Raw genomic sequence first — 57,671 nt, 5'->3', positions numbered from 1 at the left:
GTGCCGAGAGCAGCCGGTCGGATTCACCGGTCGACAATTCCGCAAGGTCGAGCTGGAATTTGTCAGCCAGGGCGAGGAGCACGGCGGCGGACACGGGGCGCTGGTTGTTCTCGATCTGGTTCAGATAGCTTGTCGAGATGCCGATGCGTTCGGCGAACTGGCTCTGCGTAGCATTGCTCGCCGCCCGCAGTTCCCGTACCTTCCGCCCGATGAAGAGCTTGCCAATCGCCATGTTCGCAATTTCGCAATTTCAACTTTGCGATTTTATAATTTGGCAATTGCGCGCGTTCAATGCTTTTCCGCTACGGGCGTAGCAAATAAGGAAGAGCGTATAACCTCGGGAGTTGCGAATGCGCGCAGTGCTGCATGAGTTGGAGAAGCGCCGGTCTGAAGCGAGGGTTGGCGGCGGCGAAAGACGCATCGAGGCACAGCACGGCAAAGGCAAGCTGACGGCGCGGGAACGGATCGAGGTCCTGCTCGACGAGGGCTCCTTCGAGGAGTTCGACATGTATGTCACCCACCGGGCGGTCGACTTCGGCATGGCCGAGCAGAAGATCGCCGGCGATGGCGTCGTGACCGGCTGGGGCACGATCAACGGCCGCCAGGTCTATGTCTTCTCGCAGGATTTCACCGTCCTCGGCGGCTCCCTCTCCGAGACCCATGCCCAGAAGATCTGCAAGATCATGGACATGGCGGTGCGCGTCGGCGCGCCCGTCATCGGCCTCAACGATTCCGGCGGTGCGCGTATCCAGGAAGGCGTCGCCTCGCTCGCCGGCTATGCGGAAATCTTCCGCCGCAATGCCGAGGCCTCCGGCGTCATCCCGCAGATCTCCGTCATTATGGGCCCATGCGCCGGCGGCGCCGTCTATTCGCCGGCGATGACCGACTTCATCTTCATGGTGCGCGATTCATCCTACATGTTCGTCACCGGTCCGGACGTCGTGAAGACCGTCACGAACGAGATCGTCACCGCGGAAGAACTCGGCGGCGCCGGCACGCACACGAAGAAATCCTCCGTCGCCGATGCCGCCTACGAGAACGACATCGAGGCGCTGGAGGCGACGCGGCGGCTCTTCGACTTCCTGCCGCTCAACAACCGCGAGAAGCCGCCGGTGCGGCCCTTTCACGACGAGCCGTCGCGGCTCGAGATGCGGCTCGACAGCCTGATCCCGGACAGCCCGACGAAGCCTTACGACATGAAGGAACTGATCGCAGCGATCGCCGACGAGGGCGACTTCTTCGAGATCCAGGAGGCCTTTGCCAAGAACATCGTCACCGGCTTCATTCGGCTGGAGGGCCAGACGGTCGGCGTCGTCGCCAACCAGCCCATGGTGCTTGCTGGCTGCCTCGACATCGAGTCCTCCCGCAAGGGCGCCCGTTTCGTGCGCTTCTGCGATGCTTTCTCGATCCCGATCCTGACGCTGGTCGACGTGCCGGGCTTCCTTCCGGGCACGGCACAGGAATATGGCGGCGTCATCAAGCACGGCGCCAAGCTGCTTTTTGCCTATTCGGAAGCGACCGTGCCGATGGTGACCCTCATCACCCGCAAGGCCTATGGCGGCGCCTATGACGTCATGGCCTCCAAGCACATCGGCGCGGATATCAACTATGCCTGGCCGACCGCCGAGATCGCAGTGATGGGCGCCAAGGGCGCGACGGAGATCCTCTACCGCTCCGAACTTTCCGACGCCGAGAAAATCGCCGCCCGCACGGCCGAATACGAGGAGCGCTTCGCCAACCCCTTCGTCGCCGCCGAGCGTGGCTTCATCGACGAGGTGATCATGCCGCACTCCTCCCGCCGCCGCATCGCCCGCGCTTTCGCATCACTCAGGAACAAGCAGGTGACGACGCACTGGAAGAAGCACGACACGATCCCGCTTTAGAGGGCAGACGCGACGACGGAAGGGCTGAATAATCTTGAAGAGAGCATCAAAAGCATTGCAGCCCGCGGCGAATTGCAGCGGACCTTCCTATATCCCCGGTGTCACCCACTGACGCTCCCTTCAGAAAAGGATCGACCCCATGACCGACACCGAGAAGTTTCCGCCCGAGAAGAACCTCCCTGCCGGCTATGTCCCGCCGAAGGTCTGGACCTGGGAGCCCGGCAACGGCGGCGCGTTTGCCAGCATCAACCGGCCGGTCGCCGGTGCGACGCATGTCAAGGATCTGCCCGTCGGCAAGCACCCGCTGCAGCTCTACTCCCAGGGCACGCCGAACGGGGTCAAGGTCACCATCATGCTGGAGGAACTACTCGCCGCCGGCCATTCGGATGCCGAATACGATGCTTGGCTGATCCGGATCGGTGATGGCAACCAGTTCGGCTCCGGTTTCGTCGAGGTCAATCCGAACTCGAAGATCCCGGCGCTGATGGACCACCGGCCGAAGGACGGCGGCAAGCCTCTGCGGGTCTTCGAATCCGGCTCGATCCTGGTTTACCTGGCGGAGAAGTTCGGCGCCTTCCTGCCGACGGAAACGCGGGTACGCACCGAAGCGCTGAACTGGCTGTTCTGGCAGATGGGCTCGGCCCCCTTCCTCGGCGGCGGCTTCGGGCATTTCTACGCCTATGCGCCGATGAAGATCGAATACGCCATCAACCGTTACTCCATGGAGGTGAAGCGGCAGATGGACGTTCTCAACCGCCACCTGGCGGAGAACGAGTACATGGCCGGCAGCACCTACACGATTGCTGACATGGCGATCTGGCCATGGTACGGCCGCCTCGCGCTGAAGGATGCCTATGGCGACGCCGGCGATTTCCTGTCCGTCGATGAGTACGAGCACGTTCAGCGCTGGACGAAGCAGGTCGGCGAGCGCACCGGCGTGAAGCGCGGCTTCATGGTCAACCGTACCTCCGGTGATCCATCAAGCCAGCTGCTCGAGCGCCACGACGCCTCGGACTTCGAGACGAAGACCCAGGACAAGTTCGGCGGCGACCCCGCCGCCAAGGCCTGAAGGAGACGAGAATGGCGAACCTGCCTGACATGACCAAGCACCGAGGGTTTCCCTCTGGCATGCCGGGCACCGGCGTCCAGTTCACCATCCGCCGGGCCAATCCAAAGGGCGTGACGCCCATCAAGGCGCTGCCCCGCCACGGCAGGCCCGGCACCAAGGAGCACCGCATCGACGCGGCCTTCCTGCATGCGCTTTGGCATCATTTCGGCGACGAACCCTTCGAACGCGGCAATCTCGACGCCGCCCGCATCAACCTCCTGTTCGGACGCGAGATCGTTGCCGCCGAAAAGGATTTCGACCCTACTTCGTACGAGGCCCTGCTGATGATCAACGAGAAGGTCGCGCGGCAGAGTTTCCCGGAGTCCTTTGAAGACGTATTCGAGGTGTGACGGTGACAGTCAAGAAGATGCTCATTGCGAACCGCGGCGAGATCGCCTGCCGCGTCATCCGGACCGCGAAGAAGATGGGGATCGCCACCGTCGCGGTCTATTCCGACGCCGACCGTGATGCGCTGCATGTGCGCCAGGCGGACGAGGCGGTGCATATCGGCCCCGCTCCCTCCTCGCAGTCCTACATCGTCATCGACAAGATCCTCGACGCCATTCGCCAGACGGGTGCCGATGCGGTCCATCCGGGCTACGGCTTCCTGTCGGAAAACCCGGCCTTTGCCGAGGCGCTGGAGAAGGAAGGCGTGACCTTCATCGGACCGCCGGTCAATGCCATCCAGGCCATGGGCGACAAGATCACGTCGAAGAAGCTCGCGGCGGAGGCCGGCGTCTCCACCGTCCCCGGCCACATGGGCCTGATCGAGGATGCCGATGAGGCGGTGCGGATCTCCGCATCGATCGGCTATCCGGTGATGATCAAGGCTTCGGCCGGCGGCGGCGGCAAGGGCATGCGGATCGCCTGGAACGATGCGGAGGCACGTGAGGGCTTCCAATCGTCGAAGAACGAGGCGAAGAGTTCCTTCGGCGACGACCGCATATTCATCGAGAAATTCGTCACCGAGCCGCGCCACATCGAGATCCAGGTGCTCGGCGACAAGCATGGCAACGTCCTCTATCTCGGCGAGCGCGAATGCTCGATCCAGCGCCGCAACCAGAAGGTTATCGAGGAGGCCCCCTCGCCCTTCCTCGATGAGGCGACCCGCCGCGCCATGGGCGAACAGGCCGTCGCGCTTGCGAAAGCCGTGGGTTACCATTCCGCCGGCACCGTCGAATTCATCGTCGACGGTAGCCGCAATTTCTACTTCCTCGAGATGAACACCCGACTGCAGGTGGAGCACCCGGTCACCGAGCTCGTCACCGGCATCGACCTGGTGGAGCAGATGATCCGCGTCGCGGCCGGCGAGAAGCTCTCCTTCGGGCAGGAGGACGTGAAGCTCAACGGCTGGGCGGTCGAAAGCCGGCTCTATGCAGAAGATCCCTATCGGAACTTCCTGCCCTCGATCGGCCGACTCACCCGCTACCGCCCGCCAGCCGAAGGCACGCAGGCGGACGGGACGGTGGTGCGTAACGATACCGGCGTCTTCGAGGGCGGCGAAATTTCCATGTATTACGATCCGATGATCGCCAAGCTCTGCACCTGGGCGCCCAGCCGGCTCGAGGCGGTGGGCGCCATGAGCGATGCACTGGACGATTTCGAGGTTGAAGGCATCGGCCACAACCTGCCCTTCCTGTCTGCCGTGATGGAACATCCGCGCTTTCGCGAGGGCCGGCTCACCACAGCCTTCATCGCCGAGGAATTTCCGGAAGGCTTCTCGGGCGTCACGCCTGACGCGGATTCGGCGCGCAAGCTTGCGACGATCGCTGCCTACCTCAATCAGATGCTGCAGGAACGGGCGGTGCAGATAACGGGGACGATCGGCAATCACCGTCGTGTCGTCGGGCGAGATTGGGTCGTGACCCTGGCGCAGCGCGACTATCCGTTGACAGTGGATATGTCGGCAGATGGGATCATCGCGCGCTTCGCCGACGGTGCGACCGCCTCCATCACCGGTGGCTGGGTTCCCGGTCAGTCCCATGCCCGCTTCCACGTCGACGGCATAACGCTCGGCGTGAAGGTCGATCTCGTCGGCACGGCGATCCGGCTCCGCTGGCGCGGCATTGACCTAACCGCGCGCGTCCGCAGCCCGCGCGTCGCCGAACTTGCCCGCCTCATGCCGGTCAAGCTGCCGCCGGATACGTCCAGGATGCTGCTCTGCCCCATGCCGGGCGTCATCACGTCGATCGTGGTGAAGCAGGGCGATACCGTCGAGGCCGGCCAGACGCTTGCCAGCGTCGAGGCGATGAAGATGGAAAACGTCCTGAAGGCCGAGCGGCGGGGCGTGGTCAAGCACATCGCCGCCAGCGCCGGGCAGAGCCTCGCGGTGGACGAGCTTATCATGGAGTTCGAATAGGACAGAGAGGGGAAGGCTTGGCGTAGCGGGTCCAGAAAAATCAGCAGCTTGAGAAAAATCAAGGCGGAGATCGTCCCCGTCGCGTGAAGCTGATGCAGACTATGCCCGTCCCGCCGCGGATACACCAGGAGGCGTCCTGGCGAGGCGGGGCCGGCGCTGGTGATGAGGAAACGACGTAAGTCCTCATCATCGGGGTCCGCGGAAAATGGTCTCCCTCCGGCGACACGGGGAGAGACGAAGGGTTACGGACCGGCCCTCGTCTCTTGATGCCCGAAAGAGCGCGCCGGGCGTGCCTGTGCGGCACACAGGGGGGCCGATGAGGATGGTGTCGCCGGACCTTCAAGTCCGACGAGATGCCGGGGCAAGGAGCCTCGGAAACCGGGAAACCGGCGGTCAAACACCTCCCCATTCGGCCTTTGCAGAGAGACCGGAGTCGCGGGCACAAACTGCCGAACGGGGCGCTGAGAGGTGCCACATAAACTAACTTTACGAGGCAGCTTTCAGCGCCCCGTCCGAACTGAGTAACAAGCCACGGCGGAGCCTTCCGCGCGTGAACAGAGGCGTATCGAGGAGCGACCGATGTCGGAGAAGACCCTGAAGGACTGGGAGCAGCTGGCCGAGAAGGAGTTGAAGGCTTCGCCGAAGACGCTGGTCTGGGAGACACCCGAGGGAATCGACGTCAAGCCGCTGTACACGGCGCAGGATCTCGAGGGGGTGAACCACCTCGACAGCCTGCCGGGGTTCAAGCCCTTCGTCCGCGGACCCCGCGCCACCATGTATGCGGGTCGCCCCTGGACCATTCGCCAGTATGCCGGCTTCTCGACGGCCGAAGCGTCGAACGCCTTCTACCGCCGCAACCTCGCGGCCGGTCAGAAGGGCCTTTCCGTCGCCTTCGACCTCGCCACCCATCGCGGCTACGATTCCGACCATCCACGGGTGGAGGGCGACGTAGGCAAGGCGGGTGTGGCCATCGACTCCGTCGAGGACATGAAGATCCTGTTCGACGGCATCCCGCTGAAGGAGATGTCGGTCTCGATGACCATGAACGGGGCGGTGATCCCGATCCTCGCCTCCTTCATCGTCGCCGGGGAGGAGCAGGGCTGTTCGCGCGCCGAGCTGTCCGGCACGATCCAGAACGACATCCTCAAGGAGTTCATGGTCCGCAACACCTATATCTATCCGCCGGAGCCTTCCATGCGGATCGTCGCGGACATCATCGAGTACACCGCGAAGGAGATGCCGCGCTTCAACTCGATCTCGATCTCCGGCTACCACATGCAGGAGGCCGGCGCGACGCTGGTGCAGGAGCTCGCCTTCACGCTTGCTGACGGCCGCGAATATGTTCGGGCCGCACTCGCCAAGGGCCTGAACGTCGATGATTTCGCCGGCCGCCTCTCCTTCTTCTTCGCGATCGGCATGAACTTCTTCATGGAGATCGCCAAGCTGCGCGCGGCGCGCCTCCTCTGGTCGTCGATCATGGAGGAGTTCAAGCCGCAGAAGGCATCCTCGCTGATGCTGCGCACCCACTGCCAGACATCCGGCGTCTCGCTGCAGGAGCAGGATCCGTATAACAACGTCATCCGCACCGCCTACGAAGCGCTGTCGGCCGCGCTCGGCGGCACACAGTCGCTACACACCAACGCGCTCGACGAGGCCATGGCGCTGCCGACGGATTTCTCCGCCCGCATTGCCCGCAACACGCAGCTCATCCTGCAGCACGAGACGGGCATCACCAAGGTCGTCGATCCCCTCGCCGGCTCCTACTACATCGAGAGCCTCACCAACGAACTGGCGGAGAAGGCTTGGGCGCTGATCGAGGAGGTCGAGAAGCTCGGCGGCATGACCAAGGCCGTGGCCGATGGATTGCCGAAGCGGCTGATCGAGGAAGCGGCCACGAAGCGGCAGGCCAGAGTCGACCGCGGCGAGGAGATCATCGTCGGCGTCAACAAGTACCGGCTGGAGAACGAGGACGATCTCGACATCCTGGCGATCGACAACACCGCCGTACGCGCCGCCCAGATCAAGCGGCTGGAGCAGGTACGGCGGCAGCGCGATCCGAAGCGCTTGGAGGAGACGCTCGGGACGCTTTCTGAAGTCGCTCGTTCGGGCCAGGGCAACCTGCTTTCCGCCGCCGTCGAAGCGGCGCGCGCGAGGGCCACGGTAGGCGAGATATCCGACGCCATGCGACAGGCCTTCGGCGACCATGCGGCCGTGCCGGAAGTGGTCGGCGACATCTACGGCGCGGCTTACGAGGACGATCCGGAGTACAGGACGCTTGTCTCGCGCCTCTCCGGCTATGCCCAATCCTCCGGCAAGCCGCGGGTCATGGTCGCCAAGCTCGGCCAGGACGGCCACGATCGCGGCGCCAAGGTGATCGCCTCGGCCTTCGGCGATATCGGCTTCGACGTGCTCGCAGGCCCGCTCTTCCAGACGCCCGATGAAGCAGCGGACCTCGCCGTCAAGGAGAATGTCCAGGTGGTCGGCATGTCGTCACTCGCGGCAGGTCACAAGACACTTGCGCCGCAACTTGTGGAGGCGCTGAAGGCGCGGGGTGCCGCCGACATCATCGTCGTGGTCGGCGGCGTGGTGCCGCGGCAGGACTATGACTACCTGCTGCAGCATGGCGTCGCCGCCGTCTTCGGCCCCGGAACGAACGTGCTGGATGCAGCGAACAAGGTGCTCGACCTCCTGGAGGGCAAGCGCCGCAATATCTGATGCCGTCAAAGTGTTCTCACGAGTTCTCGGCTCAGCGATCGCGGTAGGGCCGTCTACGGTCATAGTCGCGATAGCCGCCCTCTTCCGACGAACCACCAGCCTGCAGCCGGTCGAGAACCTGCAGCAGGAGATCAGCGCAATCCTGGGCTGGCTCGCCATCGGGGCAGCGGAAGGAAATCTTCATCCGGCCGTCCTGAATCCTGTAATGCGCGCCCCGGTGCTCCTTGCCCACATCCCGTCCGTGACCTTGGTCGGGACGATGCATCTCAGCCTCCGGCGGCGGCGGTCCAGAGTCACGGCCGCCGATATCCGTGATGGATTGCGCCAGAACAAGGCTCGGCATCGATAGCGCAGCGGCCGCGGCAGCGATCACAAGCAGCGTCTTCATGGAAAGTTCTCCCGTTCTTCCCGGAAGAACAGCAAGCTTGACGGAATGTTCCGGGGAGCACGCTCAGCCGGCATCCACCAACGCGCCAACATGCTCGCCGATGGCGAGGCAGGAGGTGAGCCCCGGTGATTCTATGCCGAACAGGTTGACGAGCCCCGGCACGCCATGCGCCTGCGGCCCCTGGATGACGAAATCCTGCGCCGCAATCTCCGGCGGGACGATCTTCGGGCGGATTCCGGAATAGGCGGGGATCAGCGATCCGTCGGCAAGACCCGGATAGTAGCGGCGAATGCCCCGGTAAAAGCTCTCGGCCCTTGTCGGATCGACTTCGTAGTCGAGGCCGTCCACCCATTCGACATCGGGCCCGAAACGGCCTTGGCCGGCAAGGTCGAGCGTCAGGTGGATGCCAAGCCCACCCTTTACCGGCACCGGATAGATCAGCCGCGAGAACGGCGTGCGACCGGTCATCGAGAAGTAGCTGCCCTTGGCGAAATACCCCGTCGGCACCCGGTCCTGCGGCATGCCGGCAAGCGATCGAGCCAGCAGAGGAGCACCGTGACCCGCCGCGTTGACCAGCAGCCGGCAGCGCAGCGCCATGGGCTCGTTGCCACCGACCTCGATCTCGATTCCGGCCTCCGTCACGCGCCCTCCGAGAACGGGCGACCGCAGGGCAAGCAGTGCCCCGGCATTCTCCGCATCACCGAGCAGCGAGGTCATCAGTGCATGGCTGTCGATGATGCCGGTCGAAGGCGAAAGCAGCGCACCTGTAGCCGACAGCGCCGGCTCAAGCTCCAATGCCTCCGCTGCGGAAATCTGTCTAAGATCGTCCACGCCGTTCGCTGTCGCCCGGGCCGCGATAGACGGCAGTACTGCGAGTTCTTCGGCGGACGTGGCGACGATCAGCTTTCCGCACTGGCGATGCGGCAGGCCGCGCTCCCCACAATAACGATAGAGGGCATGCTTGCCTGCGACGCACAGTCGCGCCATCAGGCTGTCCGCCGGATAGTAGATGCCGGCGTGGATGACCTCGCTGTTGCGGGACGATGTGTCGGTTCCGATCGCCGGTTCAGCCTCGAGGATCATCACATCGCGTCCGGAAAGCGCCAGCGTCCGGGCAATTGCCACCCCGACGACGCCCGCCCCGACCACCACGCAATCCACTTTCTCCACGTCGCCCTCTCCAATGCTATGCTGCTTCAGAGTGATAACCGAAGAAAGGATCGTCGACAAAGCCCCTCATTTTATCCTCCCGCCATCCCGGTTGCGTCTTAAGTCTACTTGCCGGAGGGATAATTCCGGCGGAGTCTGGTGACGGGAGCAGCCGGTTTCAACCGGGCGAGCAGGAACTATGGTGGGGACGATAGACGGGATGGAGGCAATGGCTTGACGCCACGAACTTCCGGTGAGGCGGTGGCCGGTGCGAGCGCTCCGCTGATTGCCCTCGACACCGTCGTCCTCGATACCGAAACCACCGGGCTCGACGTCCGCCAGGATCGCATCATCCAGATCGGTGCGGTGCGCATGCATGGCGCCGATATCCTGGAAAGCGAAGTCTTCGACGTCATCGTCAATCCGGGGATCCCTATCCCGCCGGCTTCCAGCCGCGTGCACGGCCTTTCGGATGCCGACGTCGCGGGGCGTCCCGGTGTCGCCGAAGTCCTGGATGGGCTCAGGGACTTCATCGGCAACCGTGTCGTCGTCGGTCACTCCATCAACTTCGATCTCGCGATGCTTCGCAACGAGGCGCATCGCCATGGGGTGCACTGGAAGGAACCCCGCTGGCTCGACGTCGCATTGATGTCGGTGGCAATCACGCCGGGCCTCGTCAGCCCGTCGCTCGACAATCTGGCGCTGACCTATGGCGTGCAGATCGAGGGGCGGCATACGGCGCTGGGCGACGCCCTTGCGACGGCCGGGGTCTATGCCGGAATGCAGCCGCGCCTCCTCGGCAAGGGCATCCGCACCCTTGGCGAAGCGGAGAACCTCGGACGCTCTGCAACGACGCTCGTGGAGCAGCAGCAGGGCGTCGGCTGGTTCGAGCGCCCGGCCGGCAAGCCGGATTTTGTCCACACCGCGATCGAGGTCGGCAGCCAGCGGGCGATCGACAGCTTCCTTTACCGGCAGCGGCTGGAAGACGTGATGAGCAGTCCGCCGATCACCGTGGATGCCGGCGCCTCCCTGCACGAGGCCGCCCGCCTGATGGCCGACAAGGGCATAGGCTGCGTCATCGTCAGGCAGGCCGATGGGCCGCATGGGATACTGACCGAGCGGGATGTCCTGCGGGTCCTGGCGGACAAGGGTCCGGAGGCCGGGGCGACGCTTGTCGGCACGATCATGACCTCGCCCGTCATTACCGCCCAGGGGGACACCTTCCTCTACCGGGCGCTTGGCCTGATGGCCCGCCGAAACCTTCGCTATCTCGGCGTTCGCGACGAACATGGTGATCTTGCGGGCGTCTTCACCTTGCGCACGCTCCTGCGGGAGCGGGCGCTGTCGACGCTGACGGTGGGCGACGAGATCGCCACCGCGACGAGGCCACGCGAGCTTGCCCGGGTCCAGTCCGCCTTGCCTTCCCTCGCCTCGGGATTGATCTCCGATGGCCTCAATGCGCAGGCGGTGGGGGCAGTGATTGCTGCCGAAGGCCGGGCCATGACGGCACGCGCGGCGGAGATCGCCGAAGGGGAACTACTCGCCGCCGGCCACGGTCCGCCCCCGGCGGAGTACGCCCTGCTCGTTCTTGGCTCGGCCGGGCGCGGCGAAAGCCTACTGGCGGCGGATCAGGACAATGCGCTCGTGATCGACGACGACTACCACGGCGACCTCGATTCCGACGGGGACTGGTTCAGCCGCTTTTCCACCCGCGTCAACGAGATCCTTGACCGCGCCGGCGTCCACTACTGTCGCGGCGGCGTGATGGCGAAGAACCGTCCCTGGCGCCGTACCCAGGCGGACTGGCTTCGGCAGGCGCGTATCTGGGCGAGCGAACCCTCGCGGCAGGGCTTGGCGAACGTCGACATCTTCTTTGATCTTGCGCCTGCCTATGTCTCGTCGGCGAAGGCGACCCGGTTGGCGGACAGTCTTCGTCTGGAATCCGCCCATGTCGCGCGGCACTCGCTCGATCTGCTGCGGATGCTTGGCGAGGACGCCGCAGCACGCTACAGCCAGCTCGGCATGTTCGGCCGCATTCGTAAGGACAATGGCGGACGCGTCGACCTCAAGAACGGCGCCCTTCTGCCGATCGTCTCCGGTGCACGCGTCGTCGCCCTGCGCCACGGCATCTTCGCCCATACCACTCCGGAACGTCTGCGGCAGGCCGCGGCGGCCGCCGGGCGCTCGCAGGCCGATGCGGCCTTGCTTGCCGACATGCACGGCTTCCTGATGCGCCTGATCCTGACCCAACAGATCACCGATATCGAGGCCGGGCTGAAGCCAGGCGGCACGGTTGACGTTTCGAGACTCAGCCGGCGTGACATGGACCGGCTGCGCGATGCGCTCCAGCATGTCGCCCTTGTTCGCAATGTCGTGCGGGACCTCCTGCAGGTGCCTTGAGTGGTCGACAGTGCCGCTCAGGCGAGCTTGAGGACGCTGTCGATGACCTCGCGGCCGCCGACCACGCCGCTGAACTCCTGCCAGAGGGTTTCGGCAGTCTTCCGCCAATCCTCCGGCCGTTCCGGCTGGAGCACCTGCGTTCCCTGCGAGACAGCTAGGTCGAGCGAGGCCTCTTCGTCCGCCGCCATCCAGCCATTGAAAACTTCGCTCGCCTCTGCGGATATTTCCGCAAGCACCTGCTGCTCCTCTTCCTCGAGGCGATCCCAGAAGTTCTCCGCGTAGAAGACAACGCCCGCGGAGCGGATATGCGCCGTCCGGGTCAGGTAGGGAACGACCTCATGCAGCTTCAGGCCTGCATAGGCGGAGATGGTCAGGTCCATAGCGTCGGCGACGCCGGTGGAGAGGGCGTTGTAGGTCTCGGTGATCGGGATGCCGACGGGGATCGCACCGAAGCGGCTCCAGAGGCTCGTGTGGAGCCGGCTCTGGATCACCCGCATCGTCTTGCCCTGCATCTGCTCCGGCAGCGTGATCGGCTCCTTGGCGAGGAGGTGACGGGCGCCATAGTCGATGAAGCCGCTGGCCACGAATCCGTGACTCGCGAGCCGGCGGACAAGATCGCTGCCGACGTCGCTCCCGACGACGCGGCGCAGGTGAGCGGCGTCACTGTATAGGAACGGCAAGTCGAGTATCTGCAGCTCCGGCACCCATGCGGTGAGGGTCGAGACGGTGCAGAGGCTCGCCTGGATAGAGCCGAGAAGTGCGCCATCCGCCACCTCCTTCTCGCCGCCCAGAGCGCCATTGGGGACGATCCGGAAGCGGAAGCGTCCGGGAAGACGCTCCTCCGCCCTGTCGGCGATCCAGCGCCAGATCCGGGTTTCGGGCTTCTCCTCGCCCAGAAGCGACGCGACCGTGATGACGCTCGTGCGCGCCGAGGCCGATCGAAGGAAGGCGGGGGATGCGAAGACGGGAGCCAGACCGGCTGCGGCGAGAAGCGTGCGGCGCGTGATCGAAGTCATCGGATATCCTTTCAGAAAAACAGTGCCAGAAGGCAGAGGACGAGGAGGGCGCAGAGCAGTGCGACAAGATAAGGAATGACCGCCCTGAAAAGGGCTCCCACGGGAACACCTGTCGTGCCGCTGACCACGAAGACGAGCATGCCGACCGGCGGTGTCAGACCTCCCAGCATCAGGTTGACCACGGCGATCACCCCGAACAGGACGGGGTCGATGCCTGCGCCCACGGCAACCGGCAGCAGGATCGGGCCGAGAAGAAGGATCGCGGCGCCAGTATCGAGGACGAGGCCGGCGGCGAGCAGGACGAGATTGCAGAGCAGGAGAACCTGCCATGGTGCCTCCGCAAGCGACCCCGCGAGATCGAGGACGGTCCCGGCCACACCATCCACCGCGAGCAGGAAAGCAAAAGGCGCGGCGGCGCCGATGAGGAGCCCGATTGCGGCCGCCTCGACGCCAGCTTGCCGGAAGATTGAGGCGAGGCCTCCGCAAGTTGGCCGGGTTGCAAGAGCAAGCAGCAGCGCATAACCGGCTGCGACCGCTGCGGCCTCGGTCGGGGTGACGATGCCGAAGCGGATGCCGCCGAGGACCACGACCACCAGTCCCAATGCCGGCACGGCAGCCAACAGGGCGCGGGATCGCTCCGCGCCGGTTGCCCGGGCGCTTCGGTTGCTGTCGCCGTTCGCGAGACGGATCGCTACCGCCAGGCAGGCCGCCATGAGAAGCCCGGCATAGGCGCCGCCTATCAACAAGCGTCCGGCCGAAATATCCGTCGCGGCTGCCAGCAAGAGAAAGGCAATCGAAGGCGGGATGACATTGTCGAGCACAGAGGTGGCCGCGATAATCGCCGCGGAGCGTTCCGGGGGGTAGCCGTGACTGACGAGATGCGGGTGGAAGGTGGATGCGCCGAATGCGGCGTTCGCGACCGAAGAGCCGGATGCTCCCGAGAAGAAGACGCTGGTCAGAAGCGCAGTCTGCGCCAGACCGGCCCTCCTGTGGCCGACGAGGGTTTGCGCCAGCCGCACCAGGCGCTCTCCGGCTCCCGAGAGGGTGAGCATACCGCCGCAAAGCAGGAAGAAGGGAATGGCGAGCAGGAGGAAGCGCGACATGCCGGATGCTGCGGTGGAGACGATGGCCGGCTCCGACAAGCCGCTTCCAGAGGGGATCGCGAACATGACCCCGGCCAGCAGGCAATGGGCGAGCGGGGCGCCAAGCAGGAGCGTCGCACCCGCGGCAAGTGCGGCAACGGCGCTTGGCAGCATGCTTGAGCCAAGGTCCGCCTGCGGCAGGAGAAGCGCAAGTGCTGCACCCGCAGCCACTGATAAAAGGCCGAGGAAGCCCCTGCCCTCGCCGATACGGACCAGCAGCAGCATTGCAAGAAGGAGCGCTCCGCCTGCAGCGAGGCACCAGAAGCGCACATGTTCAGGGAGGCCGAGAGCGGGCGAGACGGAACGGAGCGCCGCTGCAGCCTCGGCACCGCCCGTGAGGAGGAGACAGCCTGCCGCCGCACTCGTCCCGTCAGCGCAAAGGCCCGCAATCCGGCGCCCCTCGTGCGGCAGCAGCCGGGTCAGGATGTCAAGCCTCAGCGAAAATGGCCCCTGCAGGCTGAGCGGCAGGCCAAGACAGATGAGCGCCAGGAAGAGCCAGAGCGCGGCCTCCTCGGTGCCTGCGAAACCGGTCCTGGCGCCATAGCGGAGGCCGACGGTTACCAGGACAAGCAGGAGAAGCAGTGCGAGGAGCAGACCCGCCCCTGCCGACAGCACCTGCTCGACGCGCAGCGCCATCCGGGTGGCATGGATGGAGGCACGCGACCGAGGGACGGGATGAGGCCCCGACGACACCGATACTTCCTGCCTGCTCTCGCTGCAGCCGGAGACCATTTCAATCATCCGCCGATTTCGACCGCAAGGTCTTCGACGGTCGGCGCCTTATCGATAAGCCCACTCTCCGCCAGGAACGCGCCGAAACGCTCATAACGGCTTCTGTCCAGCGCAGCCGGACGTTTGGCAAAGCGCGGAAGGGTGTCGCGGAAAGCCTGGCGGTTGAGTTCGTCGTCGAGATCGGGATATGCCGCGATGAACAGCGACCATGCTTCATCCGGATGATTGGTCAGGAAGATGCTGGCCTCTTCCACCGCCTGGAGGAACCGCCGCAGGCGACCATCGTCCGAGAGATCCTTGTGGGCGATGAAGATCAACTCGTCATAGACGGGCACGCCATGCTCCTCGGGAAAGAACGAGCGCGCCTCGCCTCCAGCGAGCCGGATCTGGGTTAGTTCGAAGTTGCGGAATCCACCGACCGTTGCGTCGACCTGCCCCCCGAGCAGCGACGAGGTCAGCGCGAAGTTGACGTTGACGAGTTCCACCTCGTCGAGAGCCACGCCTTCGGCGGCGAGCATGCGCTTCAGCATGGCATCCTCGAAGCCCGAGACAGAAAAGCCGATCTTCCTGCCCTTGAGGTCCGCAAGCGTCTTGATAGGCCCCTCCGCGAGCACCGTCACCGTGTTCAGCGGCGTCTCCACCAGCGTGCCGAAGCGGACGAGCGGCAGACCGGCCGCGTGGTCCAGATAGAGGTTCGGCTGATAATGGACACCGACATCCGCCTGTCTTGCCGCAACCAGTCGCGGCACGGAGGACGGATCGGCAGGCGGGATCAGTTCCACATCAAGGCCTGCCGCTTCGAACAATCCCTTCTGCTGCGCGACAATCATGGGAGCGTGGTCCGGGTTGACGAACCACTCCAGCATGACCGTCAGGCGATCGGCGGCGTGGGACGGTACCGGCCAGGCAAGCATGGCAGCGACGGCCCAGGAAAGAAGATGTATTCTCATGAATGTTTCTCCGGCTAACTATCTTGGATCGGTGTGGTGGACTTCCGGCGCCCATGGGGTGATGCGGGCTGTCGCGACATCGACCGCAAGCCGCAGCACGAGGGTGAGCACGGCAAGAAGGACCATGGCGGCGAAGACGATGTCGGTCTGCATGCGGGCATTCGCCTGCACCATGACAAAGCCAAGCCCGGCCGACGCCCCGACCCATTCGCCGACCACGGCGCCGATCGGCGCAAGGGGCGCGGCAACGCGAAGGCCCGAGATCAGGCCCGGCAGAGCCAGGGGCGCGCGGATGTAGCGAAGGGTCTGCCAATGGGTCGCCCGGGTCAGCGCAACGGCATCGAGGATCGCAGGTTCGGTCCGGCGCAGGCCATCAGCAAAGGCGGAGGCGACCGGGAAGAAGATGATGATCGTCGCCATGACGGCCTTGGAGGCGATCCCGAACCCGAACCACAACACGAGGATCGGCGCCAGCACGAAGACCGGCAGCCCCTGCAGCACCAGGACGGCCGGCCAGATCAGCCGGCCGGCACGGGGGAAGGCGGCGGCGGCAAGCGCCGCGAGCGCACCCAGAACGGCGCCACAGGCGAGCCCGATGGCGATCTCGGCGATGGTGACCAGGCTGTTGCGAAGCAGGAAACCGCCCTGGCGGGCGAAGGCGGCAAGGACGTCCGCCGGCGGCGGCAGGATATAGGCCGGGGGATGGAAGAGCCATATGCCGGCCTGCCAGAGCACCAGCAGCCCGACGAGTCCCATCCCCATGTGACGGGGTGGCATGGCTCGACCTAACGCATCGATGAGGCGGCTGGCGGGCGTCCTGTCCGAGGGCTAGGTCTTGAAGAGTATGGCATGGTTCGATCTCCCGACGTCAATCACGGAGATCCAGGCAGAGCGGAGAAGAGAATTGGCGCCGAAAGGCCGTTTCCGTTCCTACGCCGGTATGACCCGGATCAGGTTCAAGGGTCCGGCTCACCGCCATCTCAGCACCGTTACGATGCCCCCCTCGGAATACCGCCATGTTTCATGAACCACGCGGACATGTCAATCCGGGTCCACAGCCGACGCTCAGGCGTGCCGACTTCATTACCCTCCATGCCAAAGAGATCGGCAGACCCGCCCTCGACGGTCGGGCCCGCCTTCGCGGACAGCTTTACGCTGTTCCCCAGATCGTCTGCGCGGTCTTCACGACGAGCTCGAGCTTGCGCCGCTGGTCTTCCTCGGTGATCGCATTGCCGTGCTCGGTCGATGCGAAGCCGCACTGCGGTGCAATTCCCAGCTGATCCATGTCCACGTACTGGGAGGCCGCCTCGAACTGCTTGCGCAGCCAGTCGATCGATTCCAGTTCCGCCGTCTTCGTGGTGATGAAACCAGCCATGATTCGCTTCTTGCCCTTCGGCAGGAGCTTCAGCGGCTCTAGTCCGCCGGCACGGTCGGTATCGTATTCCATGAAATAGATATCGACGCTGGTCTTGTTGAAGATGGCGTCGGCGGCTGCGTCGTAGCCGCCGGTGGCAGCGAAGGTTGAGCGGAAATTGCCGCGGCACATGTGCATGCCGATGACCATGTCGGACGGACGATCCTTGATCGCCTCTTCCAGCATCCAGGCATAGCGGTCGATCAACCAGTCGGGATCCTGCCCCATGGCCTTGCGCTGCTCGCGCTGCTTCGGGTCGCCGAGATAGGCAAAGAAGATATCATCGAGCTGCAGGTATCGGCAGCCGGCCGCGTAATAGGCGGCAACGGCCTGACGATAGGTCTCGGCGATATCCGCAAAGAGCACGTCGGGATCCTTGTACTCGGCAGGACGGACGTCGGCCGGGTCGGTGCGGAAATGCACGCAGGAAGGACCGGGAATCGAGATTTTCGGGAAGACACTGGTGTGGTCCTTCACGAAGGTGAAGTGCTCGAGCATCGGGTGGTCCTTCGGGAAGCCGAGCTTGCCGTTGATCACCGGATGCACCGGCGGGATCTGCGTGCCGTGGAACTGCACGCCCTCTCCGCGGGTCTCCATGTCCATGCCGTCCAGCATGCCCATGAAATCGAAATGCCAGAAGGCGCGACGCGCTTCACCGTCGGTGACAACCTTCAGGCCGACCTCTTCCTGCATCTTGATGAGTTTCGGGATCTCCGCATCTTCGATGGCGCGCAGGGTCGCCGCATCGGCGCGGGCGGCGCGTGCCTCGGCAATCGGGCGCGGGCGAAGAAGACTGCCGACATGGTCGGCGCGGAAAGGTGGTGTCGGCATGCTGATCCTCCAGTTGATGTCGCGCATTCCGGACGGGATCAGAAGGATCGATCCTCATCCTCCGTGGCGACCGCCTTGCCGATACCACAGGATGAGCCGGAACCGGAGAGGAAATCGTGTCCTGTCCGACTGTTCCGTTTGCGCAGTCGCGATGTCGCGAAAGAACATCTCGGGACGGCTCCTCCTCTGCTAGCCTGCAGGTGTTCGGCGCCGCACCCGTTGTTGCATCGAACAAAGAATGACCGGCCCAAAGTCGATATGGAGCGACTTGTTGCGGTGGGCGATCGGGCGACGGCGCCAACAGGCGACCGATGCGCAGCTAAGCCATCCAACGGTCCCGCGAAGGGATGAAGAACATGGATGTGCGCGACGACATGCTTCGCCGGCTCAAGGCGCGAGCCGACGGATTCAGCCTTGAACAGCCCTTCTACATCGATCCCGATTTCCATCGGGTCGATCTCGAGGAGATCTGGTACAAGGACTGGCTGTTCATCGGCCATGATTGCGAAATCCCCCGCGCCGGCAACTACTTCACCGTCCAGGTCGGCGACTATCCCGTCGTGATCGTCAGGGGCAAGGACGGAGTCATCCGTGCATTCCACAACACCTGTCGCCACCGCGGCCATCGCGTCTGCACGCAGGAACGCGGCGCATCTGCACGGCTCGTCTGTCCCTATCACCAGTGGACCTACGATCTCGACGGCTCTCTGGTCTTCGCGCGGCAGATGGGCGAGGACTTCGACAAGGCACAGTTCGGGATGAAGCTGGTCGCCTGCGAAAGCGTCGCCGGCTATATCTTCATCTGCCTTGCTGCAACGCCCTCCGACTTTGCACCGGTGCGCGCTTCGATCGAGCCCTACATGAAGCCGCACCGGCTGTGGGAGGCCAAGGTCGCCCACCGCAACACGATCATCGAAAAGGGCAACTGGAAGCTCGTCTGGGAAAACAACCGGGAATGCTACCACTGCGCCAGCAATCATCCGGAACTCTGCCGCACCTATCCGGAGGCTCCGAGCGCGACGGGCGTCCAGGGAGCCAAGGACGATCCGGTCATTGCCGAGCATTGGGCACGCTGCGAGGCGGCCGGGCTGCCGAGCGAATTCCGGATCGACCCTTCGGGCCAGTTCCGCACCGCCCGCATGCCGCTGATCCAGGATGCCGAAAGCTACACGATGACGGGCAGGAGAGCCGTCCGCCGGCCCTTGTCGGACGAAGTGACGACCTCGCATATCGGGACCATGCTGCTCTTCCACTATCCGACGACCTGGAACCACATCCTCGTCGACCACGCGATCTCCTTCCGCGTCCTGCCGCTATCGGCGGAGGAGACGGCGGTCACGACGACATGGCTCGTGCACAGGGATGCAGTCGAGGGAGTGGACTACGATCTCGATGAACTGACGCATGTCTGGAACATGACGAACGACCAGGACCGGCGGATCGTCGAAGAGAATGCCTTCGGCATCCGCTCGCCCGCCTACGAGCCCGGTCCCTATTCGCCCGAGCACGAGGGCGGGGTCATGCAGTTCGTCGAATGGTACACGACCTTCATGACAAACCGCCTGCAGGGTAAGGCGGCGCCGCTTTCGGCGGTGGCATGAGATGAACATGGTGCAGCCGACCTATCGCCACTTCGACGAGATGCGCCCCTGGTCGGACCGGGAACACCGCCTGGAATGCGTCGCCGTCACGCCGGAAGCTCCCGACGTGATGACCTTCACCTTCCGGCCCGACCGGCCGGGCGTCTGGTTCCGCTACCTGCCCGGGCAATTCGTGACCCTGGAGATTCCGGCGAGACCGGAGCCCCTGATGCGGACCTACACGCTGTCCTCCAGTCCGTCTCGGCCGTATACGGTTTCAGTCACGGTGAAGGCACAGAAGGGATCGCTCGGTACGCGTTGGATGTTCGACAATCTGCGGCCGGGCATGGCGGTGAAGGCCTTCGGGCCACAGGGCGATTTCTCCTATGCGTGCCATCCGGGCGACAGATATCTCTTCATCTCCGCCGGGTCCGGCATTACGCCGATGATGTCGATGACGCGTGACCTTGGCGACCGGTCGCCCGACAGCGACATCACCTTCCTCCATTGCGCCCGCTCGCCCGACGACATCATCTTTCGCTGGGAGCTGGAGGCACGGGCTCGCGACATGCCGCAATTCACGCTCGGCCTGATCGTCGAGCAGTTGTCGCGCGGACAGCTGTGGTCGGGACTGAAGGGGCGTATCGACAAGGCAAAGATAGCGCTGCTGGCGCCCGATTTCCTCGACCGCACCGTCTTCTGCTGCGGGCCTGAGCCATTCATGGCGACAGTTCGCGAGTCGCTTTCGGGTGCCGGCTTCGACATGGGCAACTATCACGAGGAGACATTTCACCCGGTTGCGCCGCCACCGCCGGTCGCCACCGCCGACCATCATGGTGGTGTGGAGCCGACCAGAATCTTCTTCTCCGCCTCCGGCAAGGAGGGCGCCTGCGAGGCCGGCCACACGATCCTGCAGGCGGCGCGCGCCGCGGGAGTACGTATCGCCGCAGCGTGCGAATCCGGCCTCTGCGGCACCTGCAAGGTCCGCAAGCTCGCCGGCGAGGTCGAGATGAATCACAATGGCGGCATCCTCGACGACGAGATCGATGATGGCTTCATCCTCGCCTGCTGCTCCCGCCCGATGGGCGACGTGGAGATCGAGGCCTAGCCTGCGTGCTTGCACGGGCGGTGCTGTCGCCCGATCGCCGGAAAGGCGGAATGCGTGCCCGCGTTACTAACACCGCACGAAATAGGTTGACGTCGAAGTCTGTGGCTTCAAAGTCGGGCGCGACGGGCTGCACAACGCGCTCGATCGGCGCGAGGCATGACATACACAGAGGACTTCACGACATGACCGAATTCACCACCCGTCCCGAAATTCTCGGCACATTCGGCGTCTTCACCTCGACCCACTGGATTGCCTCTGCGGTCGGCATGAGCATCCTCGAGAAGGGCGGCAATGCATTCGATGCAGCCGTGGCGGCCGGTTTCGTGCTGCAGGTCGTCGAGCCGCACCTGTGCGGACCCGGCGGGGACATGCCGGCCGTCATCTATTCGAAGAAGCGCGACAGGATCGAGGTCATATGCGCCCAGGGGCCCGCGCCGAGAAGGGCCACGATTGAGCACTACACCGCAGAAGGGCTTCGGCTGATCCCTGGCGACGGACTGCTCGCGACGGTCATCCCCGGCGCATTCGACGGCTGGATGCTGATGCTTCGCGACTATGGCACCATGTCAGTCCGGGACGTGCTGGAACCTGCCATCTACTATGCCGAGCAGGGGCATCCCGTGCTGCCGCGCGTCTCCGCGACGATCAAGGGGATGGCAACACTCTTCGAGAAGGAGTGGCCGACATCCTACCAGACCTGGCTGCCGGGCGGCTCGGTTCCCGAGCCTCTCTCCAACTTCCGGAATCCGGTGCTCGCCGAAACCTGGAAGCGCATCATTGCCGAAGCGGAATCCAGGTCCGGTCGCGAGGAGCAGGTCCAGGCCGCGCGCGACGCCTTCTATCGCGGCTTCGTTGCGGAAGCGATCGACCGCTACCTCCAGACCGCCGAGGTCATGGATGCCAGCAAGCAACGCCACAAGGGGGTGCTGACGGCGGAGGACATGGCAGGCTGGGAAGCAACCATCGAGGAGCCGCAGACCTACGACTACCACGACTGGACGATCGCCAAGACCGCCGCGTGGGGACAGGGCCCGGTGCTGCTGCAGTCGCTGGCACTGTTGAAGGACTTCGACATCGCGTCGATGGATCCGGCCGGCCCCGATTTCGTGCACACCCTGGTGGAATCGATGAAGCTCGCCTTCGCCGACCGGGAAGTCTACTACGGCGACGTCAACTTCTCCCAAGTGCCGATCGACCATCTGCTGTCGGACGCCTACAACCGCGAGCGCCGCAAGCTGATCGGGGCGCAGGCGTCACATGAACTGCGCCCGGGGCGCGTTCCCGGCTACGAAAACCAGTACGACCTCACGCTTGCCATGCTCGACGAGATGAGCGGCAAGGGCGCCGTCTACGAGCCGACCATGGCACACCTGTCAGAGAAGCGGGGCGACACCGTTCACATCGACGTCATCGACCGGTGGGGCAACATGGTCTCGACGACGCCATCCGGTGGCTGGCTGCAGTCGTCACCGATCGTGCCCGGGCTTGGCTTCGCCCTGAATTCGCGCGCGCAGATGTTCTGGCTGAAACCCGGCCTGCCGACATCGCTTGCGCCCGGCAAGCGGCCGCGCACGACCCTTACTCCATCGCTCGCACTTCACGAAGGACGCCCCACCCTTGCCTTTGGCACTCCGGGTGGTGACCAGCAGGATCAGTGGCAGCTGCCCTTCTTCCTCCGCTATGTCCATCACGGAAAGAACCTGCAGGCGGCGATCGACACACCTCTCTTCCACACGTCGCACTTCCCGGGCTCCTTCTATCCACGCACGAGCTCACCGGGGGAGATCATGGTCGAACGTAATATCGGCGCGGATGTCCTCGACGAGTTGCGGCGCCGCGGTCACAAGGTCACCGTAGCCGACCCGTGGACGGTGGGACGCCTCACGGCTGCAAGGCGTGATGCGGACGGGCTTCTTCGCGCAGCGGCGACACCACGGCTGATGCAGGCCTATGCCGCGGGAAGATAGTCGACGCGGACGACTTCACCGGCACAACCGCGGCGACACAGTTGCCTGAGGCCTCAGGGGCCGGTCCTGCGCATCCTCGGAGCGCTGCCGATCAACTGCCGGGTGTAGGGATCCTGCGGGCTGCCGAACAGGGCCTCCACGGGCCCCTGTTCCACCACCCGTCCCGAGCACATGACGGCGACCTGGTCGGCTATCGCCTCCACCACCGCGAGGTCGTGGCTAATGAACAGGTATGACAGGCCGAACCTCTGCTTCAACTCCTGCAGGAGCAGCAGGACCTGCGCCTGCACCGAGACATCCAGGGCGCTGACCGGCTCGTCCAGGATGAGGATCTGCGCCTCGGCCGCGAGCGACCGTGCAATGGCGATACGCTGCGCCTGTCCGCCCGAGAACTCGTGAGGATAGCGGCTCAGGGTGTCGGCCGGCATCTGGACCGCATCCATGAGGTCCGTCATCCGCGCCCGCCGCTTGCCCGCGCCATAGCCGTTCAGCAGTTTCAACGGCGTCTCCAGGATTTCGCCGATCGTCTTGCGCGGGTTGAGCGAGGCGACCGGATCCTGGAAGACGTATTGGACGACCTTGCCGAAGGCGCGTGCGCCCTGCCGGCGCAACTCACCCGCGTCTCGACCCGCAATCATCATGTCGCCGCTGGTTGGCTGTTCGAGCCCGACTACCATGCGGGCGAGCGTGCTCTTGCCCGAGCCGCTTTCGCCCACCACCGCAAGCGTTTCCCCGCTCCGCAGGGCGAGCGACACATGGTCCACCGCCGTCACCATATGGCGCCTGCCGCCGAACAGCGAACGACCGCCTCCGAAGGTCTTGGTCAGGTGACGAACCTCGAGCGCATCCTCCGTCATGCGCGGTTCTCCGACCGGAAGAGTACCGATACGCGTTCCAGGAAGGTCTTTCCCTGCCCGATCTCCGGAACACAGGCGATCAGCCGCTTCGTGTAATCGTGCTCCGGATTGGCTAGCACTGCGCGTGTTTCGCCCATCTCCACCACCGCACCGTCCTTCATCACGGCGACGCGGTCGCAGATCTCCGCCACCACGCCGAAGTCATGGGTGATGAACAGAAGCGCCATGCCCCGTTCCTTCTGCAGGTCCCTTAGCAGATCGAGGATCTGCGCCTGGACCGTGACATCCAGCGCCGTGGTTGGCTCGTCGGCAATGATGACATCCGGATCATTCGCGAGCGCCATGGCAATGCCGACCCGCTGGCGCTGCCCGCCGGAAAGCTGATGGGGGAAATGCCTTGCCCGCTCGCCGGCCTCCGGAATGCCGACCCGCTCTAGAAGCGCAATGCTGCGCTCCTGAAGGGAACGGCGGTCCAGCCTCTGATGGGCGGCGATTGCCTCCTCCACCTGCCGGCCGATGGGATGCATCGGATGCAGCGTCGTCAGCGGATCCTGGAAGATATAGGCAACCCGGCTTCCCCGGCAGGCAATCAGCTTCTTCTCCGGCATGGCGAGAACGTCCTCACCATGGAGATAGATTGCGCCGTTGCGAATGATGCCGGGCGGGGAATTCACGAGCCCCATGACAGACAGGGCCGTCACGCTCTTGCCCGACCCGCTCTCGCCGATCAATCCCAGGCACTCGCCCGGCTGAAGGTGAAGCGAGACGTCCTTCACGGCGGCCGAATAGTAGCCGTTGCGGGTGAAGCCTGTTTCCAGCCCCTGGACATCCAGCACGGCATCCGGGTTGGCGGACGCCGCCCTTGCGCGAGCGGGATCGACCGCCGTGCGGGGACCGGGGCGCAAAAGCGCGCCGGATCGGAGCCGAGGATCGAGCACGTCGCGGATGCCGTCACCTAGGACGTTCAAGCTGATGACGATCAGGAAGATCATCACGCCCGGCACGACGGAGACATGCGGCGCCGTGAAGAGCTGCGCCCTGCCCTCGCCGAGCATCGAGCCCAGGTCCGCCTGGGGCGGTTGCGCGCCGAGGCCGAGGAAGCTGAGGCCTGCCGTTTCCAGGATCATCCATCCTGCGGTCGTCGACATGGTGATGACGATCACCGGCAGGACGTTGGGGAGGATCTCGGTCCCAAGGATGGAGACATGGCCCTTGCCGGACAGACGTGCTGCATCGACAAACTCCGCATGGGACAGTGCCAGGGTCACGCCCCGGACGTTGCGGGCGAAGAAGGGGATGTTGACGACTGCGATCGCGTAGAGGGCGTTCATCAGCCCTGGCCCCAGCACCGCAACAATTGCAAGCGCCAAAAGGATGTAGGGAAAGGCCATCAGCATGTCGATGCCGCGCATCATCAGGTTGTCGGTCCGGCCGCCCGCATAGCCGGAGACGAGGCCGATCGCCGAACCGATCACTGCCGCGACCAGTGTTGCCGAAAAGCCGACGGTCATGGAGACGCGACTGCCCCAGATGAGGCGGCTGAGGATGTCGCGCCCCAACTCATCCGTGCCGAGAAGGTGACCCTCGGAGAGGACGGGTCGCAGCCGCTCCGCCGGCGCTGTTGCGTTCGGATCGGGCAGCGGCAGGATCGGTGCCAGGAGCGCGACCAGCACAAGCATTCCCAAGAGGCACAGCCCGATGGCCGCGAGGCGGTTATGTAGGAGCAGGCTCCAGGAGGAAACGCGCTGCGACCCCGCCTTCGGCGCCGGCACCACCATCAGACTGTCGGTCATGAGCGGATCCTTGGGTCAAGCATGGTTTGCAGAATGTCCGCCGCGAGGTTGAAGAGGACATAGCTCGCTGCGACGACGAGGACCCCGCCCTGGACCAGGAGTATGTCGCGGGTAGAGATCGCATTCACGAGCATGGCGCCGATACCGGGCCACTGGAAGACGGTTTCGATGTAGACGGCGCCGCCGAGCACGAAGCCAGCCTGAATCCCGATGACGGGGATGACGCTGACGAGCGCGGCACGGAAGGCGTGGCGGTAGACGACCTGCCGTTCCGGTACCCCCTTGGCACGGGCGGTGCGGACAAAATCCTGGCGGAGCACCTCCAGCATGGCAGCGCGCGTCAGCCGGGCTATGACACCGGCGGCGACAACAGCGAGGGTCGCGGCGGGCAGGATCAGGTGGAGCAGAAGGTCCTTCAGGTCACCGCCCCCATAGATCGCATACATCCCGCTTGCCGGTAGCAGCCGCCACTTCACTGCGAACAGCAGAATGAGGATCAGCCCGAGCCAGAAGGACGGCATGGATATGCCGGCGAGGACCGCGAAGGTGATGAGCTTGTCGGCCCAACCGAACTGGCGGACCGCCGAGACGACACCTGCGAGAAGACCGATGATCGAGCAGAGGATGAGCGACACGCCGGCAAGGACAAGCGTCGCCTGGAACCGTTCCAGCACCTCGTCGAGGACAGGACGATTGAGCGCAAAGGAGCGACCGAAGTCTCCCTGGAGGACATTCCCGATCCAGATGAAGTACTGCTGCACCAACGGCTTATCGAGCCCAAGATCACGATTGATGCGCTCGACATTCTCCGGGGTTGCATAGGCGCCGAGTATGGCGGTCGCGGGATCGCCGGGGATCATCGACATCACCAGGAAGACGATGACGGAGAGGCCGAACAGAACGGGAAAGACCGAAAGCAGCCGCTTGGCGACATAGGCAGGCATGAACAGCCTCCGAAAGGGTTCGCCGGTCCCCGTCAGGGAACCGGCAAATGCAGGGACGGCTACTTGGTGACGTCCTTCAGGTGCAGGAGGAACGACGGCTGGAGCTTGAAGCCTTGTACGGCCGCGGTCGTCACCGCGTTCTGGACCCAGTTCGCCACGAAGAGCCAGGGCGCATCCTCATGGACGATCTCCTGCACTTTCGCATAAAGCTCGGCGCGCTCAGCCTGGTCGGTGGAGGTCCGGGCCTTGGCAAGCAGCTCGTCGACCTCCGGGTTGGAATAGTAGCCGGAGTTGAAGCCACCATTCTCCGGCGAGGCGTCGGTGCGAAGGGTCAGATAGGGTACCGTGTCGGGGTCGTTGGTCATCCAGGCCATCTCGGCCATGTCGGCCTTGCCTTCCAGCCCTTCGTTCACCCGCCCCAGGAACGTGTTCCACTCGTAGCTCTCTATGGAGACATCGAAACCGACGGCCTGCAGGTCCGCCTGTATGGCGGCACCCATGGTGACGGGGTTGAGCATTCCCGACCCGCCCTCGGTCACGTAGAAGGTGATCTTCGGATTTTCGACGCCTGCCTCGGCGAGCAGCTGCTTCGCTCGCTCCGGGTCGTGGGGGTAGGGCTCCACAGAGCTTTCGACCCAATTGAAGGCGGGCGGGATCGGCCCCGCGGCAACGGTGGCGGTGCCCTGAAGCACATCGTTGACGAGGGTTTCCTTGTTGACAGCATAGTTCGCAGCCTGCCGGACAAGCTTGTCGGCGAAGGGGCCCTGCTTGGTGTTGAGGATGGCGAACCACACATGCGGGCCGGCCTGCTCCACAACATTCAGGTTAGCGTCGGAGCGGAATGACGCCAGGTTGTCCGGCGGCACTTCCACCATGATGTCGATGCCGCCTGCCATCATTTCCGCGATGCGGGTGTTGGCATCGGTGATCGGTCTAAAGACAACTGCCTCCAGCGCCGGCGCGCCATCCCAGTAATCCTTGTTGCGTTCGGCAGCCACGAGCTGGTTGGACTTCCACTCCGCGAACTTGAAGGGCCCGGTGCCAGACGGATTGCGTCCAAAATCCTTGCCGTGCTGCTCCACTGCCGCCGGCGAGACGATCAGGCCTGTCGGATAGGCGAGGTTGGACAGGAAGGGCGCGAAAGGTTCGTTCAGCTTGAATTCAACGGTGCTGTCGTCGATGACGTTCACCGCCTCGACGGCCGAGAAATTGAAGGACAGCGGGAAAGGCCCGGTATCGTGGAAGGGATGATCTTCCTTGAGCATCCGGTCGAAGTTGAACTTCACCGCCTCGGCATTGAACGTGGAACCGTCATGGAACGTGACGCCTTGCCGGAGCTTGAAGGTATAGGTCTTCCCGTCATCGGAGATTGTCCAGCTTTCCGCCAGCGCCGGCTCTACCTCGAGGGTCCCATCCTTGTAACGGACGAGCCCGTCATAAAGGTTGACCAGGATACGGAAGTCATTCGTTGCAGTGACTGCATGAGGATCGAGCGACTTCGGCTCGGCGATCTGCCCGACGACCAGAACATTCGGGGGTGTCTGCGCTGCCGCCGAAACGCCGAGCAGCGCAAGCGCGGCGACAACGGCCGCGCGGTGAAACAGCCTCTTCATGGGGAAGATCCTTTCGATTTGGCCCGTTTAGCGGGTAACTTAACCCCCTGATCCGCGATGGCAAGGATGAAGGGTCCACGCATGGCGGGTTGCAGCTATCGCCCAAGCGTGCCGCCAGCTCCTCCTGTCATTCCTGCATGGTTCTGGGCCGGTCGGTTGCGCAGTGGGATTGCGCCTCTCGGTTCATTGCAAGAGCGTGCGCAACCTCGAGGCCCGTTCAACGGACGGAGAATTCCTGAGCGCGGATATAGAGGGTCCTGAGCCCACCCAAGTGGTTGGCGGCGAAGGCCTTCAGCGCTCCGTCCTGCCCGGTCTGCTGATACTCCTCTATCAGCTGGATCATGCTTTCCAGCGCCAGCACCTGGGCTGAGAAGTAGGCGTTGCTGAACTGCTCCTCTGCTGCCGTGTCGAGAGCCTGAAGCTTGTTCTGATATTCCTGAGACAGTTCGGGCGAGGGATCGAGGCCCTCCTCTCTGATCGCTTCCACAAGCTCCACCCCGAACCCTTGCCGCATCTGATCCGTTACCGTCTGGGCGAAGGTCTTGACGAATTCCTCCTGTCCGCGAGACGCCGCAACCTCTGCCGACTTCAGCACGAAGTTGCTCAGGCTGGTCAGACGGTCGGCGAACATCCGCTTCTCATCCTGCTGGGCAAAAGCCGGCGCGAGGCCAGCCGGCAGGAACAGCAGGACAAGAATTAATATGCCGGGGATAGACCTGTACATCCGAATACCTTCCGTTGGGACGATCGCTATCGCGCCCGCGATCCGAAGCGCGAGGCACAAGGAGCGAACCGGATCGACCCTCCGAAGTTCCACCGACGGGCATAGTCGTCCGCGAGCGACGTGAATGCCCCCATCATGGCCGAGCTGATGGGGACCGCTCGACCGGCAGAGCCCGGTTCAGCCGGCGATCAGCCGTGGCAGCCAGAGCGAGATTACCGGAAAGGCAATCAACAGTGCCAGCCGTACAAGCTCGCCCAGGAAGAACGGGGCCACACCCTTGAATGTCTGGCTCATCGGCACGTCCTTCGCCAGGGAACTGATGACAAACACGTTCATCCCGACAGGCGGCGTGATCAACCCGAGCTCCACGACGATCAGCGCCAGGACGCCGAACCAGATCTTCACGTCCTCTGTCGGCATGCCGAAATCGAGTTCGCTCACCACCGGCCAGAAGAAGGGCATGACCAGCAGGATCATCGACATCGAATCCATGAGGCAGCCCAGGACGATCAGCGCAAGAAGCAGCAGGATGAGGATCACCATCGGCGAGAGGCCAGAATTGACCATCATCTCCGCGGCGGCCTGGGGCACGCCGCCCCGGGACATGAAGATCTTCAGGAGTTCGGCGCCGAACAGGATCAGATAGATCATCCCGCTGGTTTTCGCCGTCTCCAGCAGCGCCCAGCGATAATCGGACAGGCGCACGCCACGCCTGAGTGACCCGTAGAGCGCCACCAGGGCGACACCGACGGCCGCAGCCGGAGTCGGATTGTAGAGACCGACATAGATGCCACCGATGACGATGACGAAGATGCCGAGGACGGGAACGACTCCCAAGGTGGCCGAAATCCACTCCGACCAGGAGATCCTGTCTCCGGCCGGACCGGAATCCGGGACGACCCGCACGTAGATTGCGATCACCAGGATGAAGAGCACGACGGCGATCAAACCGGGGAACAGTGCGGCGGCGAACATGGAGACGATATTCGCCTCGACAATGACCGCATACACGACAAGAACGACCGAAGGCGGTATCAGGATTCCCAGAAGGCCGCCAGCCGCCAGCGTGCCGGTCGCCAGCGCGCCGGAATAGCGGTACCGCTTCAACTCGGGAAGGGCCACCTGGCCCATGGTGGTGGCCGTCGCCAGCGATGAACCGCAGACGGCGCCGAACCCCGCGCAGGCGGCAATGGCAGACATGGCGACGCCGCCGCGCATACGCCCGAACCAGGCGTTGGCGGCGCGGAAAAGGTCCTGCGACAGGCCAGCGCGGGTGGCGATGTAGCCCATCAGCACGAACATCGGGATGACCGACATGTCATATTTGGAGAACTGGCTGAAACCGAGCGTCTTCAACTGGTTGAGAAGTACCGCGTGGCCGTTCAGGGCGACGGTCCCAAGCGCGCCGACAAGGATCATCGCATAGGCAATCGGCATCCGTATGCCGATGAGGATGACAAGCGCTGCAAGGCCCACAAGCCCGAGTAGGAGACTCTGATCCATGCGTCACATACGTTCCTGCTGTGGGTGAGCGATGTCCCGATAGCTCTCAGCCAGCGTCACCAGCGACGCCAGGACAAGGAGCAGGAGGGAGATGACGATCGGGATGAAAGCGTAGCCGATCGGGATCTGCAGGATTGCCGTCTGATAGTCGTATTCGAACTGGTCGAGCGTCCCGATCCAGGTTCTCCACGCCATGATGGCCGCAAAGACCAACGCCACGAGCGCGGAGAGCAAGATCAATACCGCACGCGAACGCCGTTTCAGTCCCGATGTGAAGATATCCGCGGTGACGTTGGCATCGGTCAACTGGCAGTATGGCAGGAAGCAGAAGACGCCGACCGCGACACCCAGCTCGGTCAGTTCGAAGTCTCCGGGCAACGGGTTGCCGAACGCACCCGTGATGACGCTGATCGTCTGAATGGCTACCACCAGGAGAATGACGACGCCACCGGCGAGCGCCCAGGCGGTGATGATGCGGTGGGTGAGGCCTTTCAGCCCCACCCCCCTATTGCCGGCTCGTCCGACCGCCATCGTCTTACTTGGCCGAATTGGCCGAGATCAATTCCCGGGCCTTGCTCACCAGGGTCGCGCCGTCGATCCCCTTGCCATCGACCTCCTTGACCCAGCGATCGACGACCGGTTCAAGCACCGTCTGGAAGGCTTGTGTCTCTTCCTCGGTCAGCTGGATATGGGTGTTGCCGGCGTCCGTGGCGACCTTGATGCCGCCGTCGTCGATCTGCCGCCAGATATCGGCGGCCTTCGCCAGCCACTCCTCGTTGGAGTTATCGACGAATGCCTTCTGAACATCTTCGGGCAGCGAGTTCCACTTGTCCAGATTCATCGACACCTGGAAGATCGTGGTGCCGAAGCGGGTCATGTCGTGACCCTCGACCTGGTACTCGGTCTGATCCTGGAGCTTCAGGGCCGGGATGATCTCCCAGGGGATCAGGGCGCCGTCGACCACGCCCTTCGAGAAGGCCTGCGGGATATCCGGAACCGGCATGGCCGCCGGCGCCGCGCCGAGGGCTTCGATGACCCATGCGCCGGTGCGGGTTGGAATGCGCATCTTCTTCCCGGCCAGGTCTTCCGGCTTGCGGACTTCGTCCTTGACCATCTGGATGGCCTGGCCTGCATGGCTGTGCAGGAACATCACCTTCACGCCCTTGTACTCTTCGGCAAGGTGCTCGTCGAACATCGCGCGGATCGCCAGATTGGTCGCCTTGATGTCGTTGGTGTGGATGAAGGGAAGTTCGAAGACTTCCGTGCGCGGGAAAAGCCCCGGCGTGTAGCCATTGACCGTCCAGATGAGGTCAACGACGCCGTCGCGAACCTGGCTGATCAGTTCCGGGGGGGCGCCGCCGAGCGACATCGAGGGATAGATCTCGATCTTGACCTTGCCGCCGCTGGCTTCCTCGATGGATTTCGCCCAAGGCTCCAGCATCTGGGTCTGGGCCGGCGACTTCGGGCCCAGGAAATGATGGAGTTTCAGGGTGAATTCCTGCGCGAACGCCGAAGCGCTCAACGCGGTCGTGGCCATGGCCGCCACCAGCAGTGTCTTCAAGGTTTTCATTGGCATTTCCTCCCTGTTTAGCCTCTGAAGCGCCGGCATTGCCGGCATGTTATCACGCCACCCGTATGTCGAGCAGCGCAGTGCGCTTGTTCTGCATCACCTCCGTGACCGCAGCCTCCAGGGCCGCAGGCAGGTCGGCACGTTCCGTGACCTTCCGTCCCCATGCATTGCTGGCTTCGGCAATCTTGGTGAAATCCGGACTGGGCGAAAGCCCGGTCAGCGGCATCTGGTTCGCCTTGGCCGCATAGCCCTCCGGATACATCATGGTCACGGATTGCCGCACTGCCCCCCATTCCGCATTGTTGAGGATCAGGATCAGCACAGGAATATCGTAGGCTTCCATGATCTGATGGCAGGCCACGGGATTGGCGAACATATATGATCCGTCGCCCAGCGTCGCGACCACCAGCCTGTCGGGCCGAGCAAGCTTCATTCCCATTGCGCAGGGAAGAGACCAGCCAAGGCCGCCGGAATGCGGCTCCTGGTACCATGCCTGCGGGTGATCAAGCGTCATCGGAGCGAGCGGACATCCGAGTTCCGACAGCACTGTCGCCTCATGTGCCTTCAGCGCTTCGGACAGGCACCAGGCCACATGGGCCTTCGTCATCCGCGGCCCGTCTTCGTCGCGCGCAACGGCAATCTCCGTTTCGCGCTGCTCCGTCAGCCTTGTCCGCAAGGGCCTTGCCCGCGCTTCACGGCCTGCCGGATCGGGATCACCCAGCTTTTCCATTGCAGCGGCCAGCGCAACCAGACCGGCCGAGGTTTCCGTCGCGATCGAGAGATCGGAGCGGAAGTTGCGCACCGGGAAGCGGCTGAAGAGCGGGTTGGGGCCGAGGTGAATGACCTTTGCAGCCGCGGGCGGCGAATGGATCTCCGGCATCCACGGCGCCAGCGCGTCTATGACCAGTACGACATCAGCGTCCTCGAGCCACGGAGCCGGATCGGCACCGGCCCACATCGGATGACTGGTCGGCAGGCCGATTTGCGTCGCCCAGTAATGGACCACGGGAATGGAGAAGCGGTCTGCCAGTTGCGAAAGCGCTGCGAAGCCCTCGGCGTCACCTGCACCGCGTTGCACGAAGATGACCGGCTTCCTCGCTCCCACCAGCCATTCCGCCGCCTGACTAATATCGCTCGCCGAGGCTTCGACGCGCGCGGGCCTAATCGTCGGCGTTGCGGCGGTTGCGGATGCATCGATCGTCTCGCTCAGGACTTCGCGCGGCAGGCTGAGATAGACCGGGCCCTTCGGGGTGGAGTTCGCGATCGCGTGGCCGCGGTCGAGCATATCCGATACCTGCTCGGGAAACCGCAGCTCGTAGTCCCACTTGGCGGCCTCCCGCACGAGTGCGGTCTGATCGCGCATCTCCTGACCCCAGCCGATCGGAACCGTACGCGCACCGAAGCGGCCTTTTTCCACGGTCGGTGTCCGGCCTGACATGAGAAGCATCGGAACGTGATCCGTGGCCGCATTGAGCGCACCGATCGCGCCGTTGGCGAGGCCGACATTAGTGTGCAGGATGACCGCCTGCGCCTTGCCGGACAGGAAATAATAGCCATGGGCCATGCCCATGGCTGCATGCTCGTGCGGAATGGTGATGGCCTGCGGCAGCGCAACGCCAGACGCTGCCGCTTCGGCCAGGCCCTCGATGATGGGCGGGAAATCGGTCCCGGAATTTGCGAACACGTAGTCGACGCCAAGCGTCTTCAGCCGGCTGAAGATAACACTGCCGGCTACCACCTGCCCATCGCCACTCCTCAACGCATCCACCCAGGCCCTCCGATCTGCTTGACATTTCACATAATGAAATACTAATTTCAATATCACGCTCTTTTGCACGTTGTGTCAAGCAGCTTCCAGCAAGTTTGCAGGAACGGTCAGGACCCCATGAGTACGCCCCTCAACAACTCGATCCTCAAGGCAGTCAGCATACTCGACCTTTTCGACGACAAGAGGCAGGAACTGACAGCCCGAGATGTGGCTGAACTTGGGGATATGAACGGCATCACGGCTCATCGGCTCTTGAGAACGCTGGCCGAAGCGGGCCTGCTGACTTCCCCCCGAAAGGGCCTGTACCGACTTGGAAGCAAGCTGATCGACTACGGGGAGAGGGCCAAGAGCTTCAGCCGCCTAGCGGCCCAGATCCAGCCCTTTCTCAATGGGCTGGCCGCGGAGACCAAGGAAGGAGCAATGGCAACGACCTTCGATGGGTCGGTGATCACCTGCATCGCGGCCGCCCATTCAGACCAGACCTTCAGCTTCAATGCGCGCGTGGGCGCCCGCATGGAGGCCTATGCGACAGCCAACGGCAAGCTGTGGCTGGCCATGTCCGAGCCGACCATGCTCAAAAGCTACCTGAACGCTACGGATCTGACGCCGCTTTCGGCAGACACCGTCTCCGATCCTGACGTTCTTTCACAGGAGCTGGAAACCATCCGCGGACAAGGCTTTGCCACGAACTACGGCGAGCGAGAGACGGGGCTCTCGGCCATCGCCGTCCCAGTCAAGACAGCGGCCGGCCACATGGTGGCGGGCATTTCCATATTCGGACCGTCCGCCCGCCTGACTGCCGACCGCCTGGCAAGCCTCCTGCCACTCCTGCAATCGACCGCCGACAAGATCAGACAGGTTCTCTGAGTGGTCTTCAGTCGTAAGCTAGCGCTTACATTTCGCACCCGCAGTGCAGCGGTCAGTCAGAAATCGGGAAAGCAAAACCGGCTTTCACGCGGTCCATCACCACCATGGTCTTGAACCCCTTGATGTCGTGGTTCTCGTAGAAGAACCGGCGGGTAAAGGCCTCATAGTCCTCCATGTCCTTCGCTGTGATGACCAGGATGAAGTCTGCATCGCCGGTGACATAGTAGCCGATCATCACTTCCTTCGTTGCCCGGATCGCGGCCTTGAACCGATCGACGATATCCGCCCGTTCGCGTTCAAGGGAGACGAGGACGATCATCGTGATGCCGCGTCCGGCGGCCTTGGGCGAGACGATGGATACGTCGGCCTCGATCACGCCTTCCTCACGCAACCGCTTCAATCGCCGCTGGCAGGCAGTCGGTGAAAGATTGACGATCTGCGCCAGCTCGTCCGACGTCAGCCGGTTGTTCTTCTGAACGGCTTCAAGCAGAGCCCGGTCAGCTCTATCAAGCGAGGTCATGCAGAATTCCTGCGTCTATGGCGGAAATAAGCTCAATTCCTGCACCGCCTTACTTGGCGACGCAGCCTCTCGATCTTCGTCCGAGACTAGACTGCGTGTAAACCCCCTGGAGGCCCCATGGAAGGCATCGCTATTGCTGCCCTGAAAAACCTGCACCGACCGGATCTGCTCGAAAGCCGCGCCTTCTTGAACGGCGAGTGGATGGAGCGCCGCGAAACCCTGCGCGTCATCGATCCGGCGACACAGGAACCTCTCGCCGACGTCGCTGCCTGCTCGCTGCCGGATGCTGACGCCGCTGTGGAAACAGCGAGACGCGCCTTCCTCGACTGGCGCGACAGGCTGCCGGCTGCACGTGGGGAGATCCTGCGGACCTGGGCGAGGCTGATGCGGGAGAACGCGCAGGACCTTGCCGTCATCATGACCTGCGAACAGGGCAAGCCGCTGGCGGAATCCCTGGGCGAGATTTCCTATGCGGCAAATTTCCTGGACTGGTTTGCCGCCGAGGGCGAGCGCGCCTACGGCGAGACGATGCCCAGCCATCTGCCCGGCAGCCGCCTTTCGGTGCAGATGCAGCCTCTCGGCGTCACCGTCGCCATCACGCCCTGGAATTTTCCCTCCGCCATGATCACCCGCAAGGCTGGCGCCGCTCTCGCGGCCGGCTGCACGATGATCGTCAAACCCGCACCCGAAACGCCGCTTTCGGCGCTTGCCCTGGCCAAGCTCGCCGAGGAGGCCGGAGTGCCGGCGGGCGTCTTCCAGGTCCTCACCGGCGAGGCTGCACCACTGGCCCGCCGCCTCCTGGAAAACACCGAGGTGCGGGCATTTTCGTTCACCGGCTCAACCGAGGTCGGGCGCATCCTGCTTACCCAATCCGCCGCGACGGTGAAGAAGTCCTCGCTGGAACTCGGTGGCCATGCGCCGTTTATCCTGTTCGACGATGCTGACATTTCCAGATCCGTCAGCGATTGTATCAAGGCGAAGTTCGCCACGTCCGGCCAGGACTGCCTTGCCGCCAATCGCATCTACGTCCAGCGCCGCATCTACGATCGCTTTGTCGAGCAGTTCGCCAAAGCGACCTCCCAGCTCAACGTCGGGCACGGCCTTGAACTCGACGTCGATATCGGCCCGATGACGCGCCCCTCGGTCGGGGAAAAGTGCCGCCAGCAGATCGCGCAGGCCCTTTCAGCCGGCGCGCGTCTCGTCTGCGGGGGGCAGGACAGCCTACTCGGCGGCAATTTCGTCACGCCCACCGTGCTTGCCGATGTCACCGACGACATGCTGATCGCACGGGAGGAGACTTTCGGGCCGGTAGCCGCGATCCTTCCCTTCGACGACGAGGCGGAGGTGCTGGCCCGTGCCAATGCGAGCGAAATGGCACTCGCAGCCTATGTCTACACAAACGATCTGGGCCGCGCGATGCGTCTTACCGACCGGCTCGAATACGGGATGGTTGCCGTCAACACACCCAAGTTCACCGGCGCGCCGATCCCCTTCGGGGGCTGGAAGCAATCGGGACTTGGCCGTGAGGGGTCACGCCACGGCCTGCTGGAATATCTCGAGGCAAAATACGTCTGCTTCGGCAACCTCGCTGCATGAAAGGAGCCTCTCCATGACCATGAACCTTAACCAGATCGCCGAGATGGACCGCAATTCGGTCCTACATCCCTTCACGCAGCTCAAGGACTTCGCCTCCGGCAAGATGGGCGACCCGACCATCGTCGAGACCGGCAAGGGCATCCGCATCCAGGATGCACACGGCAAGGAACTGATCGACGGTTTCGCCGGGCTCTACTGCGTCAATGTCGGATATGGCCGGACGGAAGTCGCCGAGGCCATTTCCCGCCAGGCCTACCGCCTCGCCTACTACCACTCCTATGCCGCCCACACGACGGATGAACTGGCGATCCTCTCCGATCGCCTGGTGAAGATGGCACCGGGCAAGATGAGCAAGGTGTTCTATGGGATGTCCGGCTCGGACGCCAACGAGACCCAGGCCAAGCTCGTCTGGTACTACAGCAACCTGCGCGGCAAGCCGAACAAGAAGAAGATCATTTCCCGCGAGCGCGGCTATCACGGCTGCAGCGTCGTTTCCAGTTCCATGACCGGCATGAGCTTCTATCACGACCACATGGACCTGCCGCGCGCAGGCATTCTCCATACCGGAGCGCCACATCACTACTGGGGCGCGGAAGCAGGCGAGACGGAGCAGGAATTCTCCAAGCGTCGCGCAGATGAGCTCGAGGCTCTGATCCTGCGCGAGGATCCGGACACGATCGGTGCCTTCATCGCCGAACCCGTTCTCGGCACCGGAGGCATCACGCCGCCGCCGCAGGGCTATTGGGAGGAAGTGCAAAAGGTGCTGGGAAACTACGACATCCTGCTCATCGCCGACGAGGTCATTACCGGCTTCGGGCGCACCGGCTCGATGTTCGGATCGCAGCATTACGGCATCGAACCCGACCTGATCACCGTCGCGAAGGGACTGACCTCCGCCTATTTCCCGCTCTCGGGCGCAATCGTCGGCGAGAAGGTGTTCAAGGTGCTGGAAGACGGCGCCGACCGCGTCGGCGCATTCTCCCATGGCTATACCTATTCGGGCCACCCGATCGGCGCCGCCGCGGCCAACGCCGTCCTCGACATTGTCGAGAAGGAGGACCTTCCGGGCAATGCCCGCACAGTGGGCAGCTATTTCCAGGAGCAGCTGAAGGCGAAGTTCTCACAGCTCCCGATCGTCGGCGAAGTACGCGGCGTCGGACTGATGGGGGCGATTGAGTTCGTCGCAGACCGGGAGAAGAAGACGCGGTTCAAGCCGAACCTGACGGTCGGAGCACGCGTGTCGAAGGCGGCGCGCGAGCGCGGCCTCATCGCCCGCGCCATGCCGCATGGCGACATCCTTGGCTTCGCACCGCCGCTGGTGACGACGAAGGCCGAGGTCGACGAGATCGTCTCCATTGCCGAGGCCGCGGTTCGTGCCGTCATGGACGATCTGGTGCGAGCCGGCGAAGTCGTTTGACCTGTCTGGTCCGGCGGCCTTTGCCCTAGGTCACTGCTGCTCTCATCCACAGCCCGTGCCTATGCGGAAGGCAAAGGCACCATGAGACTTGCATAATGCTTCATCTTTTGCACTGAAGCATGCATAATGTCATGAAATCATGTTCTCGAATAACGAGTCAATTTCATGCGTCGCCAAGCCAATCCGCTCGCCACCGGTCCATTTCTCGCGACAAGACCAGTGGCGTGGCGGCCGGACCTCACCAAGCAGAAGGGTGTAACGAAGCACGCGGCGCTGACCGAGCGCATCATCGCCGACATCGATGCCGGCGTGCTGAAGCCGATGGATCGCATGCCGACGCATCGCGACCTGGCGCGCGATCTCGGTCTTTCCGTCCAGACCGTCAGCCTCTCCTACAAGGAAGCGGAACGGCTGGGTTTTCTTAGTGGCGAGATTGGCCGCGGCACCTTCGTCAAGGCGCGGGTGACCGACCGCGCCGGGCGGATGATGCTCGATCACAGCCCCAACGAGGTGCTCGACCTTTCCATTATCCGCGGGGTTTATCTCGACGAGCATGAGGCGGCCTGCCGCGAGATCTTCCACGAGCTTGCCGAAAGCGACACTGCAAGCTTCATGCGCCCCTGTAGGCCGATAGCCGGCCTTGAGCGGCATCGCGAGACGGCGCGCCTCTGGCTGCGCAGACTGGGCCTCACGGCCGGTGCCGATCGCATCCTCGTCACCAATGGCGCAGCCCACGGCATCTTTCTCGCGTTGAGTTGCATCGTGCGCTCCGGCGACGTCGTCCTGTGCGAGAACCTGACCGATCACGGCATCATCGGTCTCTCCAACGTCCTTGGCTTCAGCCTAAAGGGCCTGCCCACGGACAGCGAGGGCATCCTGCCTGACGCGCTGGAGGCGGCTTGTGCTGCGGGCGGCGTCCGGGCGATGGTTTTGATTCCCACCCTCAACAACCCAACGGGGCACCTCATGGGGGCGGTACGGCGGCAGGAGATCGCCGCCATTGCCGCTCGCTACGGGATCTTCGTTGTCGAGGATGAAGTCTGCCGCCCGATGATCGACGAGGATCTCCCGTCGGTCGCGGAGATGCTGCCGGAGCTCGGCTTCTTCGTCACCAGCTTCACCAAGACGGTGCTGACGGGACTGCGCGTCGGCTATCTGGTGGTCCCCCCGTCCTATTCGATCCGCGCTGCGTCGATCCTGCGCGTGTCGAGCTGGAGCGGCACCTATCTGACCGGCGAGATCGCGACCCGCTGGATCGAGAACGGCACGGCCCAGAAGCTGCTCGACGTCCAGCGCCGGGAAGCCCGCGCGCGCCAGTCCGTCGCGGCTACAGTCCTGAAGGGCCATATCGCCTCCAGTCACCCGCTCGCACTTTGCGCCTGGCTGAAGGTCCCGGCTCACTGGACGGAGGACGGGCTGGTGCGCGCACTCGCCAACCAGAACGTCGCCGTCTCGCCGTCGGAACCCTTCATCGCCGGCCCCGGCCACGGCGGCGGCATCCGCATCTGCCTTGGCGGACGAATGAGTCACGCGACACTCAGCAGTGCGCTGACGACCGTGCGCCACACTTTCGAGCAGCTGCCGCCCGTCTACGATATAGGCTCCATCGGCTGATGGATTGAAACGGAATCATTGAATCATGACAATATAATAATTGACATGATTTTTCTTCGCTCCCAACATGACAATCATGAAGAGCGCGAGCCCGTCCAGAGTGATCGAGAATCCTGTTCCGCCGGTTTCGCTGAGGGCCGTTGAACGGGCTGCCACACGCATTGCGGGCCGGGTGGTGCGCACGCCTCTCATTCCCTCTCCCAGCCTGTCCAAACGCGCGGGTCAGGCCGTCCATCTCAAGCTCGAGACACGGCAGCCAATTGGTGCATTCAAGCTGCGCGGCGCCATGAACGCCATTCTGTCGCTCGAGGACGGGGCAAGGAGGCGCGGTCTCGTCACTGCCTCAACCGGCAATCACGGTCGCGCCGTCGCCTATGCCGCACGCGAGCTCGGCGTGGCGGCCACCATCTGCATGTCATCGCTGGTTCCGGCGAACAAGGTCGAGGCTATCCGTTCGCTCGGTGCCGACATTCGTATCGTCGGCGTCTCCCAGGACGATGCACAGGATGAGGTCGAGCGCTTGGTGCAGACGTTGCGCCTCACTCCGATCCCGCCCTTTGACGACGTCGACGTCGTGGCTGGTCAGGGCACGATCGGCCTTGAACTCGTTGAGGACCTGCCGGATCTCGCGACCGTGCTCGTTCCACTTTCCGGCGGCGGACTGGCGGGTGGTATTGCGGTCGCGGTGAAGGCCTTGAAGCCGCAGGCACGCATTATCGGCATTTCCATGGAGCGCGGTGCGGCCATGCATGCGGCCATCGCGGCCGGCAAGCCCGTCGCCACCCGCGAGGAGGAGACGCTGGCAGACTCGCTCGGGGGCGGCATCGGGCTATCAAACCGCGTCACCTTCGCCCTCTGCCGCAACCTTCTCGATGGCATCGTCCTGCTGACGGAGGACGAGATCGCGGCCGGCATCCGGCATGCGGCTCGCGAAGAAGACGAGGTCGTGGAGGGGGCGGGAGCAGTCGGCATCGCCGCCATCCTGGCGGACAAGGTTCAACTCTTTGGCCCTACTGCCGTCATCGTTTCCGGCGGCAACATCGATCCGGAGATACACCGAAACCTCATTGGGAGGAGCACCCGATGAGCCGTATCCGCATCCTTACGGAAGGGGATCTCCGCGCCATAGTGAAGCTCGACGCTTCTGCCGTCGATTGCGTGGAGCAGGCCTTTGCGGCGCTTGCCACCAAACCTGTCTCAATGCCCCCGATCCTGCGCCTCGACATCCCGGAATTTCGCGGCGAGGTGGACGTCAAGACCGCCTATGTTCCGGGCTTCGACAGCTTCGCCATCAAGGTCAGCCCCGGGTTCTTCGACAATCCCAAGCTCGGCCTGCCCAGCCTCAACGGGCTGATGATCCTGCTGAGCGCCAGAACCGGGCTGGTTGAGGCCCTGCTGCTCGACAACGGTTATCTCACCGACGTGCGCACGGCCGCCGCGGGTGCTGTCGCCGCCCGCCATCTTTCGCGCGAGGACGGCTCGGTTGCCGCAATCTTCGGCGCGGGGATGCAGGCGCGGTTGCAGCTTCAAGCTCTGGCGCTGGTGCGGCCGATCCGGTCGGCCCGTATCTGGGCCCGTGATCCCGGAAAGGCGCAAAGGCTTGCCGACACGTTCGCCCGTGAGCAGGGCATTGAGGTCACTGCCGTGGCCGATCCGCGCGAGGCGACAAGCGGCGCCCACATCATCGTCACCACCACCCCGGCGGAGAAGCCGATCCTGAGGGCGGAGTGGTTGGAGCCGGGCCAGCACCTGACTGCGATGGGCTCGGACGCCGAGCACAAGAACGAGATCGATCCGGCTGTTCTTGCTCGGGCAACCTATGTCGCAGACCGGATCACGCAGACACGCATCCTCGGCGAACTGCATCATGCCATCGACGCTGGGACTGCAACCGCGGACCAGCCGTTCGCGGAACTTGGAGCCGTCATCGCCGGCAAGGCCATGGGGCGGACCGGACCTAAGGATATCACCTTCGCCGACCTTACCGGGACCGGCGTGCAGGATACCGCAATTGCCAATCTCGCGCTCGCCCGCGCAGCAGATGCAGGATGCGGCCAGACAATCGAGAATAATGTGAACAAGGGAGATGCGGCGTGAGCGTGACGCTGAACTTTACGCGCGTGGAATATGCCGAGCGCTTGTCCAAGACCCGTCGCGCCATGGAGAAGGGCGGGATCGATCTCCTGATCGTCACCGATCCGTCCAACATGCACTGGCTGACCGGATATGACGGCTGGTCCTTCTACGTGCATCAATGCGTGCTGGTGCCGCCGAGCGGCGACCCCATCTGGTACGGTCGCAAGCAGGATGCCAACGGCGCCAAGCGCACCGCCTATCTCGAGCACGACAATATCATCGGATATCCCGACCATTACGTGCAGTCGACGGAGCGCCACCCAATGGATCTGCTGTCGCAGATCATCGGCGAGCGCAAATGGTCCGGCCTCACGGTCGGCGTCGAGATGGACAACTACTATTTTTCGGCGGCCGCTTTCGCTTCCCTCCAAAAGCATCTGCCGAATGCCCGCTTCAAGGATGCGGCTGGCCTCGTCAACTGGCAGCGCGCCGTCAAGAGCCCGACCGAGCTCGACTACATGCGCAAGGCCGGCAAGATCGTCGAACTGATGCACAAGCGGATCGTCGACGTCGTCGAGCCGGGCATGCGCAAGTGCGACCTCGTCGCCGAGATCTACGATGCAGGCATACGCGGCACCGCCGAGTTCGGTGGGGATTATCCGGCGATCGTCCCGCTTCTGCCGTCGGGGGCGGATGCGTCGGCGCCGCACCTGACATGGGACGACAAGCCGATGCGTTCGGGCGAAGGTACGTTCTTCGAGATTGCCGGCGCCTACAAGCGCTACCACTGCCCGCTCTCGCGCACCGTCTTTCTGGGCAAGCCGACGCAGGCTTTCCTCGATGCGGAACAGGCGACGCTGGAAGGGATGGAGGCGGGCCTTGCCGCTGCAAAGCCCGGCAATGCCTGCGAGGACATCGCCAATGCCTTCTTCGCGGTGTTGAAGAAATACGGGATCATCAAGGACAACCGGACCGGCTACCCGATCGGACTTTCCTACCCGCCGGACTGGGGCGAGCGCACGATGAGCCTGCGCCCCGGCGACCGGACGGAGTTGAAGCCCGGCATGACGTTCCATTTCATGACAGGCCTGTGGCTCGAAGATATGGGGCTGGAAATCACCGAGAGCATTGCGATCACCAAAACCGGCGTCGAATGTCTCTCCAATGTGCCGCGCCAGTTGTTCGTAAAGGCATGACGTGATGCTGACCACCGCGCGCCGTCCCTCCCCCATCGCTCCTTCAGTCGATTTCGACAGGAAGGGTGTGCAGCACGGCCATCTGCGGCTGCCCTACAGCCGCGATGACAGCGCCTGGGGCTCGGTGATGATCCCGATCTGCCTCATCGCCAATGGCAGCGGCCCGACGGCGCTTCTCACCGGAGCCAATCATGGCGACGAGTATGAGGGCCCGGCCGCTCTCTTCGAACTGGCGCAGACACTTGATCCGTCGCAGGTGAGCGGGCGCATCATCATCGTGCCGGCGCTGAACTATCCGGCCTTCAGGGCCGGCACACGGACTTCGCCGATCGACCGTGGCAACCTGAACCGCAGTTTTCCGGGCCGGCCGGACGGCACGGTGACGGAGAAGATCGCGGACTACGTGACGCGTCACCTGATCCCCTTGGCGGACATCGTGCTCGACTTCCATTCGGGCGGAAAGACGCTGGACTTCCTGCCCTACGCCGCAGCGCACGAACTGCCGGACAAGACGCAGGAGGCACGCTGCTTCGAGGCGGTCGCGGCCTTCTCTGCGCCATACTCGATGAAGATGCTGGAGATCGATGCGGTCGGAATGCTGGATACGACAGCCGAGGAAATGGGCAAGGTCTTCGTCACCACGGAGCTCGGTGGTGCCGGCACGGCGAGCGCTCACTCCATCGACATCGCCCGCACGGGCACCCTGAACCTGCTGCGTCACGCCGGCATCCTGGCGGGGGCTCCGGAGATCCGGCAGACCCGTTGGCTGGACATGCCGTCGAGCGACTGCTTCACCTTCGCGGAGGACGACGGGCTGGTCGCATTCCGTCGCGATCTTGGCGAGCCGGTCGCGGCGGGGGACGTCATCGCCCGCGTCTACCCCGTCAGCAGGACCGGCGTCCCCCCCATTGATTACCGCGCCGCCATGGATGGCGTACTCGCGGCCCGACACGTCCCAGGCCTCATCAAGGCTGGCGACTGCCTCTCCGTCATCGCAACGATCACGGAGTAGATTGACCGGAAGTACGACGTGAGACCCGAAAACGGGCCACGAAAAACCGCTAACCAGAGGAGAATAGACATGCAGATCTCAAGACTCTCCGGGCTATCCGCCCTTGCGCTCATCATGGGCTTCACGTCCGCCAACGCCCTTACCGTCGAAGAGGTGAAGGAGCAGGGGTATATCCGCGCCGCGACGGCGAACGAAGTCCCGTACTCCTACATGCAGCCCGACGGCACGTCGGCCGGCATCGGACCGGACGTTGCGAACGCCGTCCTGAAATCCATCGGCATCGAGGAGGTCAACTGGACCGTCACCCCGTTCGGGACGCTCATTCCGGGCCTCAAGGCGAAGCGTTTCGACTTCGTCGCGGCCGAGCAGAACATCTCTCCGGAGCGCTGCAAGCAGGTTGCCTTCACGGAGCCGAACTCCTCCTACGGTGAAGGGCTGTTGGTCAAGAAGGGCAATCCCAAGGGACTGACGACCTATGCCGACATTGCCAAGGATCCTTCGCTGACGGTTGCCGTGGTGTCCGGTGCCAACAATGTCGACTTCCTGCGCGCCGTCGGCGTCAAGGACGAGCAGATCGTCTTCATTCAGGCGAATGCGGACGCCATCCCGACCGTCCAGAGCCGGGTCGACGCCTATGCGGCCACCGAGCTCACGGTCTCCGAGCTCGCAAAGGGCCAGGAACAGGTCGAGCAGGTTTCGCCCTTCGAAGATCCGATCGTCGACGGTGCACCGGTACGCAACTATGGCGGCTTTGCCTTCCGTCCGGAAGACAAGGATCTGCGCGATGCCTTCAACGCAGGCCTCGTCGAGTTCCGCAAGACCGACGAGTACAAGGCGATCCTCGGCAAATACGGCCTATCTGAGCAGAGCATCGCGGCCGCCGCCGCGAAGAACGTCGCAGATCTCTGCGCCGGGAACTAGCAATGGTCGGCGCCCGGGTCTCCCGGGCGCACCAGCTTGCAAGGGAGACACCGAATGGACTGGAGTGCATACCTGCCGATGATCCTGCAAGGTGCTGGCGTCACCATGACGATCACGCTTGCCTCGATCGTGATCGGCGCGGCACTTGCGTTCTTCTTCGGCATCCTGCGCGTCGAAGGCGGGCCGGTGCTATCGACGATAGCACTGTGTTACACGGAGGTGTTTCGCGGCACCTCCCTGCTCGTCCAGCTGTTCTGGTTCTATTATGCGCTGCCGCTGGTCGGCCTGAGCTTCGAGCCGATCACGACCGGGATCCTGGTTCTCGCTGCCCACGCCGGCGGTTACGGTGCGGAAATCGTCCGCGGTGCGCTCTCCTCCGTCTCCGCGCAGCAGCTGGAGGCGGCCCGAGCATTGAACTTCAACCGTTTCCAGACACTGTTCCGGATCTCGCTCCCACAGGCGATCGTTGAGATGATGCCCGCCTTCGGCAATCTCGCGATCGAAACGCTGAAGCTCTCCTCGCTCGTCTCGCTGATCTCGATCGCCGATCTCACCTTCACGGCGCAGTCGATCCGCAACCTGACCCTGGACAGCGCAAGCATCTATTCCGTCACGCTGCTGTGCTATTTCGCGATGTCTCTCGTATTGATGGTCGCCATCCGTATCATCGAACATGTCGTCAGGCGCGGTGACGTCTTCCCCCGTTCGGCCCATTCCTGAGGAAGTGTCATCATGATGTACGGCTACGAATGGGACACGACCACCTGGCTCACCTACACGATCTCGATCCTTCCCATCATCCTCATCGGTCTGACGGTGACCTTGAAGGCTGCGGCGGCGGGCTTCGCCCTCGCGATGGCCCTTGGCCTCGTGTTCGCGCTGCTACGCCGCAGCCGGCTGAAGGTCATCTCCTGGACGACAGCGTTCGTCGTCGAATTCCTTCGCGATACGCCGCTCCTGGTGCAGCTCTTCTTTCTCTACTACGTTCTGCCGAACTTCGGGATCGTCCTGCCCGCCTTCCTGACGGGTGCGCTGGCACTCGGGCTGCAATACGCCGCCTACACCTCGGAGGTCTACCGCGGCGGTATAGAAGCGGTGGGCCGGGGCCAGTGGGAAGCGGCCACCGCGCTGAACCTCACCCGGATGCAGACCTACCGGGACGTCATCATTCCGCAGGCCATCCCGCGCATCGTGCCGGCCATGGGCAACTACCTCGTCGCGATGATCAAGGAAACGCCGGTGCTTTCCGTCATCACGGTCCTCGAGATGATGGGACTTGCGAACATGATCGGCGAACGCACCTTCGAGTATCTCGTTCCGCTGACCCTCGTCGGCCTGATCTTCCTACTCCTGACGCTGATCTGCTCCGCCGGCCTTCACCGGCTGCAGAAGGCTCTTCCGAAAGCAGGAATTCCATTGCGATGAATGAAACCACCGATCCGCACATCATCGAGTTCTCGGACGTCACGAAGCGTTTTGGTATCCTGACGGTGCTCGATAACTTCAACTTCTCCGTGGCGAAAGGAGAGAAGGTCACGCTCATCGGCCCCTCCGGCTCCGGAAAGTCGACGGTGCTGCGCATTCTGATGACGCTCGAGCCGTTCCAGGAGGGCAAGCTGACGCTCGCGGGCACCTCCTACCACGAAGCCGGTGGCAAAGGACCGTTTCAAGCCTCAGAAAAGCACCTGCGGCAGATCCGCAATCACGTCGGCATGGTCTTCCAGAGTTTCAATCTGTTTCCGCACATGACCGTTCTTCGCAATGTTGTCGAGGCCCCGGTTAGGGTCCTCGGGATGGCGCGGGCGGAGGCGGAGGCGCGGGCGATCGAACTGCTGCAGATGGTGGGACTGGCGGACAAGAAGGACCACTACCCGGTGCAGCTATCGGGCGGGCAGCAGCAGCGGGTGGCAATCGCCCGGGCGATGGCCATGCGTCCGCGCGTCCTGCTGTTCGACGAGCCGACCTCCGCACTCGATCCGCAGCTGGTCGGCGAGGTGCTGTCGGTCATACGTGATCTAGCGCACGAGCATGACCTGACCATGCTGCTCGTGACCCACGAGATGCGATTTGCGCGCGAGGTCTCGGACCGGGTCTGTTTCTTCGACAAGGGGAGGATCTGTGAGCAGGGTGCGCCGGACGAGATCTTCGGCCAGCCGAAGAACGAGCGCACCCGGGAGTTTCTGTCGTCGATCCTGGCCTAGCGGGTCGGTCCCGCCGGCTCCTGATCACGATAGAGCGGGAAGGACTTCAGCAAGCTGCGGCGCCTTCGAGCCCCCTGTCGACACTCATGCTTCGGCGAGATCCTTGAACAGGACATTCTGGTCCATCAGGTAGCGGGCGAAGATGGGCAGGCTCGCGCCGCCGATCGCCCGGGCCTGGGCACCGACCTTGCCTTCGATGATATCGGGGATGATCACACCCTGAAGGTCCAGGCACGCGACTGCATCGATCGTCGCATTCACCAGCCGCCGCCGCACCCAGTGGGGAAAGCCTCCGTCGATGACCGCTGCCCCGAAGTCGATGACGGAGGCGGCGGCGACGATCGCCTGGGCCAGGGCTGCTGCGCTGTCCTGTATCCAGACTTCCAGCGGCTCGCCGAAATCAATCCAGTCGTCCGCGGAGTACCAGAGTGGCTGCGGTTCGATACCGGTTTGGCGGAGCAGGTTCTCCAGCACGAATATCGATGCGATATCCAGCAGCTGCCGGGTCTCTCCGTCCTTTCCCCGCACGGGGAGCGGGCCGATGGCCCCGGCCGTTCCCGTCCGTCCGGAATAGACGGAGGAGTTCAAAACGATGCCGCCGCCAATAAAGGAGCCTATGAAGAGGTATATGAAATCGGCATAGGATGGGCCCACGCCGAACACCAGCTCTGCACCGCAGGCACTGGTCGCATCGTTCTGCAGGAAGACCGGGTAGCTAACCCTCGCCGCTACTTCCGAGTGAAGGTCGAAGGTTCGCCAGGCATCCATGGCGCCAGGCGGCGCACCGACCTCGTCCGCCCAGTTCCACAGTTCGAACGGCGCAGCAATGCCGAGACCGGCGATCCTTGAACGCTGATCCGCCGCCAGCCGAGCCTCCAGCTGAGCAATACCCGAGGTGATGATCTCCATGATGCGGTCAGGTTGGGGGTACGCATATGTCTCGTGGTGCTGGAGACGGATCTGCCCGACGAAATCCATGAGGACGAGATCCGCGCTCCGGCGGCCGATCTTCACCCCGAAGGAGTAGACCGCATCGGGATTGAGCCGCATCGGCACTGACGGCTGCCCCACCTTGCCGCGAACGGGATCGCCGCGCAGGAGCAATCCCTCGCTCTCCAGCGAGCGCATGATCACCGAAACCGTCTGCGCCGAAAGCCCGCTCCTTCGTGTGATATCGGCTTTGGACAGAGATTTATGCAACCGCACGAGGGAAAGCACCAACCGCTCGTTATAGGCCCTCACTCGCACCTGGTTGGCGCCGCCCGTCAGCGAACCCTGATGTGGCGAGGTTGCATGATGGGCTGTGGCGTCGAAAACAGACATGGTGATCTCCCCCGGTCGCTATACAGCATCCGCCGTGACAGTGGCACACATAATAAATAAATCAATCCGAATTATTTATTGACAAGCTGCGGTTGGTCATCCTTAATGATACCGGGTCGAGGAGATGCAGGCGCCGAACGCGGCTGCATGATCGGCGCCCTAACCCCCGCGGGGGAGTGCACTCTGGGAGGAGAAAAACATGAAGAACTCGCTTATCGCCACAGCCGTCGCCGCCCTGTCTCTGGGTGTTGCCTTGTCCGCACCTGCACAGGCTCAGGACGTGTCGGCCTGCCTCATCACCAAGACAGATACCAATCCCTTCTTCGTGAAGATGAAGGAAGGTGCAACCGCGAAGGCACAGGAACTGGGTGTCACCCTCAAGTCCTATGCAGGAAAGATCGACGGCGACAGCGAAAGCCAGGTGGCGGCCATCGAGACCTGCATCGCCGACGGCGCGAAAGGCATCCTGCTCACGGCATCGGATACCAAGGGCATCGTTCCTGCCGTTCAGAAGGCGCGGGACGCAGGCATTCTCGTTATCGCTCTCGACACTCCGCTCGAGCCGATCGATGCCGCCGACATGACCTTCGCGACGGACAACCTTCTCGCCGGCGAATTGATCGGCGAATGGGCTGCGGCGACACTGGGTGACGCCGCGAAGGATGCCAAGATCGCCTTCCTCAACCTTACACCGTCGCAGCCATCGGTCGACGTTTTGCGCAACCAGGGCTTCATGAAGGGCTTTGGCATCGACGTCGCGGACATCAACAAGATCGGCGACGAAACGGATCCCCGTATCGTCGGCCACGATGTCACGAACGGCAACGAGGAAGGCGGGCGCACCGCAATGGAGAACCTTCTGCAGAAGGATCCAACCATCAACGTCGTGCATACCATCAACGAACCTGCCGCCGCCGGGGCTTACGAAGCACTGAAATCCGTGGGACGCGAAGGGGACGTGCTTGTCGTCTCTGTCGACGGCGGCTGCCCGGGTGTCAAGAACGTGGCCGAGGGCGTCATCGGTGCGACGTCGCAGCAATATCCGCTGCTAATGGCTTCCATGGGCATCGAGGCGATCAAGAAATTCGCCGATTCCGGCGAAAAGCCCGAAGCGACGGAAGGAAAGAACTTCTTCGACACCGGTGTCGCCCTCGTCACCGACAAGCCCGTGGACGGCGTGGAGTCGATCGATACCAAGGAAGGCACGGACAAGTGCTGGGGCTGAGGACAGCCTGACCATGCGATACCGTGGGCGGTCTGCGGATCGCCCACCCATCGCACCAGTTGCTGAAACGGCCGACGAGTGCCTTGCGCATACGCGCGAACGAGCCGTTGCGGCGTGAAGGCCAACCCACTCCGCCAACGCCTCAGATGGGAGGTACACGATGAGCGAGCCACAGCCTGCAGCGCATCCGCATCACGAATACGAGAAGGTGCTGTCCGAGAGCTCCAGCCAGGTCGCGTCGTTCGACCTGCACGACAAATCCCTTCTGCAAAAGTGCCAGCATTACCTGCATTCAAATCCGGCCGCGGTACCGCTGATCGTTCTGGTGTTCTCGGTCCTGGTCTTTGGTATCCTGTTGGGCAGCAAGTTCTTCTCGGCGTTCACGCTGACGCTGATCCTGCAGCAGGTGGCGATCGTCGGCATCGTCGGAGCCGCCCAAACGCTCGTGATCCTGACCGCCGGAATCGACCTCTCCGTCGGCGCCATCATGGTGCTTTCCTCGGTGGTGATGGGTCAGTTTACATTCCGCTACGGCCTCCCACCGACCCTCTCGATCATGTGCGGCTTCGCTGTCGGCGCCTTTTGCGGCTGGATCAACGGGCAGCTCGTTGCCCGGATGAAGCTTCCCCCCTTCATCGTGACCCTGGGCATGTGGCAAATCGTGCTGGCTGCCAACTTTCTCTATTCCGCCAACGAAACCATCCGCTCGCAGGATATCTCGCAGCAGGCCCCCATTCTGCAATTCTTCGGCCAGAACCTTAGGATTGGAAATGCGGTCTTCACCTATGGCGTCATCGGCATGGTGCTCCTGGTCGCGCTGCTCTGGTACGTTCTGAACCGGACCGCCTGGGGCCGACATGTCTATGCCGTGGGCGATGACCCGGATGCTGCCGAGCTCGCGGGTGTCAATGTCCGGCGCATGTTGATTTCCGTCTATACACTCTCCGGTCTTATCTGCGCCTTTGCGGGATGGGCTCTCATCGGCCGGATTGGATCCGTGTCCCCAACCGCCGGACAATTCGCAAACATCGAGTCGATCACCGCCGTCGTCATCGGAGGGCTCTCCCTCTTTGGCGGACGCGGCTCGATCCTCGGCATGCTCTTCGGCGCGCTAATCGTCGGCGTATTCTCCCTCGGATTGCGCCTGGTCGGCACCGACCCGCAATGGACCTATCTGTTGATCGGCGTGCTGATCATTACCGCCGTCGCTATCGACCAGTGGATAAGAAAGGTAGCAGGCTGATGAACCTGGAACCCATCCTCAGCGCCCGCGGCCTCGTCAAACGCTATGGTCGCGTCACCGCCCTCGACAATGCCGATTTCGACCTCTACCCGGGCGAGATCCTCGCAGTGATCGGCGACAATGGCGCGGGCAAATCATCGATGATCAAGGCGATCTCCGGTGCCATATCACCGGATCAGGGAGAGATCCGCCTCGAAGGGCGACCGGTACATTTCCGCTCACCGATCGAAGCGCGCAAGGCAGGAATAGAAACGGTCTACCAGAACCTCGCGCTATCACCTGCCCTCTCCATCGCCGACAACATGTTTCTCGGCCGCGAACTGCGGAAACCCGGAATTGCCGGAAAGTGGTTCCGAAAGCTCGACCGTACCGCAATGGAACGCTTTGCCCGCGACAAGCTTTCCGAGCTTGGCCTGATGACGATCCAGAATATCAACCAGGCCGTCGAAACCCTCTCCGGCGGTCAACGCCAGGGGGTGGCGGTCGCCCGGGCGGCGGCTTTCGGCTCCAAGGTCATCATCCTGGATGAGCCTACTGCGGCACTGGGTGTCAAGGAAAGCCGCCGAGTCCTGGAACTCATCCTGGACGTCCGCCGGCGCGGCATACCGATCGTGCTGATCTCGCACAACATGCCGCATGTCTTCGAGGTCGCCGATCGCATCCATGTCCATCGTCTTGGACGCCGGCTCTGCGTCATCGACCCCAAGGAACACACCATGTCCGACGCGGTGGCCTTCATGACGGGTGCGAAGACACCCCCTACGGAAGCTGCCGCTGCATGACTTCACGTATCGAGGACGTCGCTGCGGATCTCCTTGACAGGGCGGACGGCCGTACTCGTTTCGTCGTCGCCATCGCCGGCCCTCCCGGTGCCGGCAAGTCCACCTTTGTCGATGATTTGTCGAAGGTGCTGCGTAGGCAGGGCGCATCCGCGGCGATCGTTCCGATGGACGGCTTTCATCTGGATGATGCAGTGCTGAGCGACCGGGGACTGTTGACGCGGAAAGGCGCACCGGAAACCTTCGACGTCCGCGGCCTTCTGGATATCGTTCGCGCCATCCGATCCGCGCAGGAGGAGGTGTTCGTCCCTCTCTTCGACCGATCACGGGAGCTCGCTGTCGCCGCAGCGCGCGCCGTTGCGCCTGAGAGCCGCATCGTTTTGCTGGAGGGCAACTACCTGCTGCTCGACCAGCACCCGTGGCGCCTGCTGTCCGGCCTTGTCGATTGCTCGATCATGCTGATGCCTTCGACGGATATCCTTGAAGAAAGACTGATGCAAAGGTGGCTGGGGCTGGGTATGCCGGAGGCGGAGGCGCGTGCAAAGGTCATGGAGAACGACCTGCCGAACGGATCACTCGTGCGGACCAGCAGCCGCCCCGCCGACATCATCCTCTCTTGAGCGTTTTCACCCGGCCACAGCGTCCCGACGGAGCGTCATTTCATCAGCCTTTCGCCGCAGCGGGTTTGCCTGCAGCCGCTGCACAAATCTCGAGTTCATCCGCCGGCAGTAGGCTGGCGATGACCTGCCACTGAACTTTCATCCAGCGGTAGTTAGAGTCTCGACCGTTTCTGTTACGCCGTTTGGCACGGGTTGAGCAACCGGCGGAAGCGCGAAGCCTCCGTTGAGCGCCGCGTAGGAGCCGGTTGCCGTGAGAACCTCGGCAAAGGCCCCCGGGGTCCGGTAGTTCAGCGAGGAATGAGGCGCTCCAACAGGCCCATCACTGCCTGCAGATGCGCTACGGCTTCGCGCTTGGCGACGGGCCCTACCATTTTTTTGACAGAAGCTCGCGAAGGGCTGAAGCTTCCAGCATCTGGTCCGCGAGCAGCTTCTTCAGCTTTGCGTTCTCGTCTTCCAGAGCCTTCAGGCGCTTGGCGTCAGACACGTCCATCCCGCCATACTTCGCCTTCCAGTTATACAGCGTTGCCTCGCTGACACCGTGCTTGCGGGCCAGATCACCCCCCTTCGCGCCAGCCTCGTGCTCGCGCAGAACCCGATGATCCGCTCTTCCGTAAACCGCTTCCGCTTCATCTGTCCGTCCTTCAAATCGAGGCCGGACTCTAACTCCAGGTGGAGGAAAAAATCAGTGGCAGGTCAAACGCAACGCACCGGCCGGAGTATCTCCTGAGCGGAAGGCTGGAATGCGGCGAGTGCGGCGGCCCTTTCGCGATCTCGGGCAAGGACCGCTATAGCTGCACCAATCGCAAGAAGCGCCTGCCGATCGACGACCTCGGGGGCGCCTGCTGCGGCAACAGCAAAACCATTACCCGCCACGAGCTCGAAGAGCGCGTGCTGAACTGCATTCCAGTTGCCTTCTATTCACTCGAGATCTTTGGTCGGATCTCGCAGAAGATGGTCGTCCACGAAACGAACAAGCTAAAGAATGCGCCAACACGCCAGGATGAACTGACGGCGGAATTGGCGTCCATTGGCAAGAAGCAGAAGAACCTGATGCAGCAGGCCGAAGATCGCCTGGCGGAAGGTCGGCCGCGCCTTGCTATCCTCGACGACCAGCTCGATGAACTCGAGGCTATGCGCGAGAAGGTGACGTTGGAGCTGATGGGTCTGGCAGAGCCGACAGAGGATTTTCAAGAGAAGATTGAGAAGCTGAAGGCGCAGTTCAATCCCGCAAGCATGGAGATTGCGATCCGCAAGCTCCTCTTCCTTGCACGCTATAATGCCGACGAACACGCCAAGCAGCGCCTGATGCCGATCGTGCGTGACCTCATCCAGAGGGTGGTGATCGGCAAGACGCCGGGTCATCAGCCGGCGACGCTGCAAGTCCACGGCTCGATCGCCAATATTATGGCGTCTATGGAGGTCCTCGACCTGATGGAACAGCCGTTCCTGGCGGCGGCCCAGAACGACTTCATGGCCCGGCTGGCGTCCGGAGAATTGGACACGGAGGCCGAGAAGCAAAAGCTCCTCAATGCGTATGTGGAGGAGCTTTCAAGGAAGTATGGAGAATGGGAGAATTTGCAAGTGTCGGTGGTTGCGGGGGCAGGATTTGAACCTGCGGCCTTCAGGTTATGAGCCTGACGAGCTACCGGGCTGCTCCACCCCGCGTCACCAAGAATACGGACTTTCCTGCCCGGGAGCGATGTCAGGCGTAGCCTGATGAGGTGAGGCCGTAAAGAGATCGATCCGGTGGATCGATCTTAGGCCGAACGGGCTGCTCCACCCCGCGTCACCTGTTTCGGGCGTTTGCCCGGAAGGGAGTTTTTCGTTTTTGAGAAGATTGTTTTGTCCGCTTATGTTTTGCGGCATTGCCTTTAATAGACCTGGCAGCGACCTACTCTCCCGCGTCTTGAGACGAAGTACCATTGGCGCTGGGGCGTTTCACGGCCGTGTTCGGAATGGGAACGGGTGCGGCCGCCCCGCCATGACCACCAGGTCGATTAAGGGCAATGAACCAACATTTCTGTTGGCATGTGTTGAGAAGCTGGATTTTGGTTCATCGCCTGATCTTGTCCTGGCGGGCTGATCGCAGCCTGCCGGCTGCTGCCCTGCGGACGGCCCGCCAAATGCTTGGCGACGGCCTTTGGCCTGTATGGCTGCCCGGCGCTCTGTCGAGCAAGGGAGCCAGACAAGCTGGCGATGGTCTTATGTGAACACGTCTGGCTGCATCTTAGCGTCTTGCGACGCGTGATGAGCATTATCAATGAGAACGATCAAGTCGATCGGGCTATTAGTAAGGCTAAGCTTCATGCATTGCTGCACGTCCACACGCCTCCTATCAACGTGGTCGTCTTCCACGGCCCTGATAGGGAATACTCGTTTTCAGGTGGGTTTCCCGCTTAGATGCCTTCAGCGGTTATCCCTTCCATATATAGCTACCCTGCTATGCCCTTGGCAGGACAACAGGTCCACCAGAGATATGTCCATCCCGGTCCTCTCGTACTAGGGACAGATCCTGTCAATATTCCTACACCCACGGCAGATAGGGACCGAACTGTCTCACGACGTTCTGAACCCAGCTCACGTACCGCTTTAATTGGCGAACAGCCAAACCCTTGGGACCTGCTCCAGCCCCAGGATGCGATGAGCCGACATCGAGGTGCCAAACAACCCCGTCGATATGGACTCTTGGGGGTCATCAGCCTGTTATCCCCGGCGTACCTTTTATCCGTTGAGCGATGGCCCTTCCACGCGGGACCACCGGATCACTATGACCGACTTTCGTCTCTGCTCGACTTGTCAGTCTCGCAGTCAGGCGGGCTTATGCCATTGCACTCGACGACCGATTTCCGACCGGTCTGAGCCCACCATCGCGCGCCTCCGTTACTCTTTCGGAGGCGACCGCCCCAGTCAAACTACCCACCATACACTGTCCCGGATCCGGATGACGGACCGCGGTTAGACATCCATGACGATAAGGGTGGTATTTCAAGGATGGCTCCACGAAGACTGGCGTCCCCGCTTCAAAGCCTACCACCTATCCTACACATGCCGACACGAATGCCAGTGTAAAGCTATAGTAAAGGTGCACGGGGTCTTTCCGTCTGACCGCAGGAACCCCGCATCTTCACGGGGAATTCAATTTCACTGAGTCTATGTTGGAGACAGCGGGGAAGTCGTTACGCCATTCGTGCAGGTCGGAACTTACCCGACAAGGAATTTCGCTACCTTAGGACCGTTATAGTTACGGCCGCCGTTTACTGGGGCTTCGATTCAAAGCTTGCACCTCTCCTCTTAACCTTCCAGCACCGGGCAGGCGTCAGACCCTATACGTCGTCTTTCGACTTCGCAGAGCCCTGTGTTTTTGATAAACAGTCGCTACCCCCTGGTCTGTGCCACCCCTTCCTGGTTGCCCAAAAAGGGGTCACGCTTCTTCCGAAGTTACGCGTGCAATTTGCCGAGTTCCTTCAACATAGTTCTCTCAAGCGCCTTGGTATACTCTACCTGACCACCTGTGTCGGTTTCGGGTACGGTCTATAATGATGGAGCTATTTCCTGGAACCTCTTCGCTGCACAACCAATCCAGTAAGGTTGAACAACACACGAGATCCGTCACTACCACCAGGCCCACGAATATTAACGTGGTTCCCATCGACTACGCATGTCTGCCTCGTCTTAGGGGCCGGCTAACCCTGCTCAGATTAACTTTAAGCAGGAACCCTTGGTCTTTCGGCGAGAGGGTCTCTCACCCTCTTTGTCGTTACTCATGTCAACATTCGCACTTCCGATACCTCCAGAGGCCCTCACGGGTCCTCCTTCACAGGCTTACGGAACGCTCCGCTACCACTTGCAGTAAACTGCAAATCCTCAGCTTCGGTGCATGGCTTTAGCCCCGTTACATTTTCGGCGCAAAGACCCTTATTTAGACCAGTGAGCTGTTACGCTTTCTTTAAATGATGGCTGCTTCTAAGCCAACATCCTGGTTGTTTTGGGATCCTCACATCCTTTCCCACTTAGCCATGACTTGGGGACCTTAGCTGGAGGTCAGGGTTGTTGCCCTCTTCACGACGGACGTTAGCACCCGCCGTGTGTCTGCCGACTAGTACTCCCCGGTATTCGGAGTTTGGTTAGGATCAGTAAGACGGTGAGTCCCCATAGCCCATCCAGTGCTCTACCCCCGGGGGTATTCGGTCGACGCTCTACCTAAATAGATTTCGCGGAGAACCAGCTATTTCCGAGTTTGATTGGCCTTTCACCCCTAGCCACAAGTCATCCCGATCTATTGCAACAGATATGGGTTCGGTCCTCCAGTTGGTGTTACCCAACCTTCAACCTGCTCATGGCTAGATCACTCGGTTTCGGGTCTAATGCAACATACTCAATCGCCCTGTTCAGACTCGCTTTCGCTGCGCCTACACCTACCGGCTTAAGCTTGCATGTTACACTAAGTCGTTGACCCATTATACAAAAGGTACGCCGTCACCCTTGCGGGCTCCGACTGTTTGTAGGCATCCGGTTTCAGGTTCTATTTCACTCCCCTCGTCGGGGTGCTTTTCACCTTTCCCTCACGGTACTTGTTCGCTATCGGTCATGCACGAGTACTTAGGCTTGGAGAGTGGTCTCCCCATGTTCAGACAGGATTTCACGTGTCCCGCCCTACTCAAGGACAATCAGTGTTCTACGCCTACGGGGCTGTCACCCACTATAGCCAAGCTTTCCAACTTGTTCGGCTTTATTCCTGATTGCCACTGGCCTGGTCCGCGTTCGCTCGCCACTACTTGCGGAGTCTCGGTTGATGTCCTTTCCTGCAGGTACTTAGATGTTTCAGTTCCCTGCGTTCGCTTCTTATCCCTATGTATTCAGAATAAGATACCTTATCACAATACCTAGAAACCTCTTCTGTCCTCACGGCCAAAGGCCTGCGGACCGCGCGCCGGATAACCGGCGACGGGCTAGCGCCCTGTATGGGAAGTCCCACTTAAACGCTTCACAACAGAACAGATTTTCTAGGTATTTAAGGTGGGTTGCCCCATTCGGAGATCCATGGATCAAAGCTCATTCGCAGCTCCCCACGGCTTATCGCAGCGTATCACGTCCTTCTTCGCCTGTGCATGCCAAGGCATCCACCAAATGCCCTTACGACACTTAATCGTTCTCATTGCCAATGCTCATCATCTAGTCGATCGTTCGTCAGAACGAGCAACAGACCGGGCTACCTTTAACAACCCAGCCAACTCAACAATGCCATCGACGTGTTCGATCGGTCCGCTTTATTGGAGCTACGCCGAGCAGCTCGCTTGCGGCCGATCTTAAGACCAGCTTCTCGAGATTAAATCCGGGACCGCGCGGTCAGGCAACGGCCATCCATCAAATCGTCACAAGCACCACAAGGGCACCAACAACGATCGACCAGAGTGACAAGCTTCCTATCTCCACTGACCCCTCTTTCGTGTCCGGCCGGCTAGGCCATCAACGACATCATAAGGATCAGCTTCAAACTCGGACCTAAATCCGAACCTGGAAGCCTCCAGATCAATCTTCTCTTCACGA

Annotated in this window: 45 protein-coding genes, 1 tRNA gene, 2 rRNA genes, 2 pseudogenes and 1 riboswitch (1 of these 51 cut by a window edge); of the genes and pseudogenes, 26 read left to right on the top strand and 24 right to left on the bottom strand. The window is 62.8% G+C overall.

Annotated features, from left to right (window positions below):
* Positions 1-232 carry the start of a helix-turn-helix domain-containing protein gene (locus tag ACEPP2_RS12945; protein ID WP_395516847.1) on the bottom strand. Its footprint begins 1,178 nt before the window's first position, so 232 of the gene's 1,410 nt are visible here — the first part of the coding sequence; the start codon lies at positions 230-232; its stop codon lies beyond the left edge, outside the window.
* Between the two features lie 118 nt (positions 233-350).
* Here ACEPP2_RS12945 and ACEPP2_RS12940 point away from each other — a divergent pair, with 118 nt between their 5' ends.
* From ACEPP2_RS12940 to scpA, 5 genes are all read left to right on the top strand, one after another.
* Positions 351-1,883 carry an acyl-CoA carboxylase subunit beta gene (locus tag ACEPP2_RS12940; protein WP_395516846.1) on the top strand — a complete coding sequence of 511 codons (1,533 nt, stop codon included), beginning with the start codon at positions 351-353 and terminating at the stop codon, positions 1,881-1,883.
* Positions 1,884-2,022: 139 nt separating this feature from the next.
* Positions 2,023-2,952 (top strand): glutathione-dependent disulfide-bond oxidoreductase, encoded by a 930-nt coding sequence (gene yghU / locus ACEPP2_RS12935; protein ID WP_395516845.1) that lies wholly within the window; start codon positions 2,023-2,025, stop codon positions 2,950-2,952.
* 11 nt (positions 2,953-2,963) lie between these two features.
* Positions 2,964-3,341, top strand: coding sequence for a hypothetical protein (locus ACEPP2_RS12930; RefSeq protein ID WP_395516844.1), 378 nt, complete (start codon positions 2,964-2,966; stop codon positions 3,339-3,341).
* 17 nt (positions 3,342-3,358) lie between these two features.
* Positions 3,359-5,350 carry an acetyl-CoA carboxylase biotin carboxylase subunit gene (locus ACEPP2_RS12925; protein WP_395516950.1) on the top strand — a complete coding sequence of 664 codons (1,992 nt, stop codon included), beginning with the start codon at positions 3,359-3,361 and terminating at the stop codon, positions 5,348-5,350.
* 579 nt (positions 5,351-5,929) lie between these two features.
* Entirely contained in the window at positions 5,930-8,065 is a 2,136-nt protein-coding gene (gene scpA, locus ACEPP2_RS12920) for a methylmalonyl-CoA mutase (RefSeq protein ID WP_077548434.1), read from the top strand.
* 31 nt (positions 8,066-8,096) lie between these two features.
* On the opposite strand, the gene ACEPP2_RS12915 is transcribed toward scpA, so the two are convergent.
* Both ACEPP2_RS12915 and ACEPP2_RS12910 read right to left on the bottom strand, forming a co-directional pair.
* A complete protein-coding gene (locus tag ACEPP2_RS12915; protein WP_142589093.1) occupies positions 8,097-8,453 on the bottom strand; it encodes a hypothetical protein in 357 nt (118 codons plus the stop codon).
* Between the two features lie 63 nt (positions 8,454-8,516).
* Positions 8,517-9,623 (bottom strand): NAD(P)/FAD-dependent oxidoreductase, encoded by a 1,107-nt coding sequence (locus ACEPP2_RS12910; protein WP_395516843.1) that lies wholly within the window; start codon positions 9,621-9,623, stop codon positions 8,517-8,519.
* 213 nt (positions 9,624-9,836) lie between these two features.
* Here ACEPP2_RS12910 and ACEPP2_RS12905 point away from each other — a divergent pair, with 213 nt between their 5' ends.
* A complete protein-coding gene (locus ACEPP2_RS12905) occupies positions 9,837-12,002 on the top strand; it encodes a DUF294 nucleotidyltransferase-like domain-containing protein (RefSeq protein ID WP_395516842.1) in 2,166 nt (721 codons plus the stop codon).
* A gap of 17 nt (positions 12,003-12,019) precedes the next feature.
* Here ACEPP2_RS12905 and ACEPP2_RS12900 read toward each other — a convergent pair whose 3' ends face one another.
* The 5 genes from ACEPP2_RS12900 to ACEPP2_RS12880 form a co-directional block, all read right to left on the bottom strand.
* Entirely contained in the window at positions 12,020-13,018 is a 999-nt protein-coding gene (locus ACEPP2_RS12900) for a TRAP transporter substrate-binding protein (protein WP_395516841.1), read from the bottom strand.
* An 11-nt stretch (positions 13,019-13,029) separates the two neighbouring features.
* On the bottom strand, positions 13,030-14,796 hold the full coding sequence (locus tag ACEPP2_RS12895) for a TRAP transporter large permease subunit (protein WP_395516949.1): 1,767 nt from the start codon (positions 14,794-14,796) through the stop codon (positions 13,030-13,032).
* 101 nt (positions 14,797-14,897) lie between these two features.
* A complete protein-coding gene (locus tag ACEPP2_RS12890; protein ID WP_395516840.1) occupies positions 14,898-15,842 on the bottom strand; it encodes an ABC transporter substrate-binding protein in 945 nt (314 codons plus the stop codon).
* An 18-nt stretch (positions 15,843-15,860) separates the two neighbouring features.
* Positions 15,861-16,619, bottom strand: a complete 759-nt coding sequence (locus ACEPP2_RS12885) for an ABC transporter permease (protein WP_152341477.1) — start codon at positions 16,617-16,619, stop codon at positions 15,861-15,863.
* A gap of 133 nt (positions 16,620-16,752) precedes the next feature.
* A riboswitch (TPP riboswitch) is annotated at positions 16,753-16,856 on the bottom strand.
* A gap of 136 nt (positions 16,857-16,992) precedes the next feature.
* On the bottom strand, positions 16,993-18,087 hold the full coding sequence (locus ACEPP2_RS12880; protein ID WP_395516839.1) for a 5-methyltetrahydropteroyltriglutamate--homocysteine S-methyltransferase: 1,095 nt from the start codon (positions 18,085-18,087) through the stop codon (positions 16,993-16,995).
* Between the two features lie 356 nt (positions 18,088-18,443).
* On the opposite strand from ACEPP2_RS12880, the gene ACEPP2_RS12875 reads away from it, so the two are divergent.
* The 3 genes from ACEPP2_RS12875 to ACEPP2_RS12865 all read left to right on the top strand — a co-directional run bounded on the left by ACEPP2_RS12875 (position 18,444) and on the right by ACEPP2_RS12865 (position 22,742).
* A complete protein-coding gene (locus ACEPP2_RS12875; RefSeq protein WP_152342021.1) occupies positions 18,444-19,688 on the top strand; it encodes an aromatic ring-hydroxylating oxygenase subunit alpha in 1,245 nt (414 codons plus the stop codon).
* A gap of 1 nt (position 19,689) precedes the next feature.
* A complete protein-coding gene (locus tag ACEPP2_RS12870) occupies positions 19,690-20,775 on the top strand; it encodes a 2Fe-2S iron-sulfur cluster-binding protein (RefSeq protein ID WP_152341480.1) in 1,086 nt (361 codons plus the stop codon).
* A gap of 182 nt (positions 20,776-20,957) precedes the next feature.
* Complete coding sequence (locus ACEPP2_RS12865; RefSeq protein WP_281977835.1) at positions 20,958-22,742, top strand: gamma-glutamyltransferase family protein; 1,785 nt, start codon at positions 20,958-20,960, stop codon at positions 22,740-22,742.
* Between the two features lie 53 nt (positions 22,743-22,795).
* Here the strand turns inward: ACEPP2_RS12865 and ACEPP2_RS12860 are convergent, their stop codons facing one another.
* The 9 genes from ACEPP2_RS12860 to ACEPP2_RS12820 all read right to left on the bottom strand — a co-directional run bounded on the left by ACEPP2_RS12860 (position 22,796) and on the right by ACEPP2_RS12820 (position 33,514).
* Positions 22,796-23,599, bottom strand: coding sequence for an ATP-binding cassette domain-containing protein (locus ACEPP2_RS12860; protein WP_077548426.1), 804 nt, complete (start codon positions 23,597-23,599; stop codon positions 22,796-22,798).
* Positions 23,596-25,392 (bottom strand): ABC transporter permease subunit, encoded by a 1,797-nt coding sequence (locus ACEPP2_RS12855; RefSeq protein WP_395516838.1) that lies wholly within the window; start codon positions 25,390-25,392, stop codon positions 23,596-23,598. The genes ACEPP2_RS12860 and ACEPP2_RS12855 overlap by 4 nt, the downstream gene beginning before the upstream one ends.
* On the bottom strand, positions 25,389-26,336 hold the full coding sequence (locus tag ACEPP2_RS12850) for an ABC transporter permease (protein WP_077548424.1): 948 nt from the start codon (positions 26,334-26,336) through the stop codon (positions 25,389-25,391). Before ACEPP2_RS12850 ends, ACEPP2_RS12855 begins: the two co-directional genes overlap by 4 nt.
* Before the next feature lie 59 nt (positions 26,337-26,395).
* Positions 26,396-27,949 carry an ABC transporter substrate-binding protein gene (locus ACEPP2_RS12845; RefSeq protein WP_281977838.1) on the bottom strand — a complete coding sequence of 518 codons (1,554 nt, stop codon included), beginning with the start codon at positions 27,947-27,949 and terminating at the stop codon, positions 26,396-26,398.
* A 217-nt stretch (positions 27,950-28,166) separates the two neighbouring features.
* Complete coding sequence (locus ACEPP2_RS12840) at positions 28,167-28,673, bottom strand: DUF4142 domain-containing protein (RefSeq protein WP_395516837.1); 507 nt, start codon at positions 28,671-28,673, stop codon at positions 28,167-28,169.
* Between the two features lie 177 nt (positions 28,674-28,850).
* A complete protein-coding gene (locus ACEPP2_RS12835) occupies positions 28,851-30,176 on the bottom strand; it encodes a TRAP transporter large permease (protein WP_395516836.1) in 1,326 nt (441 codons plus the stop codon).
* A gap of 3 nt (positions 30,177-30,179) precedes the next feature.
* Positions 30,180-30,707 carry a TRAP transporter small permease gene (locus tag ACEPP2_RS12830; protein ID WP_127601199.1) on the bottom strand — a complete coding sequence of 176 codons (528 nt, stop codon included), beginning with the start codon at positions 30,705-30,707 and terminating at the stop codon, positions 30,180-30,182.
* Between the two features lie 4 nt (positions 30,708-30,711).
* Positions 30,712-31,746 carry a TRAP transporter substrate-binding protein gene (locus ACEPP2_RS12825; protein ID WP_395516835.1) on the bottom strand — a complete coding sequence of 345 codons (1,035 nt, stop codon included), beginning with the start codon at positions 31,744-31,746 and terminating at the stop codon, positions 30,712-30,714.
* A gap of 52 nt (positions 31,747-31,798) precedes the next feature.
* Positions 31,799-33,514, bottom strand: coding sequence for a thiamine pyrophosphate-requiring protein (locus ACEPP2_RS12820; protein ID WP_395516834.1), 1,716 nt, complete (start codon positions 33,512-33,514; stop codon positions 31,799-31,801).
* 117 nt (positions 33,515-33,631) lie between these two features.
* On the opposite strand from ACEPP2_RS12820, the gene ACEPP2_RS12815 reads away from it, so the two are divergent.
* On the top strand, positions 33,632-34,381 hold the full coding sequence (locus tag ACEPP2_RS12815) for an IclR family transcriptional regulator (protein ID WP_395516833.1): 750 nt from the start codon (positions 33,632-33,634) through the stop codon (positions 34,379-34,381).
* 52 nt (positions 34,382-34,433) lie between these two features.
* On the opposite strand, the gene ACEPP2_RS12810 is transcribed toward ACEPP2_RS12815, so the two are convergent.
* Entirely contained in the window at positions 34,434-34,901 is a 468-nt protein-coding gene (locus tag ACEPP2_RS12810; RefSeq protein WP_395516832.1) for an Lrp/AsnC family transcriptional regulator, read from the bottom strand.
* Positions 34,902-35,018: 117 nt separating this feature from the next.
* Here ACEPP2_RS12810 and ACEPP2_RS12805 point away from each other — a divergent pair, with 117 nt between their 5' ends.
* From ACEPP2_RS12805 to ehuA, 11 genes are all read left to right on the top strand, one after another.
* Complete coding sequence (locus ACEPP2_RS12805; protein WP_395516831.1) at positions 35,019-36,497, top strand: NAD-dependent succinate-semialdehyde dehydrogenase; 1,479 nt, start codon at positions 35,019-35,021, stop codon at positions 36,495-36,497.
* A gap of 13 nt (positions 36,498-36,510) precedes the next feature.
* Positions 36,511-37,914 carry an aspartate aminotransferase family protein gene (locus tag ACEPP2_RS12800; RefSeq protein WP_395516830.1) on the top strand — a complete coding sequence of 468 codons (1,404 nt, stop codon included), beginning with the start codon at positions 36,511-36,513 and terminating at the stop codon, positions 37,912-37,914.
* Between the two features lie 165 nt (positions 37,915-38,079).
* Complete coding sequence (gene ehuR / locus ACEPP2_RS12795) at positions 38,080-39,528, top strand: MocR-like ectoine utilization transcription factor EhuR (protein ID WP_395516829.1); 1,449 nt, start codon at positions 38,080-38,082, stop codon at positions 39,526-39,528.
* Positions 39,529-39,595: 67 nt separating this feature from the next.
* Positions 39,596-40,615, top strand: a complete 1,020-nt coding sequence (gene eutB / locus ACEPP2_RS12790) for a hydroxyectoine utilization dehydratase EutB (protein ID WP_395516828.1) — start codon at positions 39,596-39,598, stop codon at positions 40,613-40,615.
* Positions 40,612-41,625 carry an ectoine utilization protein EutC gene (gene eutC, locus ACEPP2_RS12785; RefSeq protein WP_395516827.1) on the top strand — a complete coding sequence of 338 codons (1,014 nt, stop codon included), beginning with the start codon at positions 40,612-40,614 and terminating at the stop codon, positions 41,623-41,625. The genes eutB and eutC overlap by 4 nt, the downstream gene beginning before the upstream one ends.
* Complete coding sequence (doeA, locus tag ACEPP2_RS12780) at positions 41,622-42,800, top strand: ectoine hydrolase DoeA (protein ID WP_281977845.1); 1,179 nt, start codon at positions 41,622-41,624, stop codon at positions 42,798-42,800. Before eutC ends, doeA begins: the two co-directional genes overlap by 4 nt.
* Positions 42,801-42,804: 4 nt before the next feature.
* Complete coding sequence (gene doeB, locus ACEPP2_RS12775) at positions 42,805-43,812, top strand: N(2)-acetyl-L-2,4-diaminobutanoate deacetylase DoeB (protein WP_395516826.1); 1,008 nt, start codon at positions 42,805-42,807, stop codon at positions 43,810-43,812.
* A gap of 69 nt (positions 43,813-43,881) precedes the next feature.
* Positions 43,882-44,733, top strand: coding sequence for an ectoine/hydroxyectoine ABC transporter substrate-binding protein EhuB (gene ehuB / locus ACEPP2_RS12770; RefSeq protein WP_281977847.1), 852 nt, complete (start codon positions 43,882-43,884; stop codon positions 44,731-44,733).
* Positions 44,734-44,787: 54 nt separating this feature from the next.
* Positions 44,788-45,453 (top strand): ectoine/hydroxyectoine ABC transporter permease subunit EhuC, encoded by a 666-nt coding sequence (gene ehuC / locus ACEPP2_RS12765; RefSeq protein ID WP_395516825.1) that lies wholly within the window; start codon positions 44,788-44,790, stop codon positions 45,451-45,453.
* Positions 45,454-45,465: 12 nt separating this feature from the next.
* A complete protein-coding gene (gene ehuD / locus ACEPP2_RS12760; RefSeq protein WP_395516824.1) occupies positions 45,466-46,158 on the top strand; it encodes an ectoine/hydroxyectoine ABC transporter permease subunit EhuD in 693 nt (230 codons plus the stop codon).
* Positions 46,155-46,934: an ectoine/hydroxyectoine ABC transporter ATP-binding protein EhuA gene (gene ehuA, locus ACEPP2_RS12755; RefSeq protein ID WP_395516823.1), complete on the top strand. Its 780-nt coding sequence runs from the start codon at positions 46,155-46,157 to the stop codon at positions 46,932-46,934. Before ehuD ends, ehuA begins: the two co-directional genes overlap by 4 nt.
* Positions 46,935-47,018: 84 nt before the next feature.
* Here the strand turns inward: ehuA and ACEPP2_RS12750 are convergent, their stop codons facing one another.
* A complete protein-coding gene (locus ACEPP2_RS12750) occupies positions 47,019-48,257 on the bottom strand; it encodes an ROK family transcriptional regulator (RefSeq protein ID WP_281977850.1) in 1,239 nt (412 codons plus the stop codon).
* A 199-nt stretch (positions 48,258-48,456) separates the two neighbouring features.
* Here ACEPP2_RS12750 and ACEPP2_RS12745 point away from each other — a divergent pair, with 199 nt between their 5' ends.
* The 4 genes from ACEPP2_RS12745 to ACEPP2_RS12730 all read left to right on the top strand — a co-directional run bounded on the left by ACEPP2_RS12745 (position 48,457) and on the right by ACEPP2_RS12730 (position 52,124).
* Positions 48,457-49,482, top strand: a complete 1,026-nt coding sequence (locus ACEPP2_RS12745) for a sugar ABC transporter substrate-binding protein (protein WP_281977851.1) — start codon at positions 48,457-48,459, stop codon at positions 49,480-49,482.
* A 160-nt stretch (positions 49,483-49,642) separates the two neighbouring features.
* Positions 49,643-50,725 carry an ABC transporter permease gene (locus ACEPP2_RS12740; RefSeq protein ID WP_077548402.1) on the top strand — a complete coding sequence of 361 codons (1,083 nt, stop codon included), beginning with the start codon at positions 49,643-49,645 and terminating at the stop codon, positions 50,723-50,725.
* Positions 50,725-51,507: an ATP-binding cassette domain-containing protein gene (locus ACEPP2_RS12735; RefSeq protein ID WP_077548401.1), complete on the top strand. Its 783-nt coding sequence runs from the start codon at positions 50,725-50,727 to the stop codon at positions 51,505-51,507. The genes ACEPP2_RS12740 and ACEPP2_RS12735 overlap by 1 nt, the downstream gene beginning before the upstream one ends.
* A complete protein-coding gene (locus tag ACEPP2_RS12730; protein WP_395516822.1) occupies positions 51,504-52,124 on the top strand; it encodes a nucleoside/nucleotide kinase family protein in 621 nt (206 codons plus the stop codon). The genes ACEPP2_RS12735 and ACEPP2_RS12730 overlap by 4 nt, the downstream gene beginning before the upstream one ends.
* A gap of 302 nt (positions 52,125-52,426) precedes the next feature.
* Here ACEPP2_RS12730 and ACEPP2_RS12725 read toward each other — a convergent pair.
* Positions 52,427-52,754 (bottom strand): annotated as a pseudogene (locus ACEPP2_RS12725) (transposase); the annotation flags it as partial.
* A 39-nt stretch (positions 52,755-52,793) separates the two neighbouring features.
* Here ACEPP2_RS12725 and ACEPP2_RS12720 point away from each other — a divergent pair.
* Positions 52,794-53,009, top strand: a pseudogene (locus ACEPP2_RS12720) (zinc ribbon domain-containing protein); the annotation flags it as partial.
* Between the two features lie 90 nt (positions 53,010-53,099).
* On the opposite strand, the gene ACEPP2_RS12715 reads toward ACEPP2_RS12720, so the two are convergent.
* The 4 genes from ACEPP2_RS12715 to ACEPP2_RS12700 all read right to left on the bottom strand — a co-directional run bounded on the left by ACEPP2_RS12715 (position 53,100) and on the right by ACEPP2_RS12700 (position 57,272).
* On the bottom strand, positions 53,100-53,642 hold the full coding sequence (locus tag ACEPP2_RS12715; protein WP_395516821.1) for a hypothetical protein: 543 nt from the start codon (positions 53,640-53,642) through the stop codon (positions 53,100-53,102).
* 70 nt (positions 53,643-53,712) lie between these two features.
* Positions 53,713-53,789: transfer RNA gene (locus ACEPP2_RS12710), tRNA-Met, on the bottom strand.
* Between the two features lie 213 nt (positions 53,790-54,002).
* Positions 54,003-54,117, bottom strand: a 5S ribosomal RNA gene (gene rrf / locus ACEPP2_RS12705).
* Between the two features lie 273 nt (positions 54,118-54,390).
* Positions 54,391-57,272: ribosomal RNA gene (locus ACEPP2_RS12700) — 23S ribosomal RNA — on the bottom strand.
* Positions 57,273-57,671 lie beyond the last annotated feature (399 nt).

Source organism: Pseudorhizobium flavum (genome assembly GCF_044142885.1).
GTDB lineage: Bacteria > Pseudomonadota > Alphaproteobacteria > Rhizobiales > Rhizobiaceae > Neorhizobium > Neorhizobium flavum.
The sequence above is the reverse complement of the archived record's forward strand: the minus strand, read 5'-3'. Positions and strand labels throughout refer to the sequence as shown.

Excerpts from the sequence above, each read along its gene's own strand:
- ACEPP2_RS12940 (WP_395516846.1), top strand. The coding sequence starts at position 351 with ATGCGCGCAGTGCTGCATGAGTTGGAGAAGCGCCGGTCTGAAGCGAGG.
- yghU (WP_395516845.1), top strand. The coding sequence starts at position 2,023 with ATGACCGACACCGAGAAGTTTCCGCCCGAGAAGAACCTCCCTGCCGGC.
- ACEPP2_RS12930 (WP_395516844.1), top strand. The coding sequence starts at position 2,964 with ATGGCGAACCTGCCTGACATGACCAAGCACCGAGGGTTTCCCTCTGGC.
- ACEPP2_RS12925 (WP_395516950.1), top strand. The coding sequence starts at position 3,359 with ATGCTCATTGCGAACCGCGGCGAGATCGCCTGCCGCGTCATCCGGACC.
- scpA (WP_077548434.1), top strand. The coding sequence starts at position 5,930 with ATGTCGGAGAAGACCCTGAAGGACTGGGAGCAGCTGGCCGAGAAGGAG.
- ACEPP2_RS12915 (WP_142589093.1), bottom strand. The coding sequence starts at position 8,453 with ATGAAGACGCTGCTTGTGATCGCTGCCGCGGCCGCTGCGCTATCGATG.
- ACEPP2_RS12900 (WP_395516841.1), bottom strand. The coding sequence starts at position 13,018 with ATGACTTCGATCACGCGCCGCACGCTTCTCGCCGCAGCCGGTCTGGCT.
- ACEPP2_RS12895 (WP_395516949.1), bottom strand. The coding sequence starts at position 14,796 with ATGGCGCTGCGCGTCGAGCAGGTGCTGTCGGCAGGGGCGGGTCTGCTC.
- ACEPP2_RS12890 (WP_395516840.1), bottom strand. The coding sequence starts at position 15,842 with ATGAGAATACATCTTCTTTCCTGGGCCGTCGCTGCCATGCTTGCCTGG.
- ACEPP2_RS12885 (WP_152341477.1), bottom strand. The coding sequence starts at position 16,619 with ATGCCACCCCGTCACATGGGGATGGGACTCGTCGGGCTGCTGGTGCTC.
- ACEPP2_RS12880 (WP_395516839.1), bottom strand. The coding sequence starts at position 18,087 with ATGCCGACACCACCTTTCCGCGCCGACCATGTCGGCAGTCTTCTTCGC.
- ACEPP2_RS12875 (WP_152342021.1), top strand. The coding sequence starts at position 18,444 with ATGGATGTGCGCGACGACATGCTTCGCCGGCTCAAGGCGCGAGCCGAC.
- ACEPP2_RS12870 (WP_152341480.1), top strand. The coding sequence starts at position 19,690 with ATGAACATGGTGCAGCCGACCTATCGCCACTTCGACGAGATGCGCCCC.
- ACEPP2_RS12865 (WP_281977835.1), top strand. The coding sequence starts at position 20,958 with ATGACCGAATTCACCACCCGTCCCGAAATTCTCGGCACATTCGGCGTC.
- ACEPP2_RS12860 (WP_077548426.1), bottom strand. The coding sequence starts at position 23,599 with ATGACGGAGGATGCGCTCGAGGTTCGTCACCTGACCAAGACCTTCGGA.
- ACEPP2_RS12855 (WP_395516838.1), bottom strand. The coding sequence starts at position 25,392 with ATGACCGACAGTCTGATGGTGGTGCCGGCGCCGAAGGCGGGGTCGCAG.
- ACEPP2_RS12850 (WP_077548424.1), bottom strand. The coding sequence starts at position 26,336 with ATGCCTGCCTATGTCGCCAAGCGGCTGCTTTCGGTCTTTCCCGTTCTG.
- ACEPP2_RS12845 (WP_281977838.1), bottom strand. The coding sequence starts at position 27,949 with ATGAAGAGGCTGTTTCACCGCGCGGCCGTTGTCGCCGCGCTTGCGCTG.
- ACEPP2_RS12840 (WP_395516837.1), bottom strand. The coding sequence starts at position 28,673 with ATGTACAGGTCTATCCCCGGCATATTAATTCTTGTCCTGCTGTTCCTG.
- ACEPP2_RS12835 (WP_395516836.1), bottom strand. The coding sequence starts at position 30,176 with ATGGATCAGAGTCTCCTACTCGGGCTTGTGGGCCTTGCAGCGCTTGTC.
- ACEPP2_RS12830 (WP_127601199.1), bottom strand. The coding sequence starts at position 30,707 with ATGGCGGTCGGACGAGCCGGCAATAGGGGGGTGGGGCTGAAAGGCCTC.
- ACEPP2_RS12825 (WP_395516835.1), bottom strand. The coding sequence starts at position 31,746 with ATGAAAACCTTGAAGACACTGCTGGTGGCGGCCATGGCCACGACCGCG.
- ACEPP2_RS12815 (WP_395516833.1), top strand. The coding sequence starts at position 33,632 with ATGAGTACGCCCCTCAACAACTCGATCCTCAAGGCAGTCAGCATACTC.
- ACEPP2_RS12810 (WP_395516832.1), bottom strand. The coding sequence starts at position 34,901 with ATGACCTCGCTTGATAGAGCTGACCGGGCTCTGCTTGAAGCCGTTCAG.
- ACEPP2_RS12805 (WP_395516831.1), top strand. The coding sequence starts at position 35,019 with ATGGAAGGCATCGCTATTGCTGCCCTGAAAAACCTGCACCGACCGGAT.
- ACEPP2_RS12800 (WP_395516830.1), top strand. The coding sequence starts at position 36,511 with ATGACCATGAACCTTAACCAGATCGCCGAGATGGACCGCAATTCGGTC.
- ehuR (WP_395516829.1), top strand. The coding sequence starts at position 38,080 with ATGCGTCGCCAAGCCAATCCGCTCGCCACCGGTCCATTTCTCGCGACA.
- eutB (WP_395516828.1), top strand. The coding sequence starts at position 39,596 with ATGACAATCATGAAGAGCGCGAGCCCGTCCAGAGTGATCGAGAATCCT.
- eutC (WP_395516827.1), top strand. The coding sequence starts at position 40,612 with ATGAGCCGTATCCGCATCCTTACGGAAGGGGATCTCCGCGCCATAGTG.
- doeB (WP_395516826.1), top strand. The coding sequence starts at position 42,805 with ATGCTGACCACCGCGCGCCGTCCCTCCCCCATCGCTCCTTCAGTCGAT.
- ehuB (WP_281977847.1), top strand. The coding sequence starts at position 43,882 with ATGCAGATCTCAAGACTCTCCGGGCTATCCGCCCTTGCGCTCATCATG.
- ehuC (WP_395516825.1), top strand. The coding sequence starts at position 44,788 with ATGGACTGGAGTGCATACCTGCCGATGATCCTGCAAGGTGCTGGCGTC.
- ehuD (WP_395516824.1), top strand. The coding sequence starts at position 45,466 with ATGATGTACGGCTACGAATGGGACACGACCACCTGGCTCACCTACACG.
- ehuA (WP_395516823.1), top strand. The coding sequence starts at position 46,155 with ATGAATGAAACCACCGATCCGCACATCATCGAGTTCTCGGACGTCACG.
- ACEPP2_RS12750 (WP_281977850.1), bottom strand. The coding sequence starts at position 48,257 with ATGTCTGTTTTCGACGCCACAGCCCATCATGCAACCTCGCCACATCAG.
- ACEPP2_RS12745 (WP_281977851.1), top strand. The coding sequence starts at position 48,457 with ATGAAGAACTCGCTTATCGCCACAGCCGTCGCCGCCCTGTCTCTGGGT.
- ACEPP2_RS12740 (WP_077548402.1), top strand. The coding sequence starts at position 49,643 with ATGAGCGAGCCACAGCCTGCAGCGCATCCGCATCACGAATACGAGAAG.
- ACEPP2_RS12735 (WP_077548401.1), top strand. The coding sequence starts at position 50,725 with ATGAACCTGGAACCCATCCTCAGCGCCCGCGGCCTCGTCAAACGCTAT.
- ACEPP2_RS12730 (WP_395516822.1), top strand. The coding sequence starts at position 51,504 with ATGACTTCACGTATCGAGGACGTCGCTGCGGATCTCCTTGACAGGGCG.